Origin of the sequence: Micromonospora craterilacus (assembly GCF_003236315.1) — a bacterium.
Classification (GTDB): Bacteria; Actinomycetota; Actinomycetes; order Mycobacteriales; family Micromonosporaceae; genus Micromonospora; species Micromonospora craterilacus.
The window spans coordinates 1-43,981 of record NZ_POTY01000020.1 but is presented as its reverse complement, the minus strand read 5'-3'; the positions used below and the strand labels follow the sequence as shown (position 1 = coordinate 43,981).

The 43,981-nt window shown below is 70.7% G+C and carries 42 protein-coding genes, 1 tRNA gene, 2 pseudogenes and 1 riboswitch; of the genes and pseudogenes, 21 read left to right on the top strand and 24 right to left on the bottom strand.

Annotated features, from left to right (window positions below; genetic code table 11):
* Positions 1–368 (bottom strand): annotated as a pseudogene (locus tag C1I95_RS35145) (hypothetical protein); the annotation flags it as partial.
* 520 nt (positions 369–888) lie between these two features.
* Here C1I95_RS35145 and pdhA point away from each other — a divergent pair.
* The 5 genes from pdhA to C1I95_RS05720 all read left to right on the top strand — a co-directional run bounded on the left by pdhA (position 889) and on the right by C1I95_RS05720 (position 7,727).
* Complete coding sequence (gene pdhA, locus C1I95_RS05735; RefSeq protein WP_111212707.1) at positions 889–2,064, top strand: pyruvate dehydrogenase (acetyl-transferring) E1 component subunit alpha; 1,176 nt, start codon at positions 889–891, stop codon at positions 2,062–2,064.
* The gene (locus tag C1I95_RS05730; protein WP_111212706.1) at positions 2,064–3,053 is read left to right on the top strand and encodes an alpha-ketoacid dehydrogenase subunit beta; all 990 of its coding nucleotides are present in this window, start codon (positions 2,064–2,066) and stop codon (positions 3,051–3,053) included. Before pdhA ends, C1I95_RS05730 begins: the two co-directional genes overlap by 1 nt.
* Before the next feature lie 5 nt (positions 3,054–3,058).
* The gene (locus C1I95_RS05725) at positions 3,059–4,540 is read left to right on the top strand and encodes a dihydrolipoamide acetyltransferase family protein (RefSeq protein WP_111212705.1); all 1,482 of its coding nucleotides are present in this window, start codon (positions 3,059–3,061) and stop codon (positions 4,538–4,540) included.
* 216 nt (positions 4,541–4,756) lie between these two features.
* The gene (locus C1I95_RS35730; RefSeq protein ID WP_165437957.1) at positions 4,757–4,894 is read left to right on the top strand and encodes a hypothetical protein; all 138 of its coding nucleotides are present in this window, start codon (positions 4,757–4,759) and stop codon (positions 4,892–4,894) included.
* 343 nt (positions 4,895–5,237) lie between these two features.
* Positions 5,238–7,727: a hypothetical protein gene (locus C1I95_RS05720; protein WP_111212704.1), complete on the top strand. Its 2,490-nt coding sequence runs from the start codon at positions 5,238–5,240 to the stop codon at positions 7,725–7,727.
* A 530-nt stretch (positions 7,728–8,257) separates the two neighbouring features.
* On the opposite strand, the gene C1I95_RS35140 is transcribed toward C1I95_RS05720, so the two are convergent.
* Both C1I95_RS35140 and C1I95_RS05715 read right to left on the bottom strand, forming a co-directional pair.
* Positions 8,258–8,407 carry a hypothetical protein gene (locus tag C1I95_RS35140; RefSeq protein ID WP_158566303.1) on the bottom strand — a complete coding sequence of 50 codons (150 nt, stop codon included), beginning with the start codon at positions 8,405–8,407 and terminating at the stop codon, positions 8,258–8,260.
* Positions 8,408–8,686: 279 nt separating this feature from the next.
* Entirely contained in the window at positions 8,687–9,427 is a 741-nt protein-coding gene (locus tag C1I95_RS05715; RefSeq protein ID WP_233513379.1) for a helix-turn-helix domain-containing protein, read from the bottom strand.
* A 512-nt stretch (positions 9,428–9,939) separates the two neighbouring features.
* On the opposite strand from C1I95_RS05715, the gene C1I95_RS05705 reads away from it, so the two are divergent.
* The 3 genes from C1I95_RS05705 to C1I95_RS05695 all read left to right on the top strand — a co-directional run bounded on the left by C1I95_RS05705 (position 9,940) and on the right by C1I95_RS05695 (position 12,762).
* Positions 9,940–10,197, top strand: a complete 258-nt coding sequence (locus C1I95_RS05705) for a flavin reductase (RefSeq protein WP_111212701.1) — start codon at positions 9,940–9,942, stop codon at positions 10,195–10,197.
* 123 nt (positions 10,198–10,320) lie between these two features.
* Positions 10,321–10,833, top strand: coding sequence for a hypothetical protein (locus tag C1I95_RS05700; RefSeq protein ID WP_111212700.1), 513 nt, complete (start codon positions 10,321–10,323; stop codon positions 10,831–10,833).
* 87 nt (positions 10,834–10,920) lie between these two features.
* On the top strand, positions 10,921–12,762 hold the full coding sequence (locus tag C1I95_RS05695) for an NHL domain-containing thioredoxin family protein (protein ID WP_111212699.1): 1,842 nt from the start codon (positions 10,921–10,923) through the stop codon (positions 12,760–12,762).
* A gap of 67 nt (positions 12,763–12,829) precedes the next feature.
* On the opposite strand, the gene C1I95_RS05690 is transcribed toward C1I95_RS05695, so the two are convergent.
* Genes C1I95_RS05690 through C1I95_RS05680 form a run of 3 tightly spaced genes read right to left on the bottom strand, consistent with a single transcriptional unit; the run spans position 12,830 to position 15,151 of the window.
* Entirely contained in the window at positions 12,830–13,579 is a 750-nt protein-coding gene (locus C1I95_RS05690; RefSeq protein ID WP_111212714.1) for a LamB/YcsF family protein, read from the bottom strand.
* Positions 13,563–14,423, bottom strand: coding sequence for a 5-oxoprolinase subunit C family protein (locus C1I95_RS05685; RefSeq protein ID WP_111212698.1), 861 nt, complete (start codon positions 14,421–14,423; stop codon positions 13,563–13,565). Before C1I95_RS05685 ends, C1I95_RS05690 begins: the two co-directional genes overlap by 17 nt.
* Positions 14,420–15,151, bottom strand: a complete 732-nt coding sequence (locus C1I95_RS05680) for a 5-oxoprolinase subunit B family protein (protein WP_111212697.1) — start codon at positions 15,149–15,151, stop codon at positions 14,420–14,422. Before C1I95_RS05680 ends, C1I95_RS05685 begins: the two co-directional genes overlap by 4 nt.
* Positions 15,152–15,312: 161 nt before the next feature.
* On the opposite strand from C1I95_RS05680, the gene trhA reads away from it, so the two are divergent.
* Complete coding sequence (gene trhA, locus C1I95_RS05675) at positions 15,313–15,990, top strand: PAQR family membrane homeostasis protein TrhA (RefSeq protein ID WP_111212696.1); 678 nt, start codon at positions 15,313–15,315, stop codon at positions 15,988–15,990.
* Between the two features lie 58 nt (positions 15,991–16,048).
* Here the strand turns inward: trhA and C1I95_RS05670 are convergent, their stop codons facing one another.
* Positions 16,049–16,333, bottom strand: a complete 285-nt coding sequence (locus tag C1I95_RS05670; RefSeq protein ID WP_111212695.1) for a DUF6458 family protein — start codon at positions 16,331–16,333, stop codon at positions 16,049–16,051.
* A gap of 116 nt (positions 16,334–16,449) precedes the next feature.
* Between C1I95_RS05670 and C1I95_RS05665 the strand changes: the two genes are divergently transcribed.
* Complete coding sequence (locus tag C1I95_RS05665) at positions 16,450–16,986, top strand: SixA phosphatase family protein (RefSeq protein ID WP_111212694.1); 537 nt, start codon at positions 16,450–16,452, stop codon at positions 16,984–16,986.
* A 68-nt stretch (positions 16,987–17,054) separates the two neighbouring features.
* Here C1I95_RS05665 and C1I95_RS05660 read toward each other — a convergent pair whose 3' ends face one another.
* From C1I95_RS05660 to C1I95_RS05645, 4 genes are all read right to left on the bottom strand, one after another.
* A complete protein-coding gene (locus tag C1I95_RS05660) occupies positions 17,055–17,324 on the bottom strand; it encodes a DUF6458 family protein (protein ID WP_111212693.1) in 270 nt (89 codons plus the stop codon).
* A gap of 313 nt (positions 17,325–17,637) precedes the next feature.
* On the bottom strand, positions 17,638–19,494 hold the full coding sequence (locus tag C1I95_RS05655; protein WP_111212692.1) for an acyl-CoA dehydrogenase: 1,857 nt from the start codon (positions 19,492–19,494) through the stop codon (positions 17,638–17,640).
* 151 nt (positions 19,495–19,645) lie between these two features.
* On the bottom strand, positions 19,646–20,773 hold the full coding sequence (locus C1I95_RS05650) for a PP2C family protein-serine/threonine phosphatase (RefSeq protein ID WP_111212691.1): 1,128 nt from the start codon (positions 20,771–20,773) through the stop codon (positions 19,646–19,648).
* A gap of 99 nt (positions 20,774–20,872) precedes the next feature.
* On the bottom strand, positions 20,873–21,520 hold the full coding sequence (locus C1I95_RS05645; RefSeq protein ID WP_111212690.1) for a septal ring lytic transglycosylase RlpA family protein: 648 nt from the start codon (positions 21,518–21,520) through the stop codon (positions 20,873–20,875).
* A gap of 180 nt (positions 21,521–21,700) precedes the next feature.
* On the opposite strand from C1I95_RS05645, the gene C1I95_RS05640 reads away from it, so the two are divergent.
* The gene (locus tag C1I95_RS05640) at positions 21,701–22,252 is read left to right on the top strand and encodes a phosphoribosyltransferase (RefSeq protein ID WP_111212713.1); all 552 of its coding nucleotides are present in this window, start codon (positions 21,701–21,703) and stop codon (positions 22,250–22,252) included.
* 5 nt (positions 22,253–22,257) lie between these two features.
* Here C1I95_RS05640 and C1I95_RS05635 read toward each other — a convergent pair whose 3' ends face one another.
* From C1I95_RS05635 to C1I95_RS35720, 4 genes are all read right to left on the bottom strand, one after another.
* Complete coding sequence (locus tag C1I95_RS05635) at positions 22,258–22,773, bottom strand: alpha/beta fold hydrolase (protein WP_111212712.1); 516 nt, start codon at positions 22,771–22,773, stop codon at positions 22,258–22,260.
* Between the two features lie 149 nt (positions 22,774–22,922).
* Complete coding sequence (locus tag C1I95_RS05630) at positions 22,923–23,837, bottom strand: LLM class flavin-dependent oxidoreductase (protein ID WP_111212689.1); 915 nt, start codon at positions 23,835–23,837, stop codon at positions 22,923–22,925.
* Positions 23,838–23,871: 34 nt separating this feature from the next.
* Positions 23,872–24,018: a dienelactone hydrolase family protein gene (locus C1I95_RS35725; RefSeq protein WP_199523621.1), complete on the bottom strand. Its 147-nt coding sequence runs from the start codon at positions 24,016–24,018 to the stop codon at positions 23,872–23,874.
* Between the two features lie 107 nt (positions 24,019–24,125).
* Positions 24,126–24,422 (bottom strand): hypothetical protein, encoded by a 297-nt coding sequence (locus tag C1I95_RS35720; RefSeq protein WP_199523620.1) that lies wholly within the window; start codon positions 24,420–24,422, stop codon positions 24,126–24,128.
* A 154-nt stretch (positions 24,423–24,576) separates the two neighbouring features.
* Here C1I95_RS35720 and C1I95_RS36190 point away from each other — a divergent pair, with 154 nt between their 5' ends.
* The 3 genes from C1I95_RS36190 (at position 24,577) to C1I95_RS05610 (ending at position 27,756) form a co-directional block, all read left to right on the top strand.
* On the top strand, positions 24,577–25,269 hold the full coding sequence (locus C1I95_RS36190; RefSeq protein WP_233513378.1) for a tyrosine-type recombinase/integrase: 693 nt from the start codon (positions 24,577–24,579) through the stop codon (positions 25,267–25,269).
* 538 nt (positions 25,270–25,807) lie between these two features.
* Positions 25,808–27,148, top strand: coding sequence for an AAA family ATPase (locus tag C1I95_RS05615; protein ID WP_111212687.1), 1,341 nt, complete (start codon positions 25,808–25,810; stop codon positions 27,146–27,148).
* Positions 27,149–27,168: 20 nt separating this feature from the next.
* Entirely contained in the window at positions 27,169–27,756 is a 588-nt protein-coding gene (locus C1I95_RS05610) for an RloB family protein (RefSeq protein WP_158566301.1), read from the top strand.
* A 130-nt stretch (positions 27,757–27,886) separates the two neighbouring features.
* Here C1I95_RS05610 and C1I95_RS05605 read toward each other — a convergent pair whose 3' ends face one another.
* Complete coding sequence (locus C1I95_RS05605; RefSeq protein ID WP_233513377.1) at positions 27,887–28,543, bottom strand: HAD family hydrolase; 657 nt, start codon at positions 28,541–28,543, stop codon at positions 27,887–27,889.
* Positions 28,544–28,581: 38 nt separating this feature from the next.
* Positions 28,582–29,136: pseudogene (locus C1I95_RS05600) on the bottom strand (GntR family transcriptional regulator); the annotation flags it as partial.
* A gap of 158 nt (positions 29,137–29,294) precedes the next feature.
* Between C1I95_RS05600 and C1I95_RS05590 the strand changes: the two are divergent.
* Positions 29,295–30,461 (top strand): tyrosine-type recombinase/integrase, encoded by a 1,167-nt coding sequence (locus C1I95_RS05590; protein ID WP_111212685.1) that lies wholly within the window; start codon positions 29,295–29,297, stop codon positions 30,459–30,461.
* 111 nt (positions 30,462–30,572) lie between these two features.
* On the opposite strand, the gene C1I95_RS05585 is transcribed toward C1I95_RS05590, so the two are convergent.
* A tRNA-Gly gene (locus tag C1I95_RS05585) sits at positions 30,573–30,646 on the bottom strand.
* Positions 30,647–30,860: 214 nt separating this feature from the next.
* On the opposite strand from C1I95_RS05585, the gene C1I95_RS05580 reads away from it, so the two are divergent.
* Positions 30,861–31,862 carry a zinc metalloprotease gene (locus tag C1I95_RS05580; protein ID WP_111212684.1) on the top strand — a complete coding sequence of 334 codons (1,002 nt, stop codon included), beginning with the start codon at positions 30,861–30,863 and terminating at the stop codon, positions 31,860–31,862.
* Between the two features lie 72 nt (positions 31,863–31,934).
* On the opposite strand, the gene C1I95_RS05575 is transcribed toward C1I95_RS05580, so the two are convergent.
* Complete coding sequence (locus C1I95_RS05575; RefSeq protein ID WP_111212683.1) at positions 31,935–32,471, bottom strand: pyridoxamine 5'-phosphate oxidase family protein; 537 nt, start codon at positions 32,469–32,471, stop codon at positions 31,935–31,937.
* 79 nt (positions 32,472–32,550) lie between these two features.
* Here C1I95_RS05575 and dcd point away from each other — a divergent pair, with 79 nt between their 5' ends.
* On the top strand, positions 32,551–33,129 hold the full coding sequence (gene dcd, locus C1I95_RS05570; RefSeq protein WP_111212710.1) for a dCTP deaminase: 579 nt from the start codon (positions 32,551–32,553) through the stop codon (positions 33,127–33,129).
* 49 nt (positions 33,130–33,178) lie between these two features.
* Here dcd and C1I95_RS05565 read toward each other — a convergent pair whose 3' ends face one another.
* The 4 genes from C1I95_RS05565 to C1I95_RS05545 all read right to left on the bottom strand — a co-directional run bounded on the left by C1I95_RS05565 (position 33,179) and on the right by C1I95_RS05545 (position 38,580).
* Positions 33,179–34,219 (bottom strand): NlpC/P60 family protein, encoded by a 1,041-nt coding sequence (locus C1I95_RS05565; protein ID WP_111212682.1) that lies wholly within the window; start codon positions 34,217–34,219, stop codon positions 33,179–33,181.
* Positions 34,220–34,231: 12 nt separating this feature from the next.
* A riboswitch (cyclic di-AMP (ydaO/yuaA leader) is annotated at positions 34,232–34,367 on the bottom strand.
* Positions 34,368–34,552: 185 nt separating this feature from the next.
* Positions 34,553–35,566, bottom strand: a complete 1,014-nt coding sequence (locus C1I95_RS05560) for a C40 family peptidase (protein WP_438941287.1) — start codon at positions 35,564–35,566, stop codon at positions 34,553–34,555.
* Between the two features lie 252 nt (positions 35,567–35,818).
* The gene (locus C1I95_RS05555; RefSeq protein ID WP_111212680.1) at positions 35,819–38,035 is read right to left on the bottom strand and encodes a (Fe-S)-binding protein; all 2,217 of its coding nucleotides are present in this window, start codon (positions 38,033–38,035) and stop codon (positions 35,819–35,821) included.
* Positions 38,036–38,316: 281 nt separating this feature from the next.
* Entirely contained in the window at positions 38,317–38,580 is a 264-nt protein-coding gene (locus C1I95_RS05545) for a cell division protein CrgA (protein WP_111212679.1), read from the bottom strand.
* A 220-nt stretch (positions 38,581–38,800) separates the two neighbouring features.
* On the opposite strand from C1I95_RS05545, the gene C1I95_RS05540 reads away from it, so the two are divergent.
* The 4 genes from C1I95_RS05540 to C1I95_RS05525 are packed head-to-tail and all read left to right on the top strand — an operon-like array spanning position 38,801 to position 43,039.
* Positions 38,801–39,601 carry a DUF881 domain-containing protein gene (locus C1I95_RS05540; RefSeq protein WP_111212678.1) on the top strand — a complete coding sequence of 267 codons (801 nt, stop codon included), beginning with the start codon at positions 38,801–38,803 and terminating at the stop codon, positions 39,599–39,601.
* Positions 39,598–42,084 (top strand): class E sortase, encoded by a 2,487-nt coding sequence (locus C1I95_RS37300; RefSeq protein ID WP_233513376.1) that lies wholly within the window; start codon positions 39,598–39,600, stop codon positions 42,082–42,084. Before C1I95_RS05540 ends, C1I95_RS37300 begins: the two co-directional genes overlap by 4 nt.
* Positions 42,084–42,383, top strand: coding sequence for a hypothetical protein (locus C1I95_RS05530; protein WP_111212677.1), 300 nt, complete (start codon positions 42,084–42,086; stop codon positions 42,381–42,383). The genes C1I95_RS37300 and C1I95_RS05530 overlap by 1 nt, the downstream gene beginning before the upstream one ends.
* A 5-nt stretch (positions 42,384–42,388) precedes the next feature.
* Entirely contained in the window at positions 42,389–43,039 is a 651-nt protein-coding gene (locus C1I95_RS05525) for an aminodeoxychorismate/anthranilate synthase component II (protein ID WP_111212676.1), read from the top strand.
* 278 nt (positions 43,040–43,317) lie between these two features.
* On the opposite strand, the gene C1I95_RS05520 is transcribed toward C1I95_RS05525, so the two are convergent.
* The coding region (locus C1I95_RS05520; protein ID WP_438941286.1) for a SanA/YdcF family protein at positions 43,318–43,981 on the bottom strand (664 nt) is incomplete at its 5' end.

Genomic DNA, 43,981 nt, shown 5'->3' with positions numbered 1-43,981 from the left:
CAGGACCGGTCCACCACCGGGTGCACGGGCGGAACGGCTGGCGCGATCGACGGCAACGCCGTCGGGGTGGCGGCCGGAGCGCCGGTGGGCGGCGGGGGAATCACCACCGGACCGACGGAGGGCGTCGGGATGAACGGCGTACTGCTGTCCGGCAGCGCCGTGCTGCCGACCGTCGCCGAACCGGTGCTGATGGCGGCGAGGACCGGCATCGAGGCGGTGCCGGCGAGCAGCGCCACGGTCAGCAGGTAGCCGCGGGACGGGCCGGTGGTCCGGACGGCCCGGTGTGCACCCACCACCGGGCGGTAGCCGCCGGATGCCCGGTGCCGGCCGAGGGTCGGAGCCTCGGAACCTTCACCTGGTTCGGACACCACGCACTCCTCGTCGTCGCTCCTGGCCGGGACCGCGAGGGCGGACCCGGCGGACCGCCGGAGCTGGATCGGGGCCCGCGCGAACAGCCTGGGTCAGTGACTCTGCGTCGGCCAACCCCACACCGCGTGTCGACACGCGTATCTGGCCGAATGGTGACGAACCATCACCGGATCGGTCGCGCGTCGCTGGACCCGACACTCCAGCATTTCGGGTAACGAAGCGGACCGGTGCCGGGATGCGGGGCAGGCGGAGTGTGGGACTGCTCACCTCTGATGCGAATATGGAGGCCACGGCGGCAGCGCAGCCGCGACCTCCGCGCACCCACGCGGTAGGCGCGACTGGGCGCCGGCGCTCCCGAACCGGGTTCGGCCAAGAATCCGGCTCATGCCGCGCGGCAACCCCCACCGGGGCTAGGCGCGGTCCGCCAGGAACCGATCCCGGCACCAGCCGGGGCCGGCGCACGAGTCGCGCGGCCGGGTGACCCCCCGGTGCCGACGCAGACACGACAGGGAGATACGGATGGCAAAGGGCGACCCCGGGGCCAGCACCCGTGGCCGGCGAGCCACACCCCGTTCCAGGAAGGCCGCGACCGCCGACCCGGAACTGGTGCAGCTGCTCACCCCCGCGGGTGAGCGGATCGACAGCGTGACCGGTCCGGACGGCACCGAGTACCGCGTCGACTTCACCGACGAGGAGTACCGCGGCCTCTACCGCGACCTGGTTCTGGTCCGGAAGTTGGACGCCGAGGCGACGGCCCTGCAACGGCAGGGCGAACTGGGCATCTGGGCGAGCCTGCTCGGCCAGGAGGCGGCCCAGGTCGGCTCGGGACGGGCCCTGCGTACGCAGGACATGGCCTTCCCCACCTATCGCGAGCACGGCGTGCTCTACTGCCGTGGCATCGACCCGATCATGCCGCTGGGCCTGTTCCGTGGGGTCGACCAGGGCGGCTGGGACCCGAACGAGTTCAAGTTCAACATGTACACGATCGTGATCGGGGCACAGACCCTGCACGCGACCGGGTACGCCATGGGCGTCGCGATGGACGGCAAGACCGGCACCGACGACGGCGAGGCGGTGATCGCCTACTTCGGCGACGGCGCCACCAGCCAGGGCGACGTCAACGAGGCGTTCGTCTGGGCCGGCGTGTTCAACTCCCCCCTGGTGTTCTTCTGCCAGAACAACCAGTACGCCATCTCCGAGCCGCTGGAGCGGCAGACCCGCATCCCGCTGTACCGGCGCGCCGCCGGCTTCGGCTTCCCCGGCATCCGGGTGGACGGCAACGACGTGCTGGCCACGTACGCGGTGACCCGGCACGCGCTGGACAACGCCCGGCACGGGCAGGGCCCGAGCCTGATCGAGGCGTACACCTACCGGATGGGGGCGCACACCACCTCCGACGACCCGACCCGCTACCGCATCGCCAGCGAGGTCGAGGCGTGGCAGGCCAAGGACCCGATCGCCCGGATGAAGGCGTTCCTGGAGCGCGAGAAGATCGCCGACGCGAGCTTCTTCACCGAGATCGACGAGCAGGCCCGCCGGGAGGCGGTGGACCTGCGCGAGCGGGTGCTGGCCATGCCGAACCCGGAGCCGGGAACCATGTTCGACCACGTCTACCCCAACGGGTCGCCGCTGCTGGATGAGCAGCGCGCGCAGTTCAGCAAGTACCTGGAGTCGTTCGAGGGGAGCGCCCACTGATGGCCACAGAGACGCTCACCCTCGGCAAGGCCCTCAACGTCGGCCTGCGCAAGGCCCTGGAGAACGACCCGAAGGTCGTCATCATGGGCGAGGACGTCGGCAAGCTCGGCGGCGTCTTCCGGATCACCGACGGGCTGCAGAAGGACTTCGGCGACCAGCGGGTGATCGACACCCCGCTCGCCGAGTCCGGCATCATCGGCACCGCGGTCGGCCTGGCCATCCGCGGCTACCGGCCGGTCTGCGAGATCCAGTTCGACGGCTTCGTCTACCCGGCGTACGACCAGATCGTGTCGCAGGTGGCGAAGATGCACTACCGCTCGCGCGGCAAGCTGAACATCCCGATGGTCATCCGGATCCCGTTCGGTGGCGGCATCGGCGCGGTGGAGCACCACTCGGAGTCGCCCGAGGCGTACTTCTCGCACACCGCTGGGCTGAAGGTCGTCTCCTGCGCCAACCCGCAGGACGCGTACGTGATGATCCAGCAGGCGATCGCCTCGGACGACCCGATCGTGTTCCTGGAGCCGAAGCGGCGCTACTGGGAGAAGGGGGCGGTCGACCTGGACGCCCCGCTGTCCGAGGCGTACCCGCTGCACTCGGCCCGGGTGGCGCGAGCCGGCACCGACGCCACCGTGCTGGCGTACGGCCCGATGGTCCGGACCTGCCTGGACGCGGCGACCGCCGCCGCCGAGGACGGCCGCAACCTGGAGGTCATCGACCTGCGTACGCTCTCCCCGCTGGACCTCGGCGTGGTGTACGAGTCGGTGCGGCGCACCGGCCGCGCGGTGGTGGTGCACGAGGCGCCGTCCAACGTCGGCCTGGGCGCCGAGATCGCGGCCCGGATCACCGAGGAGTGCTTCTACTCGCTGGAGTCGCCGGTGCTGCGGGTGACCGGCTTCGACACCCCCTACCCGGCCGCCCGGGTGGAGGAGGAGTACCTGCCCGACCTCGACCGGGTGCTCGACGCCGTCGACCGCACCTTCGGCTGGTGAGCGGCATGTCCCGGATCAAGGAGTTCAACCTGCCCGACCTGGGCGAGGGGCTCACCGAGGGTGAGATCCTGGCCTGGCTGGTCAAGGTGGGCGACACGATCGAGCTGAACCAGCCGATCGTCGAGGTGGAGACGGCCAAGGCGGCCGTGGAGATCCCGGCGAAGTGGGCCGGCCAGGTCCAGGCGATCTTCCACCCGGAGGGCACCACGGTCGAGGTCGGTACCCCGATCATCGCGATCGACACCGACCCGGGCGCCGGCCCGATCGAGACGTCCACGACCACCGACCTGCCCACCCCTTCGGCGGCCTCGCTGGCCGCCGTCGAGGTGGCGCCGGCCGAGGGCGCGGTCGAGCCGGGCCTGATCGGCGGTCCCGCCCCGGGCGGGCGCACCGCGGTCCTGGTCGGCTACGGCCCCCGGACCACCGCCGCCAAGCGCCGCCCCCGCAAGGGCGCCACCCCGGCCCAGGCCAGCGCCGCCCCGGCCGCGCCGGCACCGGTCCAGGCCTCGCCGGCACCGGTCCAGGCCGCGCCGGCACCGGCTCCGGCCGCGCCGGTGGCAGCCGCCCCGACGGTGAACGGCAACGGTCGGGCCGCCGGGCCGGTGCTGGCCAAGCCGCCGGTACGCAAGCTCGCCAAGGATCTCGGCGTCGACCTCGGCGCGCTGACCGGGTCGGGGCCGCTGGGCTCGATCACCCGGGAGGACGTACAGCGGGCGGCGGCGGCCCCGGCGGTGGCCGAGCCGCTGGCGGTCACCGTGCCGGCCACGGCGGCGGCGAGCTTCGGCGCCGACCGCGAGCAGCGCATCCCGGTCAAGGGGGTACGCAAGCTCACCGCCGAGAACATGTCCCGCTCGGCGTTCACCGCTCCGCACGTCACCGAGTTCCTGACCGTCGACGTGACCCGGGCGATGAAGGCCCTGGACCGGCTGCGCGACCGGCGGGAATGGCGCGACGTGCGAGTCTCGCCGCTGCTGCTGGTGGCCAAGGCGGTGCTGTTGGCGGTCAAGCGCCACCCAATGGTCAACTCGACCTGGGCCGGCGACGAGATCGTCGTCAAGGAGTACGTCAACCTGGGCATCGCGGCGGCCACCGAACGCGGCCTGATCGTGCCGAACATCAAGGACGCCGGCCGGCTGACCCTGCGCGAGCTGGCGGACGCGATGACCGGTCTGGTGCAGACCGCCAAGAGCGGGAAGACCTCTCCGGCCGACATGTCCGGCGGCACCCTGACCATCACCAACGTCGGGGTGTTCGGGGTCGACACGGGCACGCCGATCCTGCCCCCGGGCGAGTCGGCGATCCTGGCCTTCGGTGCGGTCCGGGAGATGCCCTGGGTGCACAAGGGCAAGGTCAAGCCGCGCCTGGTCACCACGCTCGGCCTCTCCTTCGACCACCGGATCATCGACGGCGAGCTGGGCTCGAAGTTCCTGCGCGACATCGGCGACTTCCTCGCCGATCCGGAGGCGGCGCTGCTCGCCTGGACCTGACGCCAGCACGACGACGGCCGGTGTGCCACGGGTGAACGCCCGGCACACCGGCCGTTGCCATTGGTCGAAGGAAGATCTTCCCGAGGCGGGGATTGGCCTAAGATTCGTAGTCTGGTGGTCCAGCTCACCTAATAATCGATGGCAGGCGGGGCGTGTTTGCGGTTCAATGGACTCAACGACGGGCCGACAACCGAATAGCCAGGAGGAGAGACCCCCATGAGCATGATCGAGCGAATCCGCAACCGCCGCGACGCCAGCCGCCGCGCCCGCGCCATCGAGCGGGCGCTGCGCTCCGCGAGCTCGCCTGCGGTCCGCGACGAGATCCTCGCCATCGCCCAGCGTCACATGCACTGACGCCACACGACGTTATTCACCTCCTCCAGATCGACGACCCGCCCGGGCCACCCGGGCGGGTCGTCGGCGTTGTGAGCGGCCGTTGGCACCGGGATACCGCCCCGGCGCAGCGCCCGGTACGGTGGTTCTCGGTCGTCGTACGTGGTCGGGGACAGGTTGAGGCGATAGAAGCACCTCGACACCGCCCAGCGACGGACAGTGACGATCGATGCTCCCCGGAAGCCCCCCGGAGGTCACCGGGATACGGTGCGGGGAGCCGGCACGGCCGGTACGCCGGCACCGCCGGCTGCCCTGCCGAGACCATCGGCGACGGCGGCCGACATGTGATGGAGGAGGCGCACGCATGACGTCCGAGGGCCCGCACCGCCCCGGCCAGGAGCCGGACGAGGTGCCGCCGGGCGGCGGCGGACCGGCGCCGTACGGCGACCGGCCGGCTCAACAGGACGGCGGGTATGGCGCATCCGCCCCCGACCTGGGCTGGGCTCCGCCACCGCCAGCGCGACCCGACGCGTCCACACCCGCCTGGGCGAGCCAGCAGGGCGCCCCGTGGGGCACCGCTCAGGCGACCCGGCAGGCGGAATCCTCGACCCCCGGCAGCCAACCTTCCTGGCTGGCCCAGGCAGACCAGCGGGAGCAGCCCGGCCAGGGCTGGGCCCCGTCCGCACCGTCCACATCGGATCAGCCCGCCTGGGCGGCCGGTGAGCAGGCCGGCCCGACCTGGGCCGATTCCACCACACCGGACGCCGGTCAGCCGCCAGAGTGGACGCCCAACCAGTCCGCGTCGGGTCAGCCCGCCGACTGGGCCGGCGGTCAGCCGGCAGCCGGCTGGGCCGGCGGCCAGCAGCCGGAGTGGGCCTCCCGTACCGACGACCAGACTCCCGGCTGGGCCACGGCCGCAGGCCCATCCGAGCCGGCCCGGCCGGACTGGGCGCAGGCCGACCAGCCGGCGGCCCGGGCAACGGCCCAGGTGCCGCAGGCCGACACCGCGCTACCGCACCGGCCCACTTCCGACGAGGCGGCCCGCGCCGGCGCGTGGCCGGCCGAGCAGGAACCACCCGCCTGGGCCACCGGCCAGCGGCGGGAAGCCGCCGCCGGCGGCTGGTCCGGCGAACAGTCGGCCGAGGGTTGGCAAACCGGCGGCGACCGGCCGGCGCAGCCCGACTGGGCCACGCCGCAGCCGGCTGAGTCAGCCGGATGGCCGGCCGGCGACGCGGCGGCCGACGAGCGGCCGCAGTGGTCGCCGCCCGCCCAGGACCGGCCGGCAGCGGCGTGGACGCCCGCCGAGCCCGCCGCCGGATCGGCCCGACCCGGCGACTCCGGGCCACCACCACCGTCCTGGAACCCCGCTGGGGAGCCACTCCCGTCCCGTACCGCCGCCGATCGCTCGTCGCTGCCCGACATGCAGCCGTGGGCACCGGGCGAGGCGTGGGGCAGCACCGGGTCGGCGGAGGCCGCCTCGGCGCGGCCCGACGCCGAGCCCGACCCGGGCCGAGCCGAGGACGCGCCGGTCTACCAGCCCGCCCCGGCCCCCGGCATCTCGCCGGCAAACATGGTGCCGCTGCCGCCGCAGGAGCAGCGGGTACCGGGTGCCAGCCTGGCCGGCGTGCCGCCGGCCGACTTCGCCCCGCCAGCCGACTTCCCCCCGCCGGCCGACTTCGCCCCGCTCGCGCCGTTCTCCGGCGACCAGGGCGCAGGCGCCCGCCCGGGAGCCGATCAGCCGGCCGGTGGCCTGGGCTGGGGTCAGCCGGAGTCCCGGCACGACGACCCGCAGTCACCCGCCGGGCCGGCCATCCCCGCGCCGCGCACCTCCCCGGAGGCTGCCGGCCGGGCCACCCCGCCAGCCGGTGGGGTCTCGGCGAGCGCCTCGGTGCCGCTGGCCAGCCGGGTGATGCCGCCGGCCGACCACGCGGCCCGGCCAGCGGGCACGTCCGCACCGCAGCCGCGGGTGTACGGCCGACCGGCCCAGCCCGAGGAGCCGGCCCAGGAGCGGGACGACCAGCCGCTGGTGCCCCGGTTCGACCAGGCCCCGGAGCCGCGCTTCGCCGACCGGGAGCCGCCGACCGGCGGGCCGAACGCCTTCGCTGGCGCGGCTGCTCCCGCCTCGCCGGCCGCGCCTCCGGCCTTCCCGCCGGGGCTGCCGTCCTTCGTCGACGCGCCGCCGAGCAACCGACCGGCCAACGGCGTGCGGCCGCACGTCGAGCCGGAGCGGCCGGCCGACCCGTTCGGCGGCCCGCCCGGTGATCCGTTCGGCGCTCCGCCCGGTGGCCCCTTCGGCGCTCCCCCCGGCGACCCGTTCGGCGGTGCACCCGGTGATCCGTTCGGCGGTGCACCGGACCGTCCTGGCGGTGCGTACGGTGCCGCCGCCCGCCCCGAACCGGGTGGCGACCACACCTCGGCGTTCCCGCCGCCCCCGCAGTCCGGCCCGTCGTGGGGTTCGGGCGCGCCCGAACCGGAGCAGGGTCGCTTCGACGCGTTCAAGCCGGTCGCCGAGCCCGCTCCGGAGGCCCCCGCGCCGAAGGTCCGCAACGGTCGGGTGCTCGCTGCGGTGCTGGTCGCCGCGGTGCTCATCCTTTCCATCCCGCTCGGCCTGCTCAAGCTCCTCGGCATGATCGGCGGGTCGGACGAGCCCCGCCCGTTCAACCCGGCGGTGGGCACCTGCGTCCAGCGGTCGGGCGACAACCCCATCGAGGCAGTGTGCGGCGAGCCGGACTCGTTCACCGTGGTGTCGAAGGTCGAGTCGAAGGACAAGTGCCCCGACCCGGAGGGGCCGTACGTCGACCTTCGCGACAACCAGGCCAACCCGGTGCTCTGCCTGAAGGACGCCGCCAACTGATCCACAACGCGTGAGCGGCGGGGTCACGGGCAACCGTGGCCCCGCCGAGTCGTACGGGGTGCTTCCAGCGGCACCGCCCGCGACCGCCGATCGCGTGTCGGCAGCGCTGGCCGAGACGCCCCGACGCGACGCCCGCCCAGGTGGCCGCGCGCCTGGGCGTGTCCGAGCGGACCGCCCGGCGGTACATGCCTGCCGACAAGGTGCCGTCACGACGCCGACAAGGTGCCGTCACGACGCCGACAAGGTGCCGTCACGACGCCGACAAGGTGCCGTCACGACGCCGACAGGCGAGCCGCCCGCCGGCACTGGCGACCGCCTGACGGAGAGGAGGGCGCCCGTCGCGGGCAGGGCGGGCGCTCTCCCTGGCGCCGGGCGGACAGCCGCGTCGGCCAGGCGGACAGCTTTCCGCCCGTGCCCGCCCGGCCGCAGCCCGCGGCCACGATGGACACCGACGGCCGTGCGGGCGTTGGGCGGGTGGCCGTTTACACGCCCGCGCGCCCTCGGGCAGTGCGGGCGGTCGCCCGAGGCGGTCAACGCGCCGCCAGCGCGACGACAAGCCCGGTCGCCGCCGCGAGAAGGGCGCTCAGGCTCGTGATGATGCCCGGGGCGGTCCTCAGGTAGTCGAGGATGATGCTGTGCCGGTCGCGCGGGCCGCTGTTGGTCTGCTCTTCGGTCGTCACGCCTCGGGACGGTAGTGCCGTCCAGGGCTTGTGTCGTGCGACCAGCTAGCGCTGTAGCTGACGCGAGGACATGTGCGTTGGCAACGGTCGCTTACCGCCTTTTACCCGCGGGTACCGCCGCTTACCGCCGTATGGGCCGTTCAGCGGACGCCAGTTCATCCGATCGCTGTGCAGATCGCGCAGATTCCGGCACTGTTAGCGCTGTGCGGCGTCGGCGTGTCGCGCTGCCAACGCAAAGCGCCCGCCCCGCGACGGGACGGGCGCCCTCGCGCGCTTGGGTCAGGCCCGCTCGGCGACCTGGGCGTCAGCCCATAGGGCCTCGAAGTGCTCGACGTATCGGTCGAACGGGCCGCCCGCTTCACGGCGCTGAAGATGCAAAGTGACGGAGTCTTGGCCAAGCCCGGCACCGATGTGGGTTGCGACGATCGCTTCGTCGTCGAAGATCCACACAGACATGGAAATGTGCCGGTCGGAGGAACGAACAGCGAGCGGTGTCGGCGACTTCGCGATCTCGGCCTGCGTCATGGCGATGCGCGTTGCCAGGGTCAGCGGAGTGTCCTCGATCTGTTCGCGACTCGCCGTGATCGGGCTTGCCGGGTCACCCAACAGGAAGCGGACGTCCGCCCCGTGACCGGCCTTCGCGCCAAGGGTGCCGGCCGCGTTGGGCACTTCCAGCCACACGAAGTAGCTGGTATACCCGCCGAACCACAGACGCGACCGCGACCGCTCGATCAGCTCGCGGAAAAGCGACCGCGGTAGGTCGGAGCGTCGAGGGTAGACACCGACTAGCTCACGGTCGGCCCCCACCTTGACCGCCCGGCGGACAACCTCAGGCCACAGCACATCTACATCTTGACCCAGAACGGAGGCGGCCCGCACGCGCGAGCGAGGGTGAGGAAGGCGACCCCGGCTGACCCACCGCTCAACAGTCTTCGCGTCTACATCGCATTTGCCCGCGAGGTCGGCGACGGTCAGCCCCGCCGCGACAATGGCGCTTCGCAGAGCGTCGTTCCTCGGCATCGCAGGGGACCTTTCCTAGACGTCCCTCGATCGTCGCATACGGGCGGTACAGCCGTCCGTCACTGACTGGAAGCGTTTCGCCTCGACGGCGCGCGCTAGTGGAGGGGAGACGGCCCGCTGGCTGTGCTGTCGGGGGTCGCCCCTGGGCGAGCATCCGGGGCGGCCCTCTCCAACGACCGAGGAGGTGCCCGTGTCCAACTGCCGCAACCGTCGTGACGTCCGGTGAGCCGGGAGGGCAGGACGCCCCGCCCCTCCCCCGGCGTGTACGTCCTGACCCGGGAAGCATCCCCGCAATTCTTGCTGCCAATCTTGGTCCGGGTGATTCGCACGCTCGATCGGCCGACGTACGACGGGTGGGTGTGGATCGACTGCTATCAGCTCGATCGGCACGGGGACGCGACGGCGAGGCGGTCGCTGTTTCTGATGCCCGCAGGAGCGCGCCCGGTGACCGTCCCGCCGGTCCCGTACGCCGCTCGCTCCCGGCCGCGCTCCGTCGCCGTGAGCGTGACCGGGTGAGCGGCGACCTCGAAGCCCACCTGCCGGCCCGCCCGTCGTGGCGCTGCCAGGCGTGCGGCGCCGCGTGGCCGTGCTCCCCGGCGAAGCTGCGGCTACTAGCCGAATACAAGGACGACAAGCCCGCGTTGATGGTCTATCTCGTGACGCTTCGCGAGGAGGCCGCCGAGCAGCTCGCCGAGCTGGACTCGGGCACGCCCCCGGCGGACCTGCACAAGCGGTTCACGGACTGGGTACCTGTTCGCCCCTCGAAGTGACCACCCGCCCCGGCTCCGTGGCCCCCCCGGTCCACGGTCTCGGGGCGGGTCTGTGTTCCCTCCCGGCGCGGGCGGCCGTGTAAGTGCCTCCGGACGCCGGGAGAGCGGCGCGGGAGTGACGAAGTGACCCCAGCGAATGCGATCACGACGGACAAGATCGCTGCGAACGCGATCACGGGTAAGACCATCACCGGCTCGCACATCTCGGGATCAATCCTCATCGCTGGCACGCAAAACGAGATTGTCATCGACGACGCTGGGTTTGCGATGACCAACCCGGCTAATGACGGCCAGTTCGTGCACGTGCGGTACCTGGGCGGTGAATCGGGGGTAGGGCTGGCGCTGAACCCCGGCCGCCCGCACGGTCCGTCCGCGGGCAAGTACAGCGCCGAGGCGACGATCACGGCCGAGCAGGTCGGCGACTTCACGACCGACCCGAGCGGCCGGCACGCGCCCACGCTCCGGCTGTTGTCGCCGCGGGTCACTCAGGACCCCGCCCCGCCGTCCGGGCGCCGGATGTCAGCGATCCTCATGCGAAGAGCCCCGCGGGCACACAGCAGACCGAAAGCCCCGGACTCTGGCGGGTGCCGGAGTCCGGGGCTTTCTGCATTACACGCGCCACCGAGCGACGGCTAGGACACCTCCTCGGCCGCGTGCCGTTTCCCGCATCACGTTGGCCGATCCCCCGCGTTGCCCTCGGCCGCGCCGTGGGAGGGTTGCTGTATGGCTACCTCGCCCCGTGTCCGAGCGCCCGAACTGAAGGGTCGCGCCTGGCTCAACACAGGCGGACGAAACCTGACATTGCGGGACCTTCGAGGTCGCTGCGTCATCTTAGATTTCTGGACCTTCTGCTGCATCAACTGCCTGCACGTGCTGGACGAGCTGCGCCCGCTGGAGGAGAAGTACGCCGACGTCCTCGTCGTGATCGGCGTGCATTCGCCGAAGTTCGAGCACGAGAAGGACCCGGACGCGCTGGCCGCCGCCGTCGAGCGGTACGGCGTGCACCACCCCGTCCTCGACGACCCCGAGCTGGACATGTGGCAGCAGTACGCGGCCCGCGCCTGGCCGACCCTCGCGGTGATCGACCCCGAGGGCTACGTGGTGGCCACGATGGCCGGCGAGGGACACGCCGAAGGGCTAGCCCGGCTGATCGACGACCTGATCGCCACCCATGGGGCCAAGGGCACGCTGCACCGGGGTGACGGGCCGTACGTCCCGCCGGCCGAGCCGCAGACCACCCTGCGGTTCCCCGGCAAGGCGGTGGCGCTGCCCGACGGCGGCCTGCTGGTGTCGGACTCGGCCCGGCACCGGATGGTCGAGTTGACCGCCGACGGCGAGACCGTCGTCCGCACGATCGGTACCGGCGAGCGGGGCCGGGCGGACGGGGCGGCCGACGCCGCCACGTTCTCCGAGCCGCAGGGGCTGTGCCTGCTCCCGGAGCAGGTCGCCGAGGTCGCCGGTTACGACCTGGTGGTCGCCGACACGGTCAACCACCTGCTGCGCGGCGTACGGCTGGCCACCGGCGAGGTGGTCACCGTGGCCGGCACCGGGCGGCAGTGGCGGTCCACGGTCGACGACCACGCGCACGACGCGCTCTCGGTCGACCTCTCCTCACCCTGGGACCTCGCCTGGTACGACGACAAGCTGGTCATCGCCATGGCGGGCATCCACCAGCTGTGGTGGTTCGACCCGATCAAGCGGACCGCCGGGATGTACGCCGGCACGACCGTGGAGGCGCTGCGCGACGGGCCGCTGGCCGAGGCGTGGCTGGCCCAGCCGTCCGGGCTCGCCGTCTCCGCCGACGGCGCCCGGCTCTGGGTCGCCGACAGCGAGACCAGCGCCGTCCGGTACGTCGAGAACGGTGTCCTGGGCACCGCGGTCGGCCAGGGCCTGTTCGACTTCGGCCACGTGGACGGGCCGGCGGCGCAGGCACTGCTTCAGCACCCGCTCGGTGTCTGCGCGCTGCCCGACGGCTCGGTGCTGATCGCCGACACGTACAACGGTGCGGTCCGCCGCTATGACCCGACCACGGACCGGGTCGGCACGGTGGCGACCGGGCTCGCCGAGCCGAGCGACCTGGTCCTCACTGCCGACGGCGAGGTGCTGGTGGTGGAGTCCGCGGGGCACCGGGTCACCCGGCTGGCCCCGGGCGCGCTCTCGGCGGCCGGCGCGGACACCGTCGACGGCCCGCGGCACCGCACCGAACGCAAGCCGACCGACCTGGCCGCCGGCGAGGTGGTCCTGGACGTCGTCTTCACCCCGGCGCCGGGACAGAAGCTGGACGAGACGTACGGGCCGTCCACCCGCCTGGTGGTCTCCGCGTCGCCGCCCGAGCTGCTGGTGGAGGGGGCGGGCACCGGCACCGAGCTGTCCCGCCGCCTGGTGATCGACGGCTCGGTGACCGACGGCGTGCTCCAGGTGACCGCCCAGGCGGCGACCTGCGACGCGGACGTGGAGCACGCGGCCTGCCACCTGACCCGGCAGGACTGGGGAGTGCCGGTACGCGTCGTGGACGGTGGCGCGGCCCGCCTCCCGCTGGTGCTGCGCGGCCTGGACGCCGGCTAAGCCGCTACAGCCGTTAGGAAGGCCCCTTTACCTGCACCAGGCGTTAAAAAGGGGCCCTTCCTTCACCTCAGTTGAATGGGGTGGGGGTTACGCCGGCGTCGATGAGGGTGGCGCGGACGAGTTCCGCGGCGGCCACCGCGCCGGGGCTGTCGCCGTGCAGGCAGATGGAATCCACCACGCACGGGATCACGCTGCCGTCGACGGCGACCACGGTCCGCTCGGTGGCCATCCGCACCGCCCGGCGGGCCACCTCCGGCGGCTCGGTCACCAGCGCGTCGGGCGAGGTACGCGGCACCAGTTGGCCGTTGGGCAGGTAGTTCCGGTCGGCGAACCCCTCGGCCACCACCCGCAGCCCCGCCCCTTGGGCGAGCTGGGCCAGCACCGAGCCGGGCGGGCAGAGCACGGGCAGGTCCCGGTCGTAGTCGTCGACCGCGGCGACCACTGCCGCCGCCGGCAACTCCTCGCACGCCGCCGCGTGGTAGAGCGCGCCGTGCGGCTTGAGGTAGCGGACCCGGGTGCGGTACGGCCGGCAGAACGCGTTGAGCGCGCCGAGCTGGTAGAGGACCTCGTCACGCAGTTCCGCGAAGTCGTACGCGATGTGCCGCCGACCGAACCCGGCGAGGTCCCGGTAGCCCACCTGGGCTCCGACGGCGACACCCCGTTCGGCGGCGGCCGCGCAGACGCGGCGCATGGTGGACGGGTCCCCGGCGTGGAACCCGCAGGCGACGTTGGCCGAGGTGACCAGGTCCAGCAGCGCCTCGTCGTCGCCGAGACGCCAGACACCGAATCCCTCACCGAGATCAGCGTTCAGATCCATGGAACGTCACGGTAGTGCCTGGACGGGCCTGCGCGAGCGGGGTCACGTCGTCCACCACCGCGATGACGGGATACCCGCCGGTGGTGGGATGGTCGGCGAGGAAGATCAACGGTTGGCCGTCCGCCGGCACCTGCACCGCGCCGAGAACAATCCCTTCGCTGGGCAGTTCCCCGGCCACCGCGCGGGGCAACGGTGCGCCGGTCAGGCGCGCGCCGACCCGGTTGCTCAGCGGGCTCACCTCGTACGCCGTGCCGAGCAGCCGGTCGAGCGCGGCCGGGGTGAACCAGTCGTGCCGGGGGCCGGGCCGCACGGCGAGGTGCAGCTCCGCCGGGGGTACCACCGGCACGGTGACGTCGACCGGGGCGGGCGGGCCGGCCGGTGCGCCCACCGGCAGCAGGTCGCCGTCGCGCAGCGGTGCCGGCCCGAGTCCGGAGAGGGTGTCGGTGGCGCGGCTGCCCAGCACCGGGGTGACGGTGATGCCCCCGGCCACCGCGAGCCAGCTGCGCAGACCCCGTCGGGCGGGACCGATCCGCAGCACCGTCCCGCCCGGTACGGCCAGCGGGCGGCCGGTGTCCCCGGGCCGGGTGCCCACCCGCACGTCGACCTCCGCGCCGACCACGGCAACGGTGGTGGCCCGGGTCGGCCGCAGGTCGCAGCCGGTCAGGGTGATCTCCAGGCCGGCTGCCGACTCCGGGTTGCCGACCAGGCGGTTGGCCAGCCGCAGCGCGCCCGGGTCGAGCGCCCCGGAGCGGGGTACCCCCAGGTGCGCCCAACTGGGGCGGCCGAGATCCTGCACGGTGGTCAGCGCCCCGGCCCGGAGCACCTCGATCGCCGGCTCACTCATGCTGGCACCAGCCGGACCCGGGTGCCGGGGGTGAGCCGGGCCGGCGGATCGGCGCGTACGTCGAACAGGGTCAGCCCGGTCCGCCCGACCAGCAGCCAGCCGCCGGGTGACGCGGTCGGGTAGATCCCGGCGTACGGGCCGGCCAGGGCGACCGAGCCCGCCGGTACCCGCGGGCGGGGGGTGGCCAGCCGGGGCACCGCCAGCTCGGTGGGGAGCCCGGTCAGGTATCCGAAGCCGGGTGCGAAGCCGCAGAACGCCACCCGGAACTCGGTCTCCCGCAGGCGGCGCACGACGGCCGGTACGTCCACCCGCCAGTGGGCGGCGACGGCGGGCAGATCCTCCCCGTCGTACGTCACGGGCACCTCGATGGTGCCGGCGGCGGCTGTGGCGGTCGGTGGTGCCGGCGTCCAGCCCGCGATCCGGGCTGCCGTGGCCGGTGGGTCCGGTACGCCGTCGAGCAGGATGGTGGCGGCGGCCGGCACGATCTCGGTGGCGACCAGGTCACCCTGGTCCCGGCGGCGCCACAGCTCGGCCCGCCACGCCTCGACCGTCGTGGCGACATCGCCGTCCTGTGGCCGTGATGGCGTGTGTCGCGCAGGATGCCGCGGTTCGCCCGGACGCTGGGTCGCGGCGGAGTCCCCGAGGTCGGGCGGGGCGGCGTCCGGTGCGCCCATGGTCACGGCGAAGTCGAGCAGCAGGGCGTGTGCGCCGACCGGTCGGATCCGCATTCCGCCATCCTCCCGGACCGGTGACGGGCACCGCGGACCAAGGCGGCGCTGCGGCGCTTCCCCGGCCATCTGCCGTCGTCCACGCCCGCGTCGTCTGCTTGTCGGGAAGCGTGACCGGGCACACTACCCGAAAGTAACCTACGGTGCCGTAACCTAAGGGCGTGACCACCTCCGCCCGACCCCGGCTCAAGCCGGTCGACATCGGTAAACCCCGGATGCGCGGCTGGCTGCACACGTACGCGTTCTTCGTCGCCCTGGTCTGCGGCATCGTGCTCTGCTCGATCGCCGCCGCCCGTCCCGGCTGGACTCCGCTGGTCAGCTGCGCCGTCTACAGCCTCACTGTCTGCGGCCTCTTCGGCACCAGCGCGCTCTACCACCGTCGAGTGTGGTCGACCCGCGGTTTTCAGGTGATGCGGCGGATGGACCACTCGATGATTTTCCTGTTCATCGCCGGCACGTACACACCGTTCTGCATCCTGCTGCTGGAGACCCGCGCCTCCGTGATCATGCTCGCGGTGGTCTGGGGCGGCGCCCTGGCCGGCGTGGCGCTCAAGCTGGTCTGGCCGCACGCCTCGCGGTGGATCTCCGCCCCGCTGTACCTGGCGCTCGGCTGGGTGGCGGTGGCGATCCTGCCCGACATCCTCCGTCAGGGTGGCGTGACCGCGCTGGTGCTGCTCATCGTCGGCGGGGCGATCTACACGGTCGGGGCGGTCTTCTACGCGCTACGCCGACCCAACCCGTGGCCGACCGTCTTCGGGCATCACGAGTTCTTCCACGCCTGCACGCTGGTCGCGGCGATCTGCCACCACATCGCCATCTACTTCGCGCTGTTCGCCTGACCAACGCCGGCAGGGGCGACGGGAGTGCCGTCACCCCTGCCCGTTCCCGGTCGGGAGGTCAGATCGTCCGGTCGGGCCGGCGCACCTCGCGGTACTCCTGCACCACCCGGTCGTCCCGGACCGGCACGGCGCGGTCGGCGACCACCCGCTCCTCACGAACCGGGGTGACGACCGCACGCCGGCGCGAGTTCCAGAAGTGAAGGGTCACGATCAGGCCGGCCACCCCGGCGAGCATCAGCACCCAGCCGACGACGCTCAGGTTGAGCCAGCCAAGGTCCGCTTCCACGGCGAACGCGAAGATCGCGCCCAGCGCGATCAGGAAGATACTGCCACCGATGCCCATCTCGTCGTCTCCTCGGCTCTGACGCTGACGTTCCACTCGGCCGCGGCCATGGGTGAGGTTGCGGCACGGACGGACTTACCCCGGCACGGAGATCGCCAATCGGGCAAGCTGGAGACATGACGGACGCCTCGGTGGATGAACGGATGCTCGTGCTGCTGCGGCACGCCAAGGCCGAACAGCCGACCGATGGCCCCGACGTGGAGCGTCCGCTGACCGCCCGTGGGCGTGCCGACGCCGCCGCGGCCGGCTTCTGGCTGGCCCGGCACGAGCTACTGCCGGACGTGGTGCTCTGCTCGGCCGCGCTGCGGACCCGGCAGACCTGGCACAACGTGGAGATGGGGATGACGGGCTCACCGTCCGAGGGCGGCCCGGCCGGGCCGTTGCCGATCGTCCGCTACGAGCCGGATGCCTACGAGGCGCATCCGGAGGATCTGCTGACGCTGGTCCGGCGGGTCGAGCCGACTGCGACCACGGTCCTACTGATCGCCCACAACCCCGGCATCTCCCTACTGTCCGAGATGCTCGACCCGCCGCACGCCGATCCGGAGGGGCTGCGCACGACCGACCTGGTGGTGCACCGACCGGCCGTCCCGTGGGCCGAACTGGCCCGCGGCACGGCCTTGATCAGCGCCCGGCACACCGCACGCGGCTGAAACCGCCACAGGCGGCTGAACCAGCTGCCACCCATCGGTGGCCCGCTGGCTCAGCCGCGCGTGATGCCTCAGCTCGGCGGGGCGGTCGGCGGTGGCGGGTCGGGAGGCGGCGGCATCATCGCCGTCGGATGAGACAGCCGGTTCTCCTCCACGATCAGGGTCCGGGCCCGCTTGCGGCGGTCCTGCCAGAACCAGAGCGTGGTGAGCAGAACGGCCAGTCCGGCCAGGATGAAGACCCAACCGACCGCGCGCAGGTCGACCCACCAGACGTTGGCCCGAAGGGCGAAGGTCAGAATCGCGCCGATCGCGATCAGGAAGATCCCACTACCAATGCCCATGTGCGCGGCACTCCCTCGTGCGGTTGCTTCTGGGCGTGCTCTGAATTGTCCGGTTACCCGGCTGCTCGGGGGTTACCCGCACCATCGGCTGGCGAACGCGCCCCGGCGCGTCTCTCGACAGGGGCGGAGGCGGACGAAGCTCAGGTAGATGGCCCAAACCACTCAGGCTTCGGTCTGCGGCCAACACCGGGACAGGTCCGGGGCCGGCCACCATCGGCCGACAACCCATCGTCCGATGTCGACCCAGGTCGGGGCCGCGAACCGCGGCAGCCGGCGGGCTCGTGCCCGCCGGCTGCCGGATCACCGGCTGGACTCAGAACGCCTCCTCCGGGAGGTCCATGATGTCCAGATCGGTGCTCTCGATGATGCGCCGGTCGGCGCCGATGCGCGGCAGCACCTCGCGGGCGAAGAACCGGGCGGCGGCCACCTTCCCGGTGTAGAACGCCTTGTCCGCGGCCGAAAGGTCGCCGGCCAGCGCCATCAGCGCCACGTCGGCCTGCCGCTGCAACAGCCAGCCGACGACCAGGTCGCCGAGCGCGAGCAGGAACCGCCGGCTGCCCAGCCCGACCTTGTAGAGGGCCCGGTCGTCGCCGCCCTGCGCCTCGCCCAGCCAGCCGGTCATCACGCCGAGGATGGTCTGGATCTCGGCGAGCGCCTTGCCGAGCGCCTGACGCTCCTCCTTGAGCTGGCCGTTGCCGGCCTCGGTGGTGATGAACTCCTGGATCTCACCGGCCACCGCCATCAGGGCCTTGCCGTTGTCCCGGACGATCTTCCGGAAGATCAGGTCGAGGCTCTGGATCGCCGTGGTGCCCTCGTACAGCGTGTCGATCTTGGCGTCCCGGACGTACTGCTCCAGCGGGTAGTCCTGGAGGAAGCCGGAGCCGCCGAAGGTCTGCAGCGACTCGTGCCCGAGCAGTTCGTACGCCCGCTCCGAACCGACGCCCTTCACCAGTGGGAGCAGCAGGTCGTTGACCCGCTTGGCCAGCTTGGTGGCCTTCTCGTCGCCGGCCGCCTCGGCGATGGCGATTCGGTCCTGCCAGGAGGCGGTGTAGCAGACCAGTGCCCGCAGCCCCTCGGCGTACGACTTCTGCAACAGCAGCGAGCGGCGCACGTCGGGGTGGTGGGTGATGGTCACCCGGGGGGCGCTCTTGTCCGCCGACTGGGTCAGGTCGGCGCCCTGCACCCGGTTCCGGGCGTATTCGAGGGCGTTCAGGTAGCCGGTGGAGAGGGTGGCGATCGCCTTGGTGCCGACCATCATCCGGGCGTACTCGATGATCATGAACATCTGCCGGATGCCGTCGTGCTTCTCACCCAGCAGCCAGCCCTTGGCCGGCACGCCGTGCTCGCCGAAGGTCACCTCGCAGGTGTTGGAGACCTTCAGGCCCATCTTGTGCTCGACGTTGGTGGCGAAGACGCCGTTGCGCTCGCCCAGCTCGCCGGTGTTCTCGTCGAAGTGGTACTTCGGGACGACGAACAGCGACAGACCCTTGGTGCCCGGACCGCCGACGCCCTCCACACCGACCGGGCGGGCCAGCACGTAGTGGACGATGTTGTCGGTCAGGTCGTGCTCACCGGAGGTGATGAAGCGCTTGACGCCCTCGATGTGCCACGAGCCGTCCGGCTGCTGGATGGCCCGGGTACGGCCGGCGCCCACGTCCGAGCCGGCGTCCGGCTCGGTCAGCACCATCGTCGAGCCCCACTGCCGGTCGATGAACAGCTTGGCCCACTTCTTCTGCTGCTCGGTGCCCTCGACGTGCAGCACGTGCGCGAAGGACGGGCCGGAGGCGTACATCCAGACCGGGGCGTTCGAGCCGAGCACCAGCTCGGCGAGCGCCCACCACAGCGCTCGCGGGGCGTTGGTGCCGTCCAGCTCCGGGGGGAGGTCCAGGCGCCAGAACTCGGACTCCATGAACGCCTGGTACGACTTCTTGAACGACTCCGGCAGCGGCGCGGTGTGCGTGGCCGGGTCGAAGACCGGTGGGTTGCGGTCGCTGTCCTGGTAGCTGGCGGCCAGATCCTCCCGGGCCAGGCGGTCGACCTCGACGAGGAAGCTGCGCGCGGTGTCGACGTCGAGGTCGGAGTACGGCTCCTGGCCGAACGCCCGGTCCGCCCCGAACACCTCGAACAGGTTGAATTCGAGGTCCCGAAGGTTGCTCTTGTAGTGGGTCATGTGGCTGGCCCCGCTTCCGGACAGGTATTACCGATCAGTAACCCCGACTGTATTACTCGCGGGTAGGCAGCGACAAGCCGACCGCTGAAGTGACAGCGATTACACACCTGCGGTTCAGGTTCCGGCTAGGCAGCGTCGGCCACTGGGCCGGTCAGCTCTCGGCCGCGCCGACCTCCCAGCTCGGCACCGCCGCCGACGCAGCGCTCGGCGAACCGGTGTACTCCATCAGCACCAGCGCGATGTCGTCGTCGAGCCGGCCGTGCACCCACTCCACCAGCGCGGTCTCCAGGGAGGCCAGGCCGTCGGCGACCGTGCCGTGCCCGAGCAACCGCCACGCGCGGTCGGCGGTGGGGAAGAACTCGCCGTCCCGGCGCGCCTCACCCAGCCCATCGGTGAACAGCAGCAGTCGGTCGCCCGGCTCCAGCCGCTCCACCCGCGGCCGGACCACCGGCATGAAGCCCAGCGGCGGCGCCGGGGCCGGCGGTTCCAGCGGGATCACCGCGCCGTGGCGCAGCAGCAGCGGCGCCGGATGTCCACAGTTGACGATGGTGAGGGTGCCACCCCGCTCCTCCACCAGCGCCGCGGTGACGAAGTCCTCGTCGCCCACGCTGCGGGCCACCGCCCGGTCCAGGTCCGCCACCACGGCCCGCAGGTCGGCCCGCTCGTAGGCGACGTGCCGGTACGAGCCCAGCACGATGCTCGCCAGGCGGACCGCTTCCAGCCCCTTGCCGCGTACGTCCCCGATGATCATGCGTACGCCGTACGGGGTGTCGATCGCCTCGTACAGGTCGCCGCCGATCTCCGCGGTGGCGGTCGAGGAGATGTACCGGCCGGCCACCGACAGCGCGCCCACCTGGGGACCGAGCGGGCGCAGCACCGCCTGCTGGGCGACCGCCGCCAGCTTCGACAGCTCGGCGATCCGCTCGGCCTGCCGTTCCCGTACCGACGCCACCGCCGCCGCGATGCCGGTACCCAGCGCGATGCCGGCCACGGCGACCGCGGTGGAGAGCGACGGGGTGCGCTCGGCCAGGGCGAAGGCCGCGCCGAGCACGGACGCGGCAGCGCCGACCCCGAGCACGATCCGCCAGGACGCCAGCGCCGCGGCCAGGAACGGGGCGGCCACCATCAACGCGATGTAGTTCGCCTCGCGGCCGTCCGCCAGTTCGACCGCCGAGACGATCACGAGCAGGACGAGAGCCGCGCCGAGGCCGGCGCGGGATCCGGGGCTCAGCGGGCCGCGGCCCGGCTGGAGGAGTTGCGTGCGTACATCCGACAGCATGCCCGATGGAGATGAACGAAAGAATGAACCTGACCCGTCGTACGAGCCGGTTCTGACCGCGCGGATCGCGGCCCGGAGCCGATCGCCGCCCGGCACAGCTCAGCCGAGCACCTCGTACCGGACCTCGATGTGCCCGAGGTCGGGCGAGGCGATCTCGGCGAACGCGGCCCGGGACAGGTCCAGGCAACGCCCGTCGATGAACGGACCCCGGTCGTTGATCCGGACGGTGACCGACTTGCCGTTGGCCGGGTTGGTCACCCGGACCCGGGTGTCGAAGGGCAGCGTCTTGTGGGCGGCCGTCAGCGCCTCCGGATTGAACGTCTCGCCGTTGGCGGTCATCTGGCCCTCCCAGTAGAAGGAGGCGCCACACGAACCGGTGTCGACAACCGGGCGGGCCGTCGTCTTCTTCGCGGTGGGCGTCGGCGACGGGCTGGCCGTACGCGGCTTGCTCCGCGACGGCGCCTGCGCGGTGCGGCTGGGCGTCGGGCTCGCCGTCGGGCTCGGCGACACGCTGGCGCTCGGCGAGACGCTCGCGCTCGGCGACGTGGTCGGCGAGCCGGTCGTCAGGTCATCGGGTTCGAGGGTCGGCGACAGGTCGATCGCGGCCGGCCGGACCGGCTCCGCCTCGGCGGTCAGCCGTACGGCGCCGACGGTTCCCCCGACGGCGAGGGTCACGGCCACCACGGCGCTGGCCGCGAGGCCGGCCGGCGAGGTGATCCTGCGGGTACGGGTGTGCCTACCAACCACCGGCCCGGTCCTTTCCTCAGCGGATCAAATCGGGTCGGACCATAACGAGAGAAGCACTTCGGAAGTCAACGTGATCATGTTGATATGACCGCAATTGCGGTGATACGTGCAGCCGATCATCCGACCCGTGATCGGCCGGGCGGGCCGGTGCTCACCGCAGCGCTGACGCAGGATGGTGACATGGCCGCTGAGCTGAGCAAACGCCTCGTCGAGCTGTTCCGCTGGGTCGACCCCGGCCCCGGCGCGAGCCACCTGGTCAGCGACATCTCCGGCTGGTGGCGTGACCCGGCGACCCTCGCCGAACTGGGTCCCGCGCTGGTCGCCCCGTTCCGCTCGGCCCGGCCCACGGTGGTCGTCTCCCCAGCGGTCACCGGGCTGCTGCTCGGCCCGCTGGCCGCCACGGCGCTCGGCGTGGGATTCGTGGCGGCGCACAAGCCGGGCGATGGGCGACTGCCCGCCGGGCCGCTGACCTGGGCGCAGAGCCCACCCGACTTCCGCGGCCGACGCGTCGACCTGGCCGTCCACGACCGGCACCTCGGCACCGGCGACCGGGTGCTGGTGGTGGACGACTGGGTCGCCACCGCCGCCCAGGTACGCGCCATCTACGACATCTGCGCAGCCCGGGGCGCCGAGGCCCTGGGTACCTCCGCCGTGATGGTCGACTGCCCGCCGGCAACCGCGCACGAGCTACGCATCCACGGCCTCCTGACCGGCGCCGACCTGCCCAGCTGACCGCCTCAGCGGACGAAGTCCTCGACCACCGTGCAGACCCGACCGAGCGCCTCGGCGGAACGGGCCAACGGCCCGGGCACCATCAGCGCGTGATCGGCGGCTGGGATCTCCAGCACGTGCGGGGTCAGCCGCCGGGCGACCGCGCCGTCCCAGGACGAGTCGGCCGCGCCGCCCACCAGGATGAACGGGGCGGTGGCCCGGCGCAGCGCGTCGACCACCTCGCCGCGGTGCAGCAACGGGGTGAGCCAGACGGCGGGCAGCCCCCGAGCGGCCGCCAGTGGCGCGGCCAGCGTGCCGAGCGACTTACCCACCAGCAGGTCGGTGCGCTCGGTCAGGGTCGGGGCGACCTGATCGCACACCCACCGACCGATGGTGTCCACGTCGAAGTCGTCCGGCACCTGCCAGGAGATCCCGTGCAGCCCGAAGCCAGCCCGACGCAGCGCCTCCCCGAGATAGAGGAAGAGGGGGTAACGCGTGTCGTAGCCACGTCCCGGGATGAGCACCGCACGTCTGTCCGCCATGGACATCTCCTTGTCGTCGACCACCGACCGTACCGCCCGCAAGCCGACTGCGGCCGCAAGGAGGGTGCCCTTGTTAACGCCTCCGGTAGAGGAAGGGCCCCTTAATAACAGCCGCCGCCGGCGGTGCCGGGCTTGCGCTCAGCGCGCTCCTACTCAGCTCGGCCGGTCTGGAGGCCGTCGTCGCCACCGGCGCGCAGCTCCGGCAGCAGACGGGTGGCCACGTCCACCAGGACCGCCTCGTCGCCGGCGTACCAACTGCTCTCCCGGGGCCAGTGCGTGATCACGTCGGTGAAGCCCAGCTCCGCCGCGCGCCCGACCTGGTCGGCGAAGAACTGCGCGCTGCTCAGCGAGAACACGGGCGCCGAGTCCAACGACAGGTAGCGATCCAAACTGGCCGGGTCGCGCCCCTCGGCCGCCAGCGTCGAGTCGAGCCGGGCCACCATCTCGGCGACCCCGGCCCACCAGGCCGCCAGGTCGTCCTCACCCGGGCCGGTGGTCACCCAGCCCTGCCCGAACCGGGCGGCCAGTCGCATCGAACGGGGGCCGTTGGCCGCCACCACGAACGGCACCCGGGGCACCTGGACACAGCCCGGGTTGTTCCGCGCGTCCACCGCCGCGAACCAGTCACCCCGCCAGCTCGTCCCGTCCTTGAGCAGGATCGCGTCGAGCAGCTCGATGAACTCGGCAAACCGGTCCACCCGCTGCCGCGGCGGCAGCGTCTCACCACCGAGCACGGCCGAGTCAAAGCCGATGCCGCCCGCGCCGACCCCGAGCAGCACCCGCCCGGCGGACACGTCGTCGAGCGCCGTCACCTGCCGGGCGAAGGCTGCCGGATGCCGGAAATTCGGGGACGCGACCAGCGTGCCCAACCGGATCCGGGAGGTCACCGTCGCGGCGGCGGTCAGCGTGGCCATCGAGTCGAACCAAGGGCCGTCCACCAGGTCCCGCCAGCCCAGATGGTCGTACGTCCAGGCGTGGTCAAAGCCCCACTCGTCGGCCTGCCGCCACCGGTGCTGCGCCACCGACCAGCGCTGGTCGGGAAGGATCACGATGCCAATGCGCATGATCGCCAGCGTACGGGGACCAGGGCAGGTGGGCTCAGTCGAGGCGGGCGAGGAACTCCAGCGTGCGGCGCATCAGCAGCTCGGTGGCGGGCTCGTCGTAGTCCACGCTGCCGGCGTCGGCGAAGAGGTGACCGGCACCCGGGTAGAGGAAGAGCTCGGCACCCTCGATCTCCCGCGCCACGCCAGTTTGAAAGAGCGTGCTTAAGCGGTCGTGATGCCCGAAACGCCTGTGGGCGGCACCCGATCCGCTTGCGTCTCGTGCCCGCTCGTGACCGCTGAGCCGTCTGGCTACTGGCCCGTGGATGGCCCATCGGACTCGGCCTGGCGCTCGGCCTGCCAGGTGGCGTGTCCCTTCAGTAGGTATCCGGTCCAATAGATCGCGAACAGGATCAGGAAGCACGTGAAGAACACCCCCGAGACGATGCTCGCGATGATGATTGCTTCCCCGCCGTCAGCCAGTCCATGTGTGCCGAATCCGGCGAGACCCAAGACGAAGAAGATGACCATGTAGATGGGCAGCGCGGGACTGTCGGCGGGATGAGGAACGCGAGTCAGCCGTGGGGCGTGAGGGTCTTTGGTGATCACGCTGCGAGTATTGGGGGCGCTGACCGGGAAAGCTAGCGGATCTCGTCGTCGGGCAGTCGTAGACCGTCCAGCCTCCCCGGACGGGGACAAGGTGGAGCGCCCTACCGGACGAACGACCTTGTCGCCCCGTCCGGGGAGGCTGGTAGCCCTTGTGGTGCCCGATGAGGTGATCCGCCCCCGGCTGATCTGGCCGCCGAAGTCCCGGGCTGGCAGACGGCGGATCGCTCTGCCTCCGGCGGTCGTCGAGGTTGTCCGTGACCACCTGGCCGCTGAGGTCGATGGCACCCCGGACGCGTTCGTGTTCACCACGGAGAGCGGTCGGCCCATCTGGCGAGGCAACCTGAACAAGCTCATCGCCTGGAAGGCCAGCGTTGCCCGGATCGGTCAACCGGACCTGCACTTTCACGACCTGCGGCACACCGGGAACACTCTCGCCGCCCGGACCGGGGCAAGCATCCGTGAGTTGATGGCCCGGATGGGGCACGACTCGCCGCAAGCGGCGCTGATCTACCAACACGCAACGGCGGAAGCTGACCGCGCCATCGCCCATGCGCTGCACGAGGCGGTGCGCGCGGACCGGAAGAAGGGCAAGAAGGGCGACCGGCGGCAAGGACAAGGGGCAAGAAGGCCGGCGGCAAGAAGGGCAAGAAGCGGTCGACCGAACGGGACGAGACCGGCGGCCAGTAGAGCTAATGGCAGGCCAATGGCACGCCGCATGATCCTTGACCTTGGAACATTGAAAGCCCAGGCTGGGACTGTCGTCCTGGCCAGGGCCTTGATCGTGGAGCGGGTGACGGGAATCGAACCCGCACTGTCAGCTTGGGAACCGTACAAGGGCCGCTCTTGATCGTGCCGCCGGGCAGGTTAACCAACTCTTGAGTGGTCTGGAGTTGCCTCACGTGGCCTGCCGTAATGGCCCGTCAATGGCCCGACTTTGAAGCAACCCGCTCGGTGCCGGCAGTCCTGGCGGCCACTTCGTCCGGTACCGACGAGCTATGCATTCGCCGCACCGCCCGGCAGGCAGGCAGGCAGGCAGGCAGGCCATGCCATGCCATGCCATGCCATGCCACCGGACCATGACGCGCGTTCCCGCCTCGCCTTGGGCTAGATGCGCGCTTGCAACGCCAGGGCACTCAGGGCTGCAGTAACGGACAAGAGGGACATAAGGGCTGGCCTAGCGGAAGGCCGTGTCTCTCGGCACGTTGTCTCCCTATCTCTTGCGAGACGACGGGTGTGGACCAGCGCTGCACCGAGGCTGGCCAGCCTACTCAGCCACTGCTGACTTAGGATGTTGATCTGTGCAAGCCAGTGCGTTGAGGTCGCATCGCGTGGTTTACTCGCACGTAGAGGGCTGAAGCCATGACACGAAGGAGGTTCGGAGCGCCATGCTGCTAAGTTTCCGCTTCGCGAACCATCGTTCGTTCCGCTATGAACAGCAACTGAATCTCATGAAGGTATATGATCGCAAGAACCCCGAAAACCTTCAAAATGATGCAGTAAGGGTCATAGGGATCTTTGGGGCAAATGCATCAGGCAAATCCAATTGCCTGCAGGCCTTGAGCTACATGCGCCGGATGGTCACCTCTTCCGACAGGGAGGTCGAGCCGGGACTTGGGCTAGTGCGGGATCCGTTCCGCCTAGATGCGGCATGCCTGGCTGAGCCATCGCGGTACATTGTGGATCTAACGCTCAAGAACGTCCGATACACCTACGGGTTTACTCTCGACAATGAACGGATCCTGGAGGAGTGGCTCTATTACTATCCCTTGAATCGCCGCAGGCGCGTCTTTGAACGCGATGGCGATGATTTCGTCTGGGGGGAAGAGTCCGGCAAAAAGCCCGACCTAGAGCGGATCGCCGAGATTACAGCACCGACGGCCCTCTTCATGTCTACAGTGGCAAGGTTCAGTCGTCGGAGAACAGAGTCGGACACTCCTGACGCCGAACCGCTCCATAGCGTCTATCGGTGGTTCTTTCGAACCAGAACGCGGTCGCGGCCAGGTCCCCGGCTTTCCCGTCATCTCAGCATGGCTTTCCCGGAGTTTGAGGATGACAGGCTCGTTATTGTCGATCTATTGAGGGCTGCAGATATCGGCATTGTCGATGTCACGCTTAAGTCGCCAACACCGATCCAACCGCCACTATTTGCGGACCTCTCGGACCAAGATTTGCCATCCGAAACTGCGGCTTCCACGGGGGTGCCGCGTCGACTAACGCGCGAAGCCGCTGCGCGTAGCGAGCGACGTATCCAGTTTGCCCACCGTGGAGCTTCCGGAAAAGTGATGCTCGAACTTGCAGATGAGTCCTCGGGAACGCAGCAGTTGCTCGACCTAGCAATCGACGCTTCGGTAGTTCTAAGACTTGGTGGAACGATGACTGTCGATGAGATCGACGCTAGTCTTCATCCGCTGCTAACCGCGAAGTTAATAGCACTTTTCCAAAGTGAGAAGACCAATCCCCGTGGCAGCCAACTCATCTTCACTAGTCATGATGCCGCACTACTCGGAACCTTCGACACGGAGGAAGTTCTCCGTCGCGACGAAATTTGGTTCGTCGAGAAGGACGAGGAGGGTTCCTCCGTTGTCTATCCGCTAACTGACTTCAAGCCTCGAAAAGAAGGCGAGAATAGGCAGCGACGCTACCTGAACGGCAACTATGGTGGCGTGCCAGACCTTTCGTTTGCGCTATTTGAGCGCGCACTTGCCGGCCGAGGTGATACAGAGTGAGTCCTCGGCGAGGTCGTTACGTGCAGTCTCGCAGCTCTATTAGCTTAGGGCAAGGCAGGGTCACAAACCTTCGTCGTGAGACCGGCATACGTGAGCAGCGTTCGGCGATTCTCATTGCGACTAACGGCGACAAGACTGAGCGAGATTATCTCAATGCACTGAAAAAAGAACCTTGGGTGAAGCCGGGAAAGGTTGTTGTCGTCTTCGAATCCGGCTCTCCCGAGGAGGTTGTTAAGGGAGCAGCGAAACGGAGAGACCGAGACGACTACGATCAAGCATGGGCTGTTTGTGACGTTGATCATTATGCCACTTCGGCGGCTTCGATCCTTGCTGATGCAACCGATGTCGAGCTGCTCTGGTCGAATCCCTGCTTTGAGGTCTGGCTTGTGCTACACAAAGGGAACTGCACAAGCTATATAGAGGACGGGCGGCGAGCGGCGGATAGACTGCGCGAGCACATCTCTGATTGGGACAAAACTGCGCTCCGATTCGATGAGTTTCGTGACGGCGTGAAAGACGCCGTCCGGCGTGCAAAGTCCTTGGGCGAGCCACCCGATGCCAATCCGTCAACGGCGATGTGGCGCCTTGTCGAGGCTCTATCGTCGTAGCTTCGCCTGTTGTGCTGCAAGATCGATCCAGGGCTCCCGTTGTCAGCTGACCCCGATCGCTGGCAGTTCAGTCCCGCTCGGGGGGCACGGGGGACACGAAACAAGGCCTCAGCCCCCTTGTTTCCGCAGCTCAATCGCGGGACAGCGGGGACACCGGGGACAGAGCCTCGGCGATGTCCCCCATCGACGTGATGACGATGTCGGCCGCCGCGAAGGCGTCGATCTTCCACGGTCTGTTGGCGTAGCCGATCGCGGCGACCCCGGCGGCGCGAGCCGCCTCAATGTCGGAAAGCGAGTCGCCGACCAGCACGCAGGACCCCGGCGCGGCTCCAAGTGCGCGCACCGCGTCGAGGACCGGGGCGGGATCCGGCTTCATCCGCCTCGGATTTGCGTATGCCCGGCCGATGATCGGCGTGACGTATGCGGCGAGATCATGGGCCGTCAGGTACGCCTCGATCGCCACCGCCGAGTTGTTGCTTACCACGGCGACCGGCACGCCGAGGGCGTGCGCGCCGAGGATCACCTCATGCCCGAATGGGGTGGGTGCCGCGACGCTAGCGGCGTACCTCTCAGCGGCGCATAGGGTGTCCTCAAGCGTCGCCGTGAGTTCTGGTGGACATGTCTCGCCACACCAACGGAGTACGGCTAACGGATCTTCTTCGTAGTACACGTCGCGAGGAATTTCGACCCGCTCCGCACCGAGCAGATAGATCAACTCGGCAGCCACGCGCGGCGCGGGATACCCCGCGAAAATCGAGCAGACCGGCCCGTCGAAGTCCAGGAGCAACGGCCCAACGCCTACCAGGTCGGACAGCCTCGGGGCGCTCACGACCGGTACTCGCGCGCGACGCTGTCCCACACTGAGTTGAACCAGAGGCGGGCAGACTCGACAAACTGCGTACCGTGCGACGCCTCGTCTTCGTCAACGGCGTAGTGGAACAAGGTCGCATCCCTGCCCATCAGGTCGAAGATCTCGACCGACTCTCGGCCGATCGTCACCTCACGCTTGACTGCCGGGTAGAAGCCGAAGAACGCCTCTCGCCCGTTCAGCATGTAGAGCTTGAAGGTCGGCGCGATGCTGTGCGTCCGCACGTCCACCGTCGCGGATTTTACGAGGCCGAGGTCGGCGAGTTCCTGCACCTGGTCGATGATCCCGTCGGCGGCCCGCCGGGTGATGCGTTCTGCCCGCTTCCGGACAGCAGGATCGTCCGCCCCGGTTGCGGCGAGGGCCGGTAGCGCCATCGGCACCGACATGTCAGAGATCAGCAGGCGGACGCTGATGGTCTCGGGAGCAGATCGACCGGCACGCACCATGTCGAGTGCCTCAGCGATTGCGTCCCGCAGCGTCTCACCCGAGAACCCGGCAAAGTCGATCGCTACGTCCGCCGAGCCGTTGCCGAGCGGCAGATCGCATTCCACCGTCTCGGCCGATCGATCCGGATCGACCCCGCCGACCTGGCCGCGTTCGTCCACGCCGGACGAGTTGAGCCCATGACCGCAGAGACCGTTTGGCACGGACTGAGGAGTGTCGCCTGATCATGGCAAACCAAGAGGGACACCGCCGATTCGGCAACATCCGCAAACGGGAGTCCGGCCGCTATCAGGCTCGCTACCCCGGCCCGGACGGACGGATGCGCTCCGCACCGCAGACGTTCGCCCGCAAGGCCGAGGCCGAGAAGTACCTGTCACTGGTAGAGGCCCAGATGATGCGGGGCGAGTGGATCGACCCTGAGCGCGGCAAGATCCGGCTACGCGACTACGCCGAGCGGTGGATCGCCGAGCGGCCGAACCTGCGGCCCCGGACCGTGCACCTGTACCGCTGGACGCTCGGCAGGCACATCACGCCGCACCTCGGCGACATGCCGCTCAACCGGATCGACACGCCCATGGTCCGCGAATGGCGGGCACTGCTGCTGGCCGAGGGCGTGTCGGTGACCATGGCCGCCAAGGCGTACCGGCTGCTACGCGCGATCCTGATGACCGCCGTCAAGGAGGACGAACTGATCAGGGTCAACCCGTGCCGCGTCGTCGGTGCCGACCAGGAGAAGCCCGCAGAGCGACCGGTCCTCACCGTCCCGCAGATATTCGCGCTGGCCGAGCGGATGCCGGAGCGCTTCCGGGCGCTGATCCTGGTCACGACGTTCGGATGCCTGCGGTGGGGCGAGGCGGTCGCCCTGCAACGATGCGACGTCGACCTGTCGGCCGGCACGGTGCGGGTGCGACAGGCGTTCGTCGAGCACCGGGGAACCGGTCTGATCCTCGGCCCGCCAAAGTCGCGGGCGGGTGCTCGGACCGTGGCCCTGCCCAAGGCGGCACTGCCTGTGCTAAAACAGCACATGGGCAGCTATGTCGGCGAGGCACCCGAGGCGTTCGTGTTCACCGGCGAGAGCGGCCGGAACCTGTGGCGCGGCAACTTCAACAAGCTGGTCAAGTGGCCCGAGGCGGTCGCCGCCGTGGGTGTTCCCGGCTTGCACTTTCACGACCTACGGCACACCGGCAACACCCTCGCGTCGCGGGCACCAGGGGCGAGCCTGCGCGACATCATGGCGCGGATGGGGCACGACAGCCCGCGTGCCGCGCTGATCTACCAGCACGCCAACCGGGAGGCCGACCAGGGCATCGCCGACGCGATCGACAAGGCGGTCAAGGCGGCCCGGCGCAAGCCGAGCAAGCGCAAGGTCAAGCGGGTTGTCGAGGGCGGCTGACCGGCCGCCGAGGCGAGGTAATGGCCCGCTAATGGCCCACCTCTGTTTCAGCATGACCTAGATCCACGGAAGCCCTGGCGGGACATCTGTCCTGACCAGGGCTTCCGTGCGTGGAGCGGGTGACGGGAATCGAACCCGCACTGTCAGCTTGGGAAGCTGATGTTCTGCCATTGAACTACACCCGCAAGCGGCACCACTGTACCTGAGTCACCGACCCGGTGCACCCAGGCACCCCTTCGCGCCGCGCGGTCCGGCGCCGGCCATCCGTGCCAGCGAGAAGTTTCACGCCGGCAACAACATTCCTATTCTCAAATGTATCGATGGCTTGTAACGTCTGCCTCACGTTTCCCGCACGACGCGACACAACCCCCGGTCGCGTCGCCAGAAAGAGGTGGGCTTATGGGACTCCGTCCCGTCCTGCTGCACCGGCGCATCGCCGGCATCGCATCGACCTCGATGGCCCTGGTGCTCGGCGTGGCCACGGTCGGCCTGCTGCCGGCCGCCACCACGGCCGCGAGCCCGGCGGCCGCCGCCGTCGTCGCCGACGAACATTGTGAGGACCCGACCGGCACCGCGGCCCGGGTCCGTGGCGACGCGGTCGTCAAGCACGACCCGAACGAGTTGACCATGGCCCAGCTGCACCAGCGGGAGGCCGAGTTCGCCGACCTGCTGCAGGAGCGGGCCAAGCGGGTCGGGCAGCGCACGCTGAGCGCCCAGGCCGCCGCCGCGTCGGTCACCATCCCGGTCGTGGTGCACGTGATCCGGCGGGACACCACCCGGGCCGGCGGGAACATCCCCGACTCGATGATCCAGTCGCAGATCAACGTGCTCAACCAGTCGTTCGCCGGAGCGACGGGTGGTGCCGCCACCGCCTTCGCGTTCCAGCTCCAGAGCATCAACCGGGTCACCAACACGGCGTGGTACCCGATCCGGCAGGGCACCTCCGCCGAGCGGCAGATGAAGACCCAGCTGCGCCAGGGCAACAAGGCCACGCTCAACATCTACCTGGGCGAGCTGAGCAACGGTCTGCTCGGCTGGGCGACCTTCCCGCAGAGCACGTTGAACGTGATGGACGGCGTGGTCGTGCTGAGCGAGTCGCTGCCCGGTGGCACCGCCACCAACTACAACCAGGGCGACACCGGCACCCACGAGGTCGGCCACTGGCTGAACCTCTACCACACCTTCCAGGGCGGCTGCTCCGGCCAGGGCGACCAGGTCGCGGACACCCCGGCCGAGGCGTCGCCGGCCTACCAGTGCCCGACCGGCCGGGACACCTGCTCCAGCCCGGGCCTCGACCCGATCACCAACTTCATGGACTACACCTTCGACTCCTGCATGTACCAGTTCACCCCGGGCCAGGCGACCCGGATGATCAACGCCTGGAACACCTACCGCGCGTAGGCGCGGGGCCAGGTCAACGCGTACACCCGGTGCCGGTTCCGTTTGACGGGGCCGGCACCGGCGCGTGTCGGATCAGGCCGCGCGGCGGGCGTGCCGGCTCGTCCGGGCCGGGCGCGGCGCGGGACGAGCGACCTCCGGAGTCGCCGCGGTGGGGTCGAGCCAGACCTGGACGGCCGGCTGGCCGGCCAGCTCGCCGGCACCGGTGTGCTCGCGGCGGGAGAGCATCGCCACGTCGACCGTGAACTCGAACAGCCGCCAATCGGCGTGCGGCGCGGCCCGCGATGCGAGCGCCAGTCGGGCCACGGTGGCGTCGTCGGTGACGGGCCGGGCCCGGCCGGCGACGTACGCCTCGTCGTCGCTCTCCTCCGGCGGGAACGAGTGCAGGGCGTAGCGCCCATCGCGTTCGAGATCACGCCGCTTCGGCGAGTCGATCACGAAGCAGAACAGACCGTCATCGGTGATCACCGGGGAGACCGGGTGCACCCGGGGCCCGCCGTCGGCGCGGACCGTGGCCAGGTAGCCGAAGCCCGGGCCGTACTGCTGCATGAGAAGGCGGATCCCGTCGGCGAGCCGAGGCTCGTCAGCGGCGAATTCGGACCAGGAAGCCATGCCGACATCCTATCGAACATATGTTCTAGGGAGGTAGTGCGACACGCAGGTCACGCGTACCGGCAGCTATGGTGTGGCGATGCTGCTCTCCGACCGCGACCTGGTCTCCGAGATCAAGGCAGGCACCCTGGCGCTGGAGCCGTTCGAGCCCACGCTGGTGCAGCCGTCCAGCATCGACGTACGCCTGGACCGGCTGTTCCGGGTCTTCAACAACCATCTCTACACCCACATCGACCCGGCGACCCGGCAGGACGACCTGACCTCGCCGGTCGAGGTGCCCGACGGCGCGCCTTTCGTGCTGCACCCGGGCGAGTTCGTGCTCGCCTCCACGCTGGAGGTCATCTCCCTCGGCGACCAGCTCGCCGGCCGGCTGGAGGGCAAATCCAGCCTGGGCCGCCTCGGTCTGCTCACCCACTCCACCGCCGGCTTCATCGACCCCGGCTTCTCCGGCCACGTCACCCTTGAGCTGTCCAATGTGGCCAATCTGCCGATCACCCTCTGGCCCGGCATGAAGATCGGCCAGCTCTGCATCTTCCGGCTCTCCTCGCCCGCCGAGCACCCGTACGGCTCGGCCGTCTACGGCTCGCGCTACCAGGGCCAGCGCGGCCCGACACCGAGCCGCGCGTGGCAGAACTGGCGCACCTGGCCGACCCGCTGACCGAACGGCGGGGCCCGCACCGGGGCCCCGCCGACGGACCGGGTACGCCTCAGCCGGGCCGGCCGAAGCTGTGGATGGGGCCGAGGTCCAGGCGCTTCATCTTCACCGGCTGACCCGCACGGGAGGCGTGCACCACCCAGCCCCCGCCGACGTACATGCCGACGTGGTGCAGGTCCCGGTAGTAGAAGACGAGATCCCCCGGGCGCAGCGCGCTCCGGCTGACCGACGCGGTGACCTGGCGCTGCCGCGCCGCGTTGTGCGGCAACGCCACCCCGGCTCGGGCCCACGCGGCCAGCGTCAGCCCGGAACAGTCGTACGCGTTCGGCCCCTCGGCGCCCCACGAGTACGGCTTGCCGATCTGGGCGCAGGCGAAGGTGACCGCCTCCCCGGCCGGTCCACCCGGGTAGCTCGCCGGGCAGGGGGCCGGTCGCAGCGGGCCGCCACCCCCGTTGTCGTACGCCCGCAGCCGCAGCCGCTGCAGCCGGTCGATCTCGGCGTCGATCTGCCGTCGCTTGGCCGCAAGGTCGGCCTCCGTACGGGCCAACTGGGCGACGGTGCCGTCCAGTTCGGCCTTGGCGGCGGCGAGTTCGTCGCGCAGGGCGCTGGCCTGCCGCACGTCCTGCTGCTGGTAGTGGGCGTACCGGTCGAGCATGCCGAGCTGCTCGACCACCTCGCCGGGCGATCGGCTGCCGAGCAGCGTGTTGACCGCTCGGACCGTCTCACCCTTGTAGGCCCGCGCGGCCAGCGCGCCGACCCGGTCCATCGCCTGGTCCACCTGACGTTGCAGTGGCGCGATCCGGGCGGCCAGGGCGTCGGCCTGCCGCCGCTTCGCGGCCAGGTCCTGACGGGTGGCGTTGTGCCGTTCGATGACGGGTTCGAGTCTGTTCCAGTCCTCGTCGATCTGGCGCTCGATGTCGGCGACCGTCGGGTCGGCGCGTGCCGCCGTGGCACCGCCAGCCAGGATCACGGCTGCGGTGGCCAGGACAGCGAGTGCGGTGGTGCAGCGGTACCAGCGGGAACGCGGCCCAGCCGTCTCCGGGCCGGGCGTTGCCGGCCGCTGCGACGGTGGCCGCGGGGCATGGTGTGCCACCGGGCTCCGTACTCCTTCTTCCCTGACCGCCTACCGGGTTAGCTGACGGGTTCGGGCGGGAAGGGTGCGCCCTACCGCGACCATCGCGGATTCACCCCTGGTGCCTGGGTCCCCGGCTCGCTCGAATGCGACTCGGCGGTGTCGGACCGTTACCGCCCCGGATGGGCGGACCTGCCAGCGGGCCGACGATTGCCCAGCGTAGGGAGGACCGGCGTCAATACGCAACAGATCCGCACCGTCACTCTCAGTGCTTTAATCCGACAATGACGAGGGCCCCCAGTCTCTTGACCAGGGGCCCTCGTTAGTTCCTGCGCGGCTGCTCAGCCGGGTCGGTCAGCCGGGTCTGCGGAAGCCGGCCACCGGCATGGTCGTGATGGAAGAGACGTTGACCGGTTTACCGGCGCGGGGCGCGTGCACCATCTGGTTGTTGCCCAGATAGAGCCCGACGTGATGTAGATCGCTGAAGAAGAAGACCAGGTCACCTGGCCGGGCGTCGGCCCGGGAGATCGCCTTGCCCTGGTTCCACTGGGCACCGGTGAAGTGGGTCAGGTAGATCCCGGCGGCCTTGTAGGCGTACTGGGTCAACCCGGAGCAGTCGAACGAGTTCGGCCCGGTGGCACCCCAGACGTACGGCTTGCCGACCTGGGCGCACGCCGTCCTGATGGCGGTCCGGGCGGCGTTGCTGACCACGCCGTTGATGGTGGGACAGTTGGTCGTCTTGACCGTGGTCACCGGCAGTGAGCGTTCGAGCTGCTTGATCTTGGCGTCGATCTGCTTCTTCTTCGCCGCCAGCTCCTTCTCCTGCTTCTCCTGGGAAGCGATCAGAGTGTCGAGCTTGGCCTTCTGGCCGTCGTACTTCTTCCGGATCTTCACGACGCCCTCGAGCTGCTTACGCTCCTGGGCCGCCAGCCGGTTGAGGAAGGCCATCTGCTCGCCGAGCATGTCCGGCTTCGCGTTGAGCAGGACCGCCCCGAGCTCCTGGGACGGGCCGCTGATGTAGTACCGGGAGGCCATGTCGGCCACTCGGTTCATCGCCAGTTCGGCCTCCAGCGCCAGCGGCTGGATCTTCTTCTCCAGGCCGGCTGACTTCTCGCGGTTGACCTTCAGCTGAGCCCGCACCTTGTTGTACTGCTCGATCGTGGGCTCCAGCTGCCGCCACTGCTTGTCGATCTGCGCCTCGATCTCGTCGACCGAGGGCTCGGCGTACGCGGGGGCGGCGAGCAGGCCGGCGCCGACCGCGGCAGCGGCGACCAGGACGACCACGCGGCGGGCGGCCCTGCGGAGGCCACCTGGACGACTGGCACGTCTGGGCACGTGACGCTGGAGGGGCATGGTTGCCACCGGCACCGACTCCTTTGCAACCGACCACCGGGCGTCTCGCAAGCGGCAGGGGCGAGACAGACGACCCACGGCGGCCGGTGCCCAACATTAGGGAAGGCGCGGTGCGGAATCAAGGCGACCATCGGCCTATTCACCTTTGCGCAACCGATCACACACAAAGCGTGTCGACCAATCCGTTATAGTCACCTACGCCAATACGTAAAAACAGGCGCGGCGACATCGGTGACGATGCCGCCGTACCCTGCGTACGCTCGCCGGTCAGCGGGCGACCGGCTCGCCCTCCTCGGCGCCCCGGGCCGGCTCGGGCTTGACCGAGCGGAGCAGGACGCTGGCCACGTCGACCACCTCGACCTGCTCGCCGGCGCCCTTGCCGTTCACCCCGTCGTTGAGCATCGTCGAGCAGAACGGGCAGCCGACGGCGACCGTCTTCGCCCCGGTGGACATTGCCTCCTCGACCCGGTCCACGTTGATCCGCTTGCCGATCCGCTCCTCCATCCACATCCGGGCGCCGCCGGCACCGCAGCAGAAGGAGCGCTCGCTGTTGCGCGGCATCTCGACCAGGCCACTGTCCGCGCCACCGGTGCCGCCGTTGATGGCGCTGCCCAGCACCTCACGCGGCGGGGCGAAGACCCGGTTGTGCCGGCCGAGGTAGCACGGGTCGTGGTACGTCACGCCGCCGTCGACCGGCTGCACCGGGGTGAGTTTGCCGGTGGCGACCAGGTGCGCCAGCAGCTGGGTGTGGTGCACCACCTCGAACTCGCCGCCGAGCTGGCCGTACTCGTTGCCCAGCGTGTTGAAGCAGTGCGGGCAGGTTGCGACGATCTTGCGCTTGGCCTTCTCCCGGCCCTCGAACGCCTCGTTGAGGGTCTCCACGTTCTGCTGCGCGAGCATCTGGAAGACGAACTCGTTGCCGATCCGACGGGCCGGGTCACCCGAGCAGGTCTCACCCTCGCCGAGGATGGCGAACGACACGCCCGCCTCGTTGAGCAGCGTGGCCACCGCCCGGGTGGTCTTCTTGGCCCGGTCCTCGAAGGCACCCGCGCAGCCCACCCAGAACAGGTACTCGAAGTCCTCGACCTCGCCGACCCGCGGAACCTCGAAGTCGAGGCCCTTGGTCCAGTCCTCGCGGGTGTTCTGCGGCGCGCCCCACGGGTTGCCCTTGTTCTCCAGGTTGCGCAGCATCACGCCGGCCTCGGACGGGAAGCTGGACTCGATGAGCACCTGGTAGCGGCGCATGTCGACGATGTGGTCGACGTGCTCGATGTCCACCGGGCACTGCTCCACGCAGGCGCCGCAGGTGGTGCACGACCAGAGCACGTCCGGGTCGATCACGCCGCCCGCCTCGGCGTCGCCGATCAGCGGCTTCTCCGCCTCGGCCAGGGCCAGCACGTCGACGTGGGCGAGCTGCGCGGCGGTGGCCTTCTCCTCGCCGGTCAGGTCCTTGCCGCCGCCGGCCAGCAGGTAGGGCGCCTTCGCGTACGCGTGGTCACGCAGGCTGAGCACCAGCAGCTTCGGCGACAGCGGCTTGCCGGTGTTCCAGGCCGGGCACTGCGACTGGCACCGGCCGCACTCGGTGCAGGTGCTGAAGTCCAGCAGGCCCTTCCAGGTGAACTGCTCGACGTGGGCCACGCCGAACTGGTCCTTCTCCGGGTCGGCTTCCTCGAAGTCCAGCGGCTTGCCGTCGCTCATCATCGGCCGCAGCGGGCCGAGACCGGAGCCGGCCGCGCCCGGCTTGCGCTTGAAGAAGATGTTGGGGAAGGCGAGGAAGCGGTGCCAGGCGACGCCCATGGTCACGTTCAGCGAGATCACGATCAGCCAGGTCATCGAGATCGCGATCTTGATGAGGGCGGCGACGCTGACGGCGGACTCCCAGTCCGGCAGCGCCGAGCCGACCGCGTGGCTGAGCGGGGCGGCCCAGGTGGGGTACTCGAAGTGATCGGTGGCCACCTTGAAGCCACGAATCAGGAAGCCCATGATCAGGACGGCGAGGACGACCGCCTCGACGAAGTAGCCCTGCCACATCGTTGAGCCGGTGAACCGCGACCGGCGACCGGCCCGGTTCGGCCGGTTGGCGAGCCGGATCGCGATCAGCACCACGATGCCGACGATGCCCAGGATGCCGATCCACTCGGTGACCAGACCGTAGAGCCCCCAGCCGCCGATCAGCGGCAGCCCGCCGGTCGGCGACACCACCTCGAAGTACGCCTCGAGCACCAGCAGCGACAGCACGATGAAGCCGACCATCACGAACCAGTGCGCCGCGCCCACCACGCTCCAGCGGAGCATCCGGGTGTGCCCGGCGGTCTCCGCGAGCATGGTCTTCGTACGGCTGACCTGGTCGCCGAACCGGGACGGGTCGGGCTGACCCAGCCGGATCACGGCCACCATCTTCATGACCGCGCGCACCACAAGCCACACCGCCACGGCGGTGATGGCGGCCGCGAGGATCGTGGTGACGATCTGGACGCTGCCCATCGAGTTGGCCTCCCGGTCTGCTGCGTAACGCGCGGCTCGGCGACCGGTGCCGGGTCAGGGCGCGATCGGTGGGTTCACCACTGCCGCACCCTCACCGGACCGGTCGATGACCTGCATCACTCGGCCATGCAGTGCAGCCTACGCGCAAGGTTACCCAACAGTAACGTGAGACTTCTCGCACCCGGGCCACGCCGCCCTGCGCACACCTTAGGAGGCGAGCCCGGCCGGGTATCGGCCGGGCTCTGCTGGCTGCCGATGCTTGCGGGTGGCTGACCGGAGGGTCAGCGCCAGCGGGAAAGCAGGATCAGGGAGCCGACCATCGCGCCGAAACCCACCGCCAGGTTCCAGTACCCCAGCTCCATGACCGGGTACTCCTGCTCGGAAAGGTAGTAGACCACCAGCCAGCCGATGCCGAAGACGATGAGCGATACTGCCGTGGCCGGCAGCCACACGGGGCTGGGCTTGCGCGTCGCCGCCGTCGCCGTCGGGCGGACGTCCGTCGGCGGGGTGTACACCTTCTTCTTACGGACCTGAGACTTGGGCACGACGCTCTCCAGAGGGGTTACGACCTCGTCCGGCCTACAACCGGGCGCGAGGGCGACGGTCCATGGCCAATAATGTTCGACAGCTAGCGTAGTCCGGACGGCCCGTCCAATCCACGAATGGGGCCAGACCGGTGCCCGGCAGCCCGGAAAGATGGCTGGACGGCGGTCGCTCCGACCGCACCGTGTGGGCGCCGAAGCAGGAGGACAGGGGGAACGGTTCGTGGAGTACACGTCCGGCGCGGCGTCGTGGCAGAAGGTGCTGCGACGGCTGCTCGCCGGGTTGCTGCCCCGCCGGCCGCGTCAGCGCCGGCCGGGCTGGTCGATCGGCGTACCGTTGATCGCCGCCGCGGCCGGTCTGCTGTTCACCACCACGGCCACCACCGCCGGCGGCACCGCCCTGCGTGAGGACCGACGGCCCCAGCTCACCGAGCTCATCGAGGACCGCCGCGCCCAGGTGGCGACGAACGAGGAACGGGCCGCGACGCTGCGCCGGGAGGTCGAGAGCCGTACGGCTGATCTCGCCGACTCGGACGGCCCGATCAGGGAGCAGCAGGAACGCGCCGCCGCCAGCCGCACCGCCGCCGGCTTCACCGCCCTCACCGGCGTCGGCTTGACGGTCGAGCTCAACGACGCGCCGCAGCTCCACAATCTGCCCGAAGGTGCCACGAACGATGACCTGGTCGTCCATCAGGGCGACGTCCAGGCGGTGGTGAACGCGCTATGGGCTGGCGGAGCCGAGGCGATGTCAATCATGAATGTCCGCGTCCTGACGACCAGCGCGGTACGCTGCGTGGGTAACACCCTGCTGCTGCATGGGCGGGTGTACTCCCCACCGTTCAAGATCGTAGCAATTGGCGACCCCGCGGCACTTCAGCAGGCCCTCGCCGCTTCCGAGGGAGTCCGGTTGTTCAAGAACGCCGTCGACAACTACCAACTCGGCTACTCCGAAGCCGTTTCCACGGTCACCGTCCCGGCGTTCGAGGACTCCACCACCCTGCGCTCGGCGACGGTGCCGCAGTGACCACCCACTCCGACGGCCGGCACCGCGACCAGGCCGAAGAGCCCACCGCCTTCCTACCCAAGGTCGACCGGGCCGAGTCGTCGAGCCACTCGCGGCCGGGCGGCTGGCCCGCCCCGGTACCGCCGCGTCCCGCCGACCAGACCGGCGGCCCGGTGCCGGAGACGCCGCGACCGCCGAACTCCGGTCGTTTCGACGTACCCGGGGAGGCCGGCCGGCCCGCCGACGCTGCCCCGCCAGGCCCCGCCGGCTGGGACGCCGGTGCCGCGCCGGATCAGTTCGGCCGATCCACGGCCGGGCCGGGCATCCCGGGTGGCTGGAACACCAGCACCGACCGGGAGCGCACCGGGAGCCCGACGACACCCGCCCACTGGGACGCCCGGCCCGGCCAGGAGCACGCCGCGACCACCGGCCGGTGGGACGCCGCGGCCAGTCAGGACCACGCTGCGGCCTCCGGCAGGTGGGACGCTGCGCCCGGGACATCCGGCCGGTGGGACGCCGGACCGGGCCCGGGTCGCACGGCCGCCGGCCAGTGGGGCACGGCACCGGACCAAGGCCCCGGCGGCGCCGCTGGCAGGCGGCAGGGCACAGACCGCACCGAACAGTGGAACGGCGTACCGCTGCCGTCCGGCCAACCGGACATCCCGGTGGAGTCGACGCCCTGGCGCGGCGCCTTCGAGGCGAGCCGACCCGCAGCCGGCCCGGGCCAGCCGAGCAGCACCAGGTCCGTCGATCCAGACTCCGGCCAGGCCGGCGCCGCCGGGCCCGGCACTCCGGGCCAGTCGGGCACCCCGGCGTTCGGCAACGCGGGCGCACCGGTGGGCACCACCGGGTCCAGCGGACCGCCGCGATGGTCCGGTGCCCCGCCGGCACCGTCGGCCGCCCAGCCGCACCGACCGGGCGCGGAGCCGGTGCAGCCGGGCACCGGGCCTACGCAGCCAGGCGGCGGAGCGATGCAGGTACGGCCGAGCACGCCGCCGCCGGCCGGTCACTCGGCCCAGCCGACGTCGACGGCGCACGGCGCGACACCGCAGACCGGGCCGGGCTACGGGCAGCCGCCGTACCCCGGCCATGGCCTTCACCCTGGGCAGACGTCCCAGAGCACGCACCCGCCGTACGGGCACGGATCTCACGCGCACGGGCCGCAGGCCGGGCAGACGCCCCACGGGCCGCAGGTCGGGCAGACGCCGCACGGGCCGGCGTCCTACCCGCAGGCGCAGCGCGGGCCGGCCTCGCAGGCCCAGCCGCCGAACGGGCAGGCGCCGCACGGGCAGCCACCGCAGGCGCAGGGATCGCGGTCGCAACCGGCTCAGCCACAAGGGGGCCTCGGCGGGCAGCAGCCGCAGGGCGGCTGGTCGGTCGAGGGGCCGACCGCGCTGATGCCGAAGATCAGCGACGCCGCTGGCACCCCGCCGTCGAACGCCAGCGGGCCGGCCGGCCCGCTCCACAACCCCGGCGTGGGCAACCGCCTGGTCGACCCGACGGCCGCCCCGGCAGCAAGCCCGAACCAGCAGGCGACCCCGAACCAGCAGCCACCTGCGGCGGCGCCGAACCGGCAGGCCGACCCGGGCGCGACCGCCCTCATCCCGGCGGTCGCCGGTGTCCGGGCGGGCAGCCCGCCCGCGATGGACTCGACCGCCCTGATGGGAGCCGTGCCCCGGCCGCCGAAGGGCGAGGAGCCGTCGGACGGCACCGACCAACCCGACGAGCCGCCCAAGCCGCGGCGAGGCGAGCGGGTGGTGCAGCTCCGTCCGCAGCAGACCGGCGACGGCTACCAGAGCGTCTATTCGGAGTTGACCCGCCCGACGTTCTGGTCCCGACTACGCACCGGCCTGCGGGTCGGCGGCGAACTGTTGATCACCTTCGGCCTGGTGGTGCTGCTCTTCGCCGGCTACGAGATCTGGGGCAAGTCGGCGATCGTCGACGCCCACCAGGGCGAGCTGAGCCAGCAGTTGGCCGAGGTGTGGGGGCCCGAAGGCGACCCGACGGTGGCACCCTCGGCGAGCCCCTCGACCAAGCCGAAGCCGCCGGTGCACGGCAAGCCGATCGCGGGCCTCTACATCCCGAAGCTCGACAAGGAATGGGTCGTGGTCGAGGGCGTCACCCAGAAGGACATCCGGTACGCCCCGGGCCACTACCCGGACAGCGCCATGCCGGGCGAGGTCGGCAACTTCTCCGTGGCCGGGCACCGCAACCGGGCCACCTTCTGGCGGCTCGACGAACTGCGCAAGGGCGACCCGATCCTGGTCGAGGGTCGCAACGAGTGGTACGTGTACCAGGTCACCGAGAGCCTGATCGTGAAGCCGACCCAGGTCGAGGTGGTCGCCGCGGTGCCCGGCCGGCCAGGCGCGAAGGCGACCAAGCGGATGCTGACCCTGACCACCTGCAACCCGAAGTTCGACAACTATCAGCGGTTGATCATCCACGCCGAGTTGACCCGTACCCAGCCGAAGTCCGAGGGTCGCCCGGCGGAGCTGGGGACCTGATGTACGCCTGGATCTGGCGCAAGCTTCCCTTCGGGCTCCCCGGCAAGCTCGCCGGCAGCCTGCTGCTCGCCACCACGGCGGTGGCGCTGCTCTGGTACGTGGTGTTCCCGTGGGCAGGGCCGCTGCTGCCCTTCACCGGCGAGGACGTGCAGGTCACCCAGCAGGACTCCGAGGTGCCCGGCGGCGGCGACGTGGTGCCCGGCGAGGGCCCGGCCGACGACGCCCCGCCCGGCGACGAGCACGACCTGCCGTACGACACCAACCGGAACAACACCGCCCCGCCCGGCGAGAACGAGTGAGGCCGATGCGCGTCCTGGTGATCGACAACTACGACTCGTTCGTCTTCAACCTGGTGCAGTACCTCGGCCAGCTCGGCGTGGACTGCGAGGTGCGGCGCAACGACGAGATCGACGTGGCCGAGGTGGGCCGGTTCGGCGCGGGCGGCGTCCTGCTCTCGCCCGGGCCGGGCAGCCCCGACCGGGCGGGCATCTGCCTCGACGTCATCCGCCGGTACGCAGGCGAGATCCCGATCTTCGGCGTCTGCCTGGGTCACCAGGCGATCGGCGAGGCGTTCGGGGCCACCGTCGCCCGGGCGCCGGAGCTGCTGCACGGCAAGACCTCCGAGGTACGCCACCAGTCGGTCGGCGTACTCGCGGGCCTGCCCGATCCGTTCACCGCGACCCGCTACCACTCCCTCGCGGTGCTGCCCGAGACCCTGCCGGAGGAGCTGGAGGTCACCGGCTGGACCGGCTCCGGCGTGGTGATGGCCATGCGCCACCGGACGCTGCCCATCGAGGGCGTCCAGTTCCACCCGGAGTCGGTGTTGACCGAGGGCGGCCACCTGATGCTGGCCAACTGGCTGGCCGCTTGCGGTCACCACGAGGCGCTGGAGCGCGCCCCCGCGCTGGCCGCCGAGGTCGACGCCCGCCGCCGCGCCGCCTTCGCCACCACCTGACGGCCACGCCGGCCGAAATCCATCGCCCATCCGTCAGCCAGCGGGCGAGCAGTCCACACGTACGCGTGCCGGCGCTGACCCCGCAACCCGGTCGCCGACCCCGGTCCGCGTCCGGTCGCCGTCAAGCAGACGTCAGACCTCGGAGGCGTCCGCCTCGTGCTGGCGCCGGCGTCGGGCTGCCAGGCGCGTCACGGCCAGGACCGTCAGCGACGCCGACGGCCTTGCCGATCCGGTCGATCCGCTTCGAGCTGCAGGACCGGTAGGCCCTCTCCGGACAGTCAGTCCTTCAACGCGTTCTCGACCGCCGGGTCCACCGGTGAGTGGACTGCGGGCGGCCGGTTGCGGACCGCGTCCCAGGCCGCCTTGCCGCTGGCGAAATAGTCCCGGACCGCCTTCTGCACCAGCAGGGTCGGCCCGCAACCGGAGCAACGGGCGGTCACCCCGTCGACGTCGAGGCCCAGGTGCCGGCACAGCGTCACCGCCCGGGACAGGTGGTACGACTGGGTGACGATCAAGGCCCGCTCGACCCCGTACACGTCGCGCGCGCGGACGCAGGTGTCGTAGGTGTCCAGGCCGTACGGGTCGGCCACCACGCGACGCGCGTCGACGCCGAGCCGCTCGGTCAGGTAGGAGGTCATCACCGCCGGTTCGTCACCGGAGGCTCCACCCCCGTCACCCGAGACGAGTACCGCCCGGGCACGCCCGCTGTGCACCAGCTCGGCGGCGGTTTCCAGACGGCCGGCCAGCCGGACACCCGGCTGACGCCCGTCCTCCGTCACCGCGGTGCCCAGCACGATCACCACGTCAGCCGCCGGCGCTTCGGCCTCGTCGTACAGGTGGCCACGTGCGGCGACCGTAGTCCACAGCCAGGGCAGACTGGCGAGCAACAGCGCCGCCAGGCCCAGCGCGGCCACCCAGGTCAGCCGTCGCCGCCACCGCCCC

What these genes read in the sequence shown, in the direction of transcription:
- pdhA (WP_111212707.1), top strand. Translation starts at nt 889, where the DNA reads ATGGCAAAGGGCGACCCCGGGGCCAGCACCCGTGGCCGGCGAGCCACA.
- C1I95_RS05730 (WP_111212706.1), top strand. Translation starts at nt 2,064, where the DNA reads ATGGCCACAGAGACGCTCACCCTCGGCAAGGCCCTCAACGTCGGCCTG.
- C1I95_RS05725 (WP_111212705.1), top strand. Translation starts at nt 3,059, where the DNA reads ATGTCCCGGATCAAGGAGTTCAACCTGCCCGACCTGGGCGAGGGGCTC.
- C1I95_RS35730 (WP_165437957.1), top strand. Translation starts at nt 4,757, where the DNA reads ATGAGCATGATCGAGCGAATCCGCAACCGCCGCGACGCCAGCCGCCGC.
- C1I95_RS05720 (WP_111212704.1), top strand. Translation starts at nt 5,238, where the DNA reads ATGACGTCCGAGGGCCCGCACCGCCCCGGCCAGGAGCCGGACGAGGTG.
- C1I95_RS05715 (WP_233513379.1), bottom strand. Translation starts at nt 9,427, where the DNA reads ATGCCGAGGAACGACGCTCTGCGAAGCGCCATTGTCGCGGCGGGGCTG.
- C1I95_RS05695 (WP_111212699.1), top strand. Translation starts at nt 10,921, where the DNA reads ATGGCTACCTCGCCCCGTGTCCGAGCGCCCGAACTGAAGGGTCGCGCC.
- C1I95_RS05690 (WP_111212714.1), bottom strand. Translation starts at nt 13,579, where the DNA reads ATGGATCTGAACGCTGATCTCGGTGAGGGATTCGGTGTCTGGCGTCTC.
- C1I95_RS05685 (WP_111212698.1), bottom strand. Translation starts at nt 14,423, where the DNA reads ATGAGTGAGCCGGCGATCGAGGTGCTCCGGGCCGGGGCGCTGACCACC.
- C1I95_RS05680 (WP_111212697.1), bottom strand. Translation starts at nt 15,151, where the DNA reads ATGCGGATCCGACCGGTCGGCGCACACGCCCTGCTGCTCGACTTCGCC.
- C1I95_RS05670 (WP_111212695.1), bottom strand. Translation starts at nt 16,333, where the DNA reads ATGGGCATCGGTGGCAGTATCTTCCTGATCGCGCTGGGCGCGATCTTC.
- C1I95_RS05665 (WP_111212694.1), top strand. Translation starts at nt 16,450, where the DNA reads ATGACGGACGCCTCGGTGGATGAACGGATGCTCGTGCTGCTGCGGCAC.
- C1I95_RS05660 (WP_111212693.1), bottom strand. Translation starts at nt 17,324, where the DNA reads ATGGGCATTGGTAGTGGGATCTTCCTGATCGCGATCGGCGCGATTCTG.
- C1I95_RS05655 (WP_111212692.1), bottom strand. Translation starts at nt 19,494, where the DNA reads ATGACCCACTACAAGAGCAACCTTCGGGACCTCGAATTCAACCTGTTC.
- C1I95_RS05650 (WP_111212691.1), bottom strand. Translation starts at nt 20,773, where the DNA reads ATGCTGTCGGATGTACGCACGCAACTCCTCCAGCCGGGCCGCGGCCCG.
- C1I95_RS05640 (WP_111212713.1), top strand. Translation starts at nt 21,701, where the DNA reads ATGGCCGCTGAGCTGAGCAAACGCCTCGTCGAGCTGTTCCGCTGGGTC.
- C1I95_RS05635 (WP_111212712.1), bottom strand. Translation starts at nt 22,773, where the DNA reads ATGGCGGACAGACGTGCGGTGCTCATCCCGGGACGTGGCTACGACACG.
- C1I95_RS05630 (WP_111212689.1), bottom strand. Translation starts at nt 23,837, where the DNA reads ATGCGCATTGGCATCGTGATCCTTCCCGACCAGCGCTGGTCGGTGGCG.
- C1I95_RS05615 (WP_111212687.1), top strand. Translation starts at nt 25,808, where the DNA reads ATGCTGCTAAGTTTCCGCTTCGCGAACCATCGTTCGTTCCGCTATGAA.
- C1I95_RS05590 (WP_111212685.1), top strand. Translation starts at nt 29,295, where the DNA reads ATGGCAAACCAAGAGGGACACCGCCGATTCGGCAACATCCGCAAACGG.
- C1I95_RS05580 (WP_111212684.1), top strand. Translation starts at nt 30,861, where the DNA reads ATGGGACTCCGTCCCGTCCTGCTGCACCGGCGCATCGCCGGCATCGCA.
- C1I95_RS05575 (WP_111212683.1), bottom strand. Translation starts at nt 32,471, where the DNA reads ATGGCTTCCTGGTCCGAATTCGCCGCTGACGAGCCTCGGCTCGCCGAC.
- dcd (WP_111212710.1), top strand. Translation starts at nt 32,551, where the DNA reads ATGCTGCTCTCCGACCGCGACCTGGTCTCCGAGATCAAGGCAGGCACC.
- C1I95_RS05555 (WP_111212680.1), bottom strand. Translation starts at nt 38,035, where the DNA reads ATGGGCAGCGTCCAGATCGTCACCACGATCCTCGCGGCCGCCATCACC.
- C1I95_RS05530 (WP_111212677.1), top strand. Translation starts at nt 42,084, where the DNA reads ATGTACGCCTGGATCTGGCGCAAGCTTCCCTTCGGGCTCCCCGGCAAG.
- C1I95_RS05525 (WP_111212676.1), top strand. Translation starts at nt 42,389, where the DNA reads ATGCGCGTCCTGGTGATCGACAACTACGACTCGTTCGTCTTCAACCTG.